The 57,671-nt window shown below is 36.1% G+C and carries 57 protein-coding genes and 1 riboswitch (1 of these 58 only partly in view); of the genes, 41 read left to right on the forward strand and 16 right to left on the reverse strand.

The features are described 5' to 3' along the window. From uvrA to GN157_RS02195, 4 genes are all read left to right on the forward strand, one after another. On the forward strand, positions 1-148 hold the final stretch of the coding sequence (gene uvrA / locus GN157_RS02180; protein ID WP_157481494.1) for an excinuclease ABC subunit UvrA. 2,684 nt of this gene lie to the left of the window's left edge; 148 of the gene's 2,832 nt are visible here — the last part of the coding sequence; its start codon lies beyond the left edge, outside the window; it ends in the stop codon at positions 146-148. A gap of 28 nt (positions 149-176) precedes the next feature. Continuing rightward, complete coding sequence (locus tag GN157_RS02185; protein WP_157481495.1) at positions 177-899, forward strand: LOG family protein; 723 nt, start codon at positions 177-179, stop codon at positions 897-899. 151 nt (positions 900-1,050) lie between these two features. Then, on the forward strand, positions 1,051-3,876 hold the full coding sequence (locus GN157_RS02190; protein ID WP_317163496.1) for a gluzincin family metallopeptidase: 2,826 nt from the start codon (positions 1,051-1,053) through the stop codon (positions 3,874-3,876). A gap of 195 nt (positions 3,877-4,071) precedes the next feature. After that, positions 4,072-6,477 (forward strand): alpha-ketoacid dehydrogenase subunit alpha/beta, encoded by a 2,406-nt coding sequence (locus tag GN157_RS02195; protein ID WP_157481496.1) that lies wholly within the window; start codon positions 4,072-4,074, stop codon positions 6,475-6,477. Positions 6,478-6,531: 54 nt separating this feature from the next. Here the strand turns inward: GN157_RS02195 and GN157_RS02200 are convergent, their stop codons facing one another. After that, entirely contained in the window at positions 6,532-7,887 is a 1,356-nt protein-coding gene (locus GN157_RS02200) for an NAD-dependent succinate-semialdehyde dehydrogenase (RefSeq protein ID WP_157481497.1), read from the reverse strand. A 100-nt stretch (positions 7,888-7,987) separates the two neighbouring features. Between GN157_RS02200 and GN157_RS02205 the strand changes: the two genes are divergently transcribed. Beyond that, a complete protein-coding gene (locus GN157_RS02205) occupies positions 7,988-9,250 on the forward strand; it encodes an OmpA family protein (RefSeq protein WP_157481498.1) in 1,263 nt (420 codons plus the stop codon). Between the two features lie 75 nt (positions 9,251-9,325). Beyond that, positions 9,326-9,727, forward strand: a complete 402-nt coding sequence (locus GN157_RS02210; RefSeq protein WP_157481499.1) for a glyoxalase — start codon at positions 9,326-9,328, stop codon at positions 9,725-9,727. Positions 9,728-9,771: 44 nt separating this feature from the next. Here the strand turns inward: GN157_RS02210 and GN157_RS02215 are convergent, their stop codons facing one another. From GN157_RS02215 to fabG, 3 genes are all read right to left on the reverse strand, one after another. After that, positions 9,772-10,200 (reverse strand): META domain-containing protein, encoded by a 429-nt coding sequence (locus tag GN157_RS02215; RefSeq protein ID WP_157481500.1) that lies wholly within the window; start codon positions 10,198-10,200, stop codon positions 9,772-9,774. A gap of 68 nt (positions 10,201-10,268) precedes the next feature. Further along, positions 10,269-12,296, reverse strand: coding sequence for a vWA domain-containing protein (locus GN157_RS02220; RefSeq protein ID WP_157481501.1), 2,028 nt, complete (start codon positions 12,294-12,296; stop codon positions 10,269-10,271). Positions 12,297-12,352: 56 nt separating this feature from the next. After that, on the reverse strand, positions 12,353-13,099 hold the full coding sequence (gene fabG / locus GN157_RS02225; protein WP_035131108.1) for a 3-oxoacyl-[acyl-carrier-protein] reductase: 747 nt from the start codon (positions 13,097-13,099) through the stop codon (positions 12,353-12,355). A gap of 143 nt (positions 13,100-13,242) precedes the next feature. On the opposite strand from fabG, the gene GN157_RS02230 reads away from it, so the two are divergent. The 4 genes from GN157_RS02230 to GN157_RS02245 all read left to right on the forward strand — a co-directional run bounded on the left by GN157_RS02230 (position 13,243) and on the right by GN157_RS02245 (position 14,848). After that, positions 13,243-13,782, forward strand: coding sequence for a GNAT family N-acetyltransferase (locus tag GN157_RS02230; RefSeq protein WP_157481502.1), 540 nt, complete (start codon positions 13,243-13,245; stop codon positions 13,780-13,782). A gap of 58 nt (positions 13,783-13,840) precedes the next feature. Beyond that, entirely contained in the window at positions 13,841-14,092 is a 252-nt protein-coding gene (locus GN157_RS02235) for a hypothetical protein (RefSeq protein ID WP_157481503.1), read from the forward strand. Between the two features lie 258 nt (positions 14,093-14,350). Next, a complete protein-coding gene (locus tag GN157_RS02240) occupies positions 14,351-14,548 on the forward strand; it encodes a hypothetical protein (protein ID WP_157481504.1) in 198 nt (65 codons plus the stop codon). 30 nt (positions 14,549-14,578) lie between these two features. After that, positions 14,579-14,848, forward strand: a complete 270-nt coding sequence (locus GN157_RS02245; RefSeq protein ID WP_035131114.1) for a hypothetical protein — start codon at positions 14,579-14,581, stop codon at positions 14,846-14,848. Positions 14,849-14,924: 76 nt separating this feature from the next. On the opposite strand, the gene GN157_RS02250 is transcribed toward GN157_RS02245, so the two are convergent. After that, a complete protein-coding gene (locus GN157_RS02250; RefSeq protein ID WP_157481505.1) occupies positions 14,925-15,545 on the reverse strand; it encodes an L-threonylcarbamoyladenylate synthase in 621 nt (206 codons plus the stop codon). Positions 15,546-15,624: 79 nt separating this feature from the next. After that, positions 15,625-17,964: an ATP-dependent helicase gene (locus GN157_RS02255; RefSeq protein ID WP_449404247.1), complete on the reverse strand. Its 2,340-nt coding sequence runs from the start codon at positions 17,962-17,964 to the stop codon at positions 15,625-15,627. 198 nt (positions 17,965-18,162) lie between these two features. Here GN157_RS02255 and GN157_RS02260 point away from each other — a divergent pair, with 198 nt between their 5' ends. From GN157_RS02260 to GN157_RS02290, 7 genes are all read left to right on the forward strand, one after another. Further along, positions 18,163-18,687, forward strand: coding sequence for a DUF7935 family protein (locus tag GN157_RS02260; protein ID WP_157481507.1), 525 nt, complete (start codon positions 18,163-18,165; stop codon positions 18,685-18,687). Positions 18,688-18,734: 47 nt separating this feature from the next. Then, positions 18,735-18,915, forward strand: a riboswitch (cobalamin riboswitch). 100 nt (positions 18,916-19,015) lie between these two features. Next, on the forward strand, positions 19,016-19,714 hold the full coding sequence (locus GN157_RS02265) for a Dph6-related ATP pyrophosphatase (protein ID WP_317163498.1): 699 nt from the start codon (positions 19,016-19,018) through the stop codon (positions 19,712-19,714). Between the two features lie 15 nt (positions 19,715-19,729). After that, positions 19,730-20,113, forward strand: a complete 384-nt coding sequence (locus tag GN157_RS02270) for an acyl-CoA thioesterase (protein ID WP_157481508.1) — start codon at positions 19,730-19,732, stop codon at positions 20,111-20,113. 61 nt (positions 20,114-20,174) lie between these two features. Beyond that, positions 20,175-20,765: a hypothetical protein gene (locus tag GN157_RS02275; RefSeq protein WP_157481509.1), complete on the forward strand. Its 591-nt coding sequence runs from the start codon at positions 20,175-20,177 to the stop codon at positions 20,763-20,765. Next, positions 20,766-21,158: a hypothetical protein gene (locus tag GN157_RS02280; protein WP_157481510.1), complete on the forward strand. Its 393-nt coding sequence runs from the start codon at positions 20,766-20,768 to the stop codon at positions 21,156-21,158. A gap of 57 nt (positions 21,159-21,215) precedes the next feature. Further along, the gene (locus tag GN157_RS02285; protein ID WP_157481511.1) at positions 21,216-21,788 is read left to right on the forward strand and encodes a hypothetical protein; all 573 of its coding nucleotides are present in this window, start codon (positions 21,216-21,218) and stop codon (positions 21,786-21,788) included. A 116-nt stretch (positions 21,789-21,904) separates the two neighbouring features. Beyond that, the gene (locus GN157_RS02290) at positions 21,905-22,735 is read left to right on the forward strand and encodes a DUF5694 domain-containing protein (protein WP_157481512.1); all 831 of its coding nucleotides are present in this window, start codon (positions 21,905-21,907) and stop codon (positions 22,733-22,735) included. Here the strand turns inward: GN157_RS02290 and GN157_RS02295 are convergent, their stop codons facing one another. Beyond that, positions 22,736-24,808, reverse strand: coding sequence for a M1 family metallopeptidase (locus tag GN157_RS02295; RefSeq protein WP_157481513.1), 2,073 nt, complete (start codon positions 24,806-24,808; stop codon positions 22,736-22,738). It abuts the gene before it with no gap. Positions 24,809-24,831: 23 nt separating this feature from the next. After that, entirely contained in the window at positions 24,832-25,215 is a 384-nt protein-coding gene (locus GN157_RS02300; protein ID WP_157481514.1) for a hypothetical protein, read from the reverse strand. A gap of 193 nt (positions 25,216-25,408) precedes the next feature. On the opposite strand from GN157_RS02300, the gene recG reads away from it, so the two are divergent. Continuing rightward, complete coding sequence (recG, locus tag GN157_RS02305; protein ID WP_157481515.1) at positions 25,409-27,511, forward strand: ATP-dependent DNA helicase RecG; 2,103 nt, start codon at positions 25,409-25,411, stop codon at positions 27,509-27,511. A 38-nt stretch (positions 27,512-27,549) separates the two neighbouring features. Here the strand turns inward: recG and GN157_RS02310 are convergent, their stop codons facing one another. Continuing rightward, complete coding sequence (locus tag GN157_RS02310; protein WP_157481516.1) at positions 27,550-28,206, reverse strand: HAD family hydrolase; 657 nt, start codon at positions 28,204-28,206, stop codon at positions 27,550-27,552. Next, the gene (locus tag GN157_RS02315) at positions 28,206-28,862 is read right to left on the reverse strand and encodes an HAD family hydrolase (RefSeq protein WP_157481517.1); all 657 of its coding nucleotides are present in this window, start codon (positions 28,860-28,862) and stop codon (positions 28,206-28,208) included. The genes GN157_RS02310 and GN157_RS02315 overlap by 1 nt, the downstream gene beginning before the upstream one ends. A 193-nt stretch (positions 28,863-29,055) precedes the next feature. Between GN157_RS02315 and GN157_RS02320 the strand changes: the two genes are divergently transcribed. From GN157_RS02320 to GN157_RS02330, 3 genes are read left to right on the forward strand one after another with little or no spacing between them, the layout of a single operon-like run. Then, complete coding sequence (locus GN157_RS02320) at positions 29,056-29,598, forward strand: RNA polymerase sigma factor (protein WP_157481518.1); 543 nt, start codon at positions 29,056-29,058, stop codon at positions 29,596-29,598. Positions 29,599-29,628: 30 nt separating this feature from the next. After that, the gene (locus tag GN157_RS02325; RefSeq protein ID WP_157481519.1) at positions 29,629-30,036 is read left to right on the forward strand and encodes a hypothetical protein; all 408 of its coding nucleotides are present in this window, start codon (positions 29,629-29,631) and stop codon (positions 30,034-30,036) included. A 4-nt stretch (positions 30,037-30,040) separates the two neighbouring features. Next, positions 30,041-30,484, forward strand: a complete 444-nt coding sequence (locus GN157_RS02330) for a hypothetical protein (protein ID WP_035131136.1) — start codon at positions 30,041-30,043, stop codon at positions 30,482-30,484. Positions 30,485-30,548: 64 nt separating this feature from the next. On the opposite strand, the gene GN157_RS02335 is transcribed toward GN157_RS02330, so the two are convergent. After that, positions 30,549-31,595 (reverse strand): WD40/YVTN/BNR-like repeat-containing protein, encoded by a 1,047-nt coding sequence (locus GN157_RS02335; protein ID WP_157481520.1) that lies wholly within the window; start codon positions 31,593-31,595, stop codon positions 30,549-30,551. Positions 31,596-31,793: 198 nt separating this feature from the next. On the opposite strand from GN157_RS02335, the gene GN157_RS02340 reads away from it, so the two are divergent. Further along, positions 31,794-32,321, forward strand: a complete 528-nt coding sequence (locus GN157_RS02340) for a hypothetical protein (protein WP_157481521.1) — start codon at positions 31,794-31,796, stop codon at positions 32,319-32,321. A gap of 14 nt (positions 32,322-32,335) precedes the next feature. Here the strand turns inward: GN157_RS02340 and GN157_RS02345 are convergent, their stop codons facing one another. After that, the gene (locus GN157_RS02345) at positions 32,336-32,704 is read right to left on the reverse strand and encodes a DUF983 domain-containing protein (RefSeq protein ID WP_035131150.1); all 369 of its coding nucleotides are present in this window, start codon (positions 32,702-32,704) and stop codon (positions 32,336-32,338) included. 93 nt (positions 32,705-32,797) lie between these two features. On the opposite strand from GN157_RS02345, the gene GN157_RS02350 reads away from it, so the two are divergent. The 7 genes from GN157_RS02350 (at position 32,798) to GN157_RS02380 (ending at position 39,867) form a co-directional block, all read left to right on the forward strand. Next, positions 32,798-33,679 carry a helix-turn-helix domain-containing protein gene (locus GN157_RS02350; protein WP_157481522.1) on the forward strand — a complete coding sequence of 294 codons (882 nt, stop codon included), beginning with the start codon at positions 32,798-32,800 and terminating at the stop codon, positions 33,677-33,679. Between the two features lie 31 nt (positions 33,680-33,710). Beyond that, positions 33,711-34,319, forward strand: a complete 609-nt coding sequence (locus tag GN157_RS02355; RefSeq protein ID WP_157481523.1) for a hypothetical protein — start codon at positions 33,711-33,713, stop codon at positions 34,317-34,319. A gap of 43 nt (positions 34,320-34,362) precedes the next feature. Then, positions 34,363-35,577 carry an RsmB/NOP family class I SAM-dependent RNA methyltransferase gene (locus GN157_RS02360; protein WP_157481524.1) on the forward strand — a complete coding sequence of 405 codons (1,215 nt, stop codon included), beginning with the start codon at positions 34,363-34,365 and terminating at the stop codon, positions 35,575-35,577. Between the two features lie 67 nt (positions 35,578-35,644). Next, on the forward strand, positions 35,645-36,226 hold the full coding sequence (locus tag GN157_RS02365) for a Crp/Fnr family transcriptional regulator (protein WP_157481525.1): 582 nt from the start codon (positions 35,645-35,647) through the stop codon (positions 36,224-36,226). 73 nt (positions 36,227-36,299) lie between these two features. Next, a complete protein-coding gene (locus tag GN157_RS02370; protein ID WP_157481526.1) occupies positions 36,300-36,770 on the forward strand; it encodes an acyl-CoA thioesterase in 471 nt (156 codons plus the stop codon). Between the two features lie 260 nt (positions 36,771-37,030). Beyond that, positions 37,031-38,287: a GldM family protein gene (locus tag GN157_RS02375; RefSeq protein ID WP_197429381.1), complete on the forward strand. Its 1,257-nt coding sequence runs from the start codon at positions 37,031-37,033 to the stop codon at positions 38,285-38,287. Between the two features lie 155 nt (positions 38,288-38,442). Further along, positions 38,443-39,867, forward strand: a complete 1,425-nt coding sequence (locus GN157_RS02380) for an L-serine ammonia-lyase (protein ID WP_157481528.1) — start codon at positions 38,443-38,445, stop codon at positions 39,865-39,867. 50 nt (positions 39,868-39,917) lie between these two features. Here GN157_RS02380 and GN157_RS02385 read toward each other — a convergent pair whose 3' ends face one another. Beyond that, positions 39,918-40,355, reverse strand: coding sequence for a nuclear transport factor 2 family protein (locus GN157_RS02385; protein ID WP_157481529.1), 438 nt, complete (start codon positions 40,353-40,355; stop codon positions 39,918-39,920). A 126-nt stretch (positions 40,356-40,481) separates the two neighbouring features. On the opposite strand from GN157_RS02385, the gene panB reads away from it, so the two are divergent. From panB to ypfJ, 4 genes are all read left to right on the forward strand, one after another. Then, on the forward strand, positions 40,482-41,300 hold the full coding sequence (gene panB, locus GN157_RS02390; protein WP_157481530.1) for a 3-methyl-2-oxobutanoate hydroxymethyltransferase: 819 nt from the start codon (positions 40,482-40,484) through the stop codon (positions 41,298-41,300). A 25-nt stretch (positions 41,301-41,325) separates the two neighbouring features. Further along, positions 41,326-42,015, forward strand: a complete 690-nt coding sequence (locus GN157_RS02395; protein WP_157481531.1) for an RluA family pseudouridine synthase — start codon at positions 41,326-41,328, stop codon at positions 42,013-42,015. A gap of 133 nt (positions 42,016-42,148) precedes the next feature. Further along, a complete protein-coding gene (locus GN157_RS02400; protein WP_157481532.1) occupies positions 42,149-43,486 on the forward strand; it encodes a DUF5723 family protein in 1,338 nt (445 codons plus the stop codon). A gap of 130 nt (positions 43,487-43,616) precedes the next feature. Then, the gene (ypfJ, locus tag GN157_RS02405) at positions 43,617-44,477 is read left to right on the forward strand and encodes a KPN_02809 family neutral zinc metallopeptidase (protein ID WP_157481533.1); all 861 of its coding nucleotides are present in this window, start codon (positions 43,617-43,619) and stop codon (positions 44,475-44,477) included. Here ypfJ and GN157_RS02410 read toward each other — a convergent pair. Then, positions 44,474-44,710, reverse strand: coding sequence for a hypothetical protein (locus GN157_RS02410; RefSeq protein ID WP_157481534.1), 237 nt, complete (start codon positions 44,708-44,710; stop codon positions 44,474-44,476). The genes ypfJ and GN157_RS02410 overlap by 4 nt on opposite strands. Positions 44,711-44,849: 139 nt before the next feature. Here GN157_RS02410 and GN157_RS02415 point away from each other — a divergent pair, with 139 nt between their 5' ends. The 4 genes from GN157_RS02415 to GN157_RS02430 are packed head-to-tail and all read left to right on the forward strand — an operon-like array spanning position 44,850 to position 49,973. Beyond that, positions 44,850-45,347 carry a metallophosphoesterase family protein gene (locus tag GN157_RS02415; RefSeq protein WP_157481535.1) on the forward strand — a complete coding sequence of 166 codons (498 nt, stop codon included), beginning with the start codon at positions 44,850-44,852 and terminating at the stop codon, positions 45,345-45,347. Next, positions 45,347-46,633: an anthranilate synthase component I family protein gene (locus GN157_RS02420; RefSeq protein WP_157481536.1), complete on the forward strand. Its 1,287-nt coding sequence runs from the start codon at positions 45,347-45,349 to the stop codon at positions 46,631-46,633. The genes GN157_RS02415 and GN157_RS02420 overlap by 1 nt, the downstream gene beginning before the upstream one ends. 30 nt (positions 46,634-46,663) lie before the next feature. Next, positions 46,664-47,974: a tRNA lysidine(34) synthetase TilS gene (gene tilS, locus GN157_RS02425; RefSeq protein WP_157481537.1), complete on the forward strand. Its 1,311-nt coding sequence runs from the start codon at positions 46,664-46,666 to the stop codon at positions 47,972-47,974. Positions 47,975-47,978: 4 nt separating this feature from the next. Continuing rightward, on the forward strand, positions 47,979-49,973 hold the full coding sequence (locus tag GN157_RS02430) for a protein-disulfide reductase DsbD family protein (RefSeq protein ID WP_157481538.1): 1,995 nt from the start codon (positions 47,979-47,981) through the stop codon (positions 49,971-49,973). Between the two features lie 33 nt (positions 49,974-50,006). Here the strand turns inward: GN157_RS02430 and GN157_RS02435 are convergent, their stop codons facing one another. Beyond that, entirely contained in the window at positions 50,007-51,362 is a 1,356-nt protein-coding gene (locus tag GN157_RS02435) for an FAD-dependent oxidoreductase (RefSeq protein ID WP_157481539.1), read from the reverse strand. Between the two features lie 246 nt (positions 51,363-51,608). Between GN157_RS02435 and GN157_RS02440 the strand changes: the two genes are divergently transcribed. Continuing rightward, a complete protein-coding gene (locus GN157_RS02440) occupies positions 51,609-53,144 on the forward strand; it encodes a YifB family Mg chelatase-like AAA ATPase (protein WP_157481540.1) in 1,536 nt (511 codons plus the stop codon). Positions 53,145-53,159: 15 nt separating this feature from the next. Continuing rightward, positions 53,160-53,747 carry a hypothetical protein gene (locus GN157_RS02445; RefSeq protein WP_157481541.1) on the forward strand — a complete coding sequence of 196 codons (588 nt, stop codon included), beginning with the start codon at positions 53,160-53,162 and terminating at the stop codon, positions 53,745-53,747. A 120-nt stretch (positions 53,748-53,867) separates the two neighbouring features. Here the strand turns inward: GN157_RS02445 and GN157_RS02450 are convergent, their stop codons facing one another. Beyond that, a complete protein-coding gene (locus GN157_RS02450) occupies positions 53,868-54,389 on the reverse strand; it encodes a hypothetical protein (RefSeq protein WP_157481542.1) in 522 nt (173 codons plus the stop codon). A 450-nt stretch (positions 54,390-54,839) separates the two neighbouring features. Between GN157_RS02450 and truA the strand changes: the two genes are divergently transcribed. Together truA and GN157_RS02460 are read left to right on the forward strand one after the other, a co-directional pair. Further along, positions 54,840-55,589, forward strand: coding sequence for a tRNA pseudouridine(38-40) synthase TruA (gene truA, locus GN157_RS02455; protein WP_157481543.1), 750 nt, complete (start codon positions 54,840-54,842; stop codon positions 55,587-55,589). Then, positions 55,586-57,334, forward strand: a complete 1,749-nt coding sequence (locus GN157_RS02460; protein ID WP_157481544.1) for an ABC transporter ATP-binding protein — start codon at positions 55,586-55,588, stop codon at positions 57,332-57,334. Before truA ends, GN157_RS02460 begins: the two co-directional genes overlap by 4 nt. Positions 57,335-57,671 lie beyond the last annotated feature (337 nt).

Here is a 57,671-nt window from a genome sequence, read left to right on the forward strand (position 1 = left end):
CGTTATTAAACTTGCCGACCATATTATAGATATTGGTTATGAAGGCGGTAAAGGCGGTGGTAAGCTAATTGCTGAAGGTACTCCCGAAGAAATTATAAAGAATAAGAAAAGTTATACGGCAAAATTCCTTAAAAAAGAGTTATCTTAGTAAGTGACCTTAAAAATTTAATATTGCTATGTCTAAAGAATATAAAGATGACGATGAGAAAATCCGTGAGGATTTAACCCCTAAAACATGGAATGAAATAAGGAGTAACGATTCGTGGGCTATTTTTAAAATAATGTCAGAATTCGTTAATGGTTTTGAAAGCATGGCCCGTATTGGTCCGTGTGTATCTATATTCGGTTCTGCACGAACCAAAGGAGATCATAAGTATTATTTACTTGCCGAAAGAATTGCCGAAAAAATATCTAAAGCCGGATATGGTGTAATTACAGGTGGTGGTCCGGGTATTATGGAAGCCGGTAATAAAGGTGCTGCTAAAGGCATGAGTCCTTCTGTAGGGCTTAATATCGAGTTGCCTTTTGAACAACACTTCAATCAGTATATTGACCATGATAAAAACCTTAACTTCGACTATTTCTTTGTAAGGAAAGTGATGTTTGTTAAATATTCACAGGGCTTTGTAGTAATGCCGGGTGGTTTTGGTACGCTAGACGAAATGTTTGAAGCTATTACGCTTATTCAGACAAAGAAGATAGCTAAATTCCCTATTATACTGGTAGGCTCTGAGTTTTGGACCGGTTTAATAGACTGGATAAAAAATGTACTTATAGAAAAGCATCTTAATGCGAGCCCGGAAGACATGAACCTTATCAAAATAGTAGATACCGAAGACGAGGTGCTTGAAGTTATAGATACGTTCTACAAAAAATACAACCTTAGCCCTAACTTCTAAATTACTATTTGTAAAACATTTAACTATTTTAAAGGCAACCTTCAGGTAATATTATACATCTCTTTTTAAGGAAATATTAATGCTTGCATAGTTGTTATAACCATGCAAAAGCATATTTTAGTAAAAAGATTATTAATTTATACACCATACCTTGAATCGTAATTTTAAACTGTTTTTTGCCCTTTTTTTTGTTCTCACATCGGGAGCCTATGCCCAGCATCTCAATAAAATGTTTGTGGTACTCGATTATGAGAATAACACTCTTAGAGTAAAACAGGAAATTACATTTCATAACCAATCGCAGGATACCTTATATGAATTTATCCTTAATGATTGGAACAACGCCTACTCCAGTAAAACTACTCCGTTGGGGAAGCGTTTTTCTGATGAATTTGTGCGCTCATTCCATCTTGAAAAAGATGAAAAAAGAGGTCATACAACCATCTACTCGGTTACTAATCAGTATGGTGTTTCCTTAAAGCATACCCGACCTGAAAAGCATCCTGATTTAATTGATATACAATTAATTAAACCTATTTACCCGAATGAAAAGTTTAACGTAAGCCTTATGTATTATGTTAAGCTACCGGATGATAAATTTACCCGTTACGGATATGATAATAACGGTAACTTAAAATTAAAAGACTGGTACCTTACCCCTGCCCGAGTGGAAAACGGAACGTTTGTAAAAAACAGCAATGAAAATCTAGATGATATAGCCAATTCGTTTTGTGATTATCAGGTAACTTTTATTGCTGATGAAAAACTCAATGTTACTACTGATTTGTATCAGGGAAGTAAACAAAAAACCGATCGTGGCATTGAATACTTTTTTATTGGAGAAAACCGCCCTGGTTTCAGCATGATTATTCAGCCTCACAATGATTTTGAAGTATTCACAAACTCAACCGTAGAGGTTAATACAAATTTAAAAGATTATAGGGTTACCGGTATACAAAAGGCTTCTCTTATCAATAACATTATCAACTTTACAAACGATAATTTAGGGAAATACCCTTATGGTAAAATAACGGTCAGCGAAGTAGATTATGAACGAAATCCGGTTTATGGGCTTAATCAGTTACCTTCATTCATAGCTCCTTTTCCTGATTCGTTTATCTATGAAATAAAATTCCTTAAAACCTACTTAAACAATTACCTTAAAAATACCCTCAGGTTAAATCCACGGGAAGATAACTGGATATACGACGGTATACAAACCTACCTTATGTATAAGTACATTGAAGAATATCATCCTGATAAAACCATGATGGGGATCAGATGGGGTATTCTTAAAGGACATAATATTTTTAAAACAAACTATAACTCTAAATTCAGTTACCTGTATTTGGTCATGGCGCGTAAAAACCTTGACCAGCCTATTGGCGATCCTAAAAACACTTTCATTAAGTTTAATGAACAGATGGCTGGCAAATATAAAGCAGGTTTAGCCCTTAATTACCTTGATAGTTACCTTGAAAATGATGTGATACCATCATCAATTAAAGAGTATTTTGAACTGAACAAAAGCCAGCAAACCACCCGCAATGATTTCAGGGAGATAATAGATTCTAAAACAGAGAAAGAAACAAACTGGTTTTACAGCTCTATTGTAGATAGCAGAGATATAATTGATTATAGATTCGGGAAAGTAAAAAAGAAAAAAGACTCACTAAAGGTTACTATAAAAAACGAAACAAGGGTTAATGTTCCTGTTCCTCTTTACGGATTAAAAGATGGTGAGGTTGTGTTTAAATATTGGTTAAACAATGTAAAAAAGGACACTACATTTACCGTTGCGCGACAGGGGGCTGACAGGCTGGCTATTAATTACGAAAATGAAGTAATTGAATACAACAGGCGTAACAACTGGAAAAAACTAAATAAGATTGTTTTAAACAATAAACCTATAAAGTTTACCTTTTTTCAGGATTTAGAAGATCCGGGGTATAACCAGATTTTTTATGTTCCAAACTTTACATTTAACCTGTATGACGGACTCTCATTAGGCTTACGTTTCCATAATAAGTCGATACTAGAAAAGCCGTTCACGTTTAATGTGACACCTAGCTATTCAAGCAAAACCGGAGAGCTTATAGGTTCAGCTTTCATGCAGTTTAATCACTATATAAGAGATGACGGTCCATTATATAATATAAGGTATGGCTTAGCAGCCTCTACATATCACTATGCCCCTAACGCAGCATATCTAAGGGTTTCTCCAAGTGTTCAGTTTAGGTTTAGAGATGAAAATTTACGCAGTAATAAAAAACAATTTCTTTTATTGCGACATGTATTAGTTAACAGGGAAAATTCAATCTTTACATTAACCGATCAACAAAACGAAGATTACTCGGTATTTAATGCCCGATATACTTCTTCAGAATCTGAAGTTATAAGACATCTTGACTACTCTACCGATTTACAGATTGCCAATAACTTTGGTAAACTGGCCGGAGAAGTACAGTTTAGACGTTTATTTAATGATAACAGGCAGATAAACCTACGCTTTTACGGCGGTATGTTTATGTATAAGGATACCGATTCTGATTACTACAGCTTTGGTTTGGACCGTCCTACTGATTATCTTTTTGATTATAACTTCTACGGACGATCTGAAACTACCGGGATTTACAGTCAACAGTTTGTTATGGCTGAAGGCGGATTTAAGTCAAAACTTGATACACGATATGCAAATCAATGGATGACAACCGTAAATGCGAGTGTAAATATCTGGAATTGGGTAGAAGTTTATGGTGATACAGGATTTTTGAAGAATAAGTATCAAAATCCCGAATTTGTTTACGATAGCGGAATCCGCTTAAACCTTCTTACAGATTATTTTGAACTGTACTTCCCTGTATATTCTTCAAATGGTTTTGCCCTGAATGACAGCAATTATAGCCAAAATATACGCTTTGTGGTCACTTTAAGCCCGGGTACACTAATTAAATTATTCACAAGGAAATGGCTTTAGCATGTGTTTTATAACACTTTTAGATATTGTTAAAAAATACATAATATTTATTTTTAAAGAGTTTTTGTTGAAAATAATTTATTGAAAAATAGCTAAAAAACGATTTTACTGCCAAAAGTGAAATCATTTTTTTGTTTGAAATTTATGAAATTCAATACTTTTAATTAAATTTGTAGTCATTCAATATGTGCGTTTATGACTGAGACAGAAACTAAAAAGACTATTTCTTTTGACGATTTTAAAGCAGAAGTGCTTAATGATTATAAAGTTGCCATAGTAAGCAGGGAGTGTAGCCTTTTAGGCCGCAAGGAGGTTCTTACAGGTAAAGCTAAGTTTGGTATCTTCGGTGACGGAAAAGAAGTTCCGCAGCTAGCCATGGCTAAAGCTTTCCGCAACGGTGATTTCCGTTCAGGTTACTATCGTGACCAAACCTTTATGATGGCTATTGGAAAATTAAATATCCAACAGTTTTTTGCAGGACTATACGGGCATAGTGATTTAGAACACGACCCAATGTCGGCAGGTAGACAAATGGGTGGTCACTTTTCTACACACAGTCTTGATGAGAACGGAAACTGGAAAAGCTTAACTCAGCAAAAAAATTCCAGTGCTGATATCTCTCCTACCGCAGGGCAAATGCCAAGATTACTTGGATTGGCTCAGGCTTCAAAAGTTTTCAGAAATGTTTCGGGCATTGAAAATAAAACCGATTTCTCGATTAACGGTAACGAAGTTGCCTGGGGAACTATTGGTAACGCCAGTACATCTGAAGGATTATTTTTTGAAACCATAAATGCAGCAGGTGTTTTACAGGTACCTATGATTATTAGTGTTTGGGATGATGAGTATGGTATTTCGGTACACGCACGTCACCAAACTACTAAAGAAAATATATCTGAAATCCTTAAAGGATTCCAACGTGATGAAGACAATAAAGGATATGAAATCATTGTAGTAAAAGGATGGGATTATCCTGAACTGATTTCAGCTTACGAAAGAGCCTCACAAATAGCAAGAGAGCAACATGTTCCTGTTCTTATCCATGTTCACGAACTTACTCAGCCACAGGGCCACTCTACATCCGGTTCTCACGAGCGTTACAAAAATGCCGATCGTTTAGCATGGGAAGCAGAATACGATTGTATTGCTCAAATGAGAAAATGGATGATTGAGAACGAAATGGCTACAGCCGAAGATCTTGATGCTATCGATTCTCAGGCTAAGAAAGATGTTCTTGAAGCTAAAAAAGCAGCATGGAGCGCTTATACTACTCCTATAAAAGAAGAGCGTGATGAACTTGTTAGCGTTTTAAAAACAATTGCAGAGCAAAGCCCTAACAAAGTATTTATTGATAAATATATCAATGATCTTTCAGGCATAAAAGAGCCTATAAGAAAGGAACTTTTAATCGCAGCTAGAAAAGTACTTCGTATAATTATTAAGGAAGCTGGTAAAAGCACGCTTTCTACATGGATTACTACTTATACAGAGAAGATTCAGCCTAAATACAGCTCTCACCTATTCTCTCAGTCAGATAAAAACATACACAGTGTAAGTGAAGTGCTTCCTGAATATGCAGAGGGTAATGAAGAAGTTGACGGACGTGTAGTTATACGTGACAACTTTGACGCCCTGTTTACTAAATATCCGGGGACACTTGTTTTTGGTGAAGATTGCGGACACATTGGTGACGTTAACCAGGGACTTGAAGGAATGCAGGAAAAATACGGAGATTTCCGTGTTTGTGATGCCGGTATTCGTGAAGCAACTATATTAGGTCAGGGTATTGGTATGGCGATGAGAGGGCTTAGACCAATTGCCGAGATACAGTATCTGGATTACCTTTTATACGCTATCCAGATTATGAGTGACGACCTTGCAACGTTACAATACCGTACAGCAGGTAGACAAAAAGCACCGCTTATTATAAGGACCCGTGGTCACAGGCTTGAAGGGATATGGCACTCTGGTTCTCCAATGGGGATGATAATTAATGCTATTAGAGGTATACATGTACTTGTTCCAAGAAACATGACAAAAGCAGCAGGTTTCTATAATACACTTTTAGAGACAGATGAGCCTGCATTAGTAGTAGAATGTCTTAACGGTTACAGATTAAAAGAGAAAAAACCAACAAACCTTGGTGAATTTAAAACCCCTATAGGTGTTGTTGAAACAATAAAAGAAGGTACTGATATTACGCTTGTATCTTACGGCTCTACACTTAGACTTGTAGAACAGGCTGCTAAAGAGCTTCTTGAAGTGGGTATTAATGCAGAAATTATAGATGTACAATCACTGTTACCTTTTGATATTAATCACGATATCGTAAAGAGTGTTGCTAAAACCAACAGATTGTTAGTGATTGATGAAGATGTTCCTGGTGGAGCTTCTGCTTATATACTGCAACAAATACTTGACGAACAAAACGCTTACAGGTATTTAGACAGTAAACCGGAAACACTTACCTCTAAAGCACACAGACCTGCTTATGGTACAGATGGAGATTATTTCTCAAAACCATCTGCAGAAGATATCTACGAGAAAGTTTATGCTATAATGCATGAAGTTAACCCAACAGAATATCCACAATTATATTAATACAAAAATCCCCGCTATATAGCGGGGATTTTTATTTATAATAACTCCTATATATTATTTAGCAATGTAAACCGTTTTCACGTTTACAAACTCCTTAATTCCGTTTTCAGCTAGTTCACGTCCGAAACCTGATTTCTTAACTCCCCCGAAAGGCAAGGCGGGATCTGATTTTACCATTGCATTGATAAATACAGCTCCTTCTTCAAAAAGGCTTATTTTCTCTTTTATTCCTTCAATGTCTTCTGTAAAAATATTTACACCCAGTCCAAAATCAGAATCATTACTCAAAGTGACAGCTTCTTCAAAGCTATCAAAAGCAATTACAGGAGCTACAGGGCCAAAAACTTCCTCATTAAACAAAGGCATATCTGTGGTAACATTAACCACAATAGTAGGTTCATAAAAAGCATTATTGCGCTTACCTCCTATTACCACCTTGGCTCCCATCTCTACAGATTTATTTACCTGTTTTTCGATATCTTCTGCAAGATCTACCCTTGCAAGCGGACCAATATCGGTATCATCCTCCATAGGATTACCTGGTTTAAGTTTTTTGACTTCGGTTGTAAAACGCTCCAAAAACTCATCATAAAGCGAACTGTGAACCAAAAAGCGCTTAGCTGCTATACAACTTTGACCAGTGTTTTGCATTCTGGCAGTAACAGCTATGGGTACAGCCTTATCTAAATCAGCATCTTTCAGTACTATAAAAGCATTACTACCCCCAAGCTCCAGTACTGATTTCTTTATAAGATTAGCTGCGGTAGACGCCACTGTAGCACCTGCTTTCTCACTACCCGTAAGAGACACTCCTTTAATAACAGGATTTTCGATTACATTTTTAACCTGACTGCCTGATATCAGAAGATTTTGATACACCGTTTCCGGGAATTCTGCTTCTTTAAATAGCTCTTCCAGTAACTGAGCACATTCAGCTACGTTTGAAGCATGCTTAACGACAACAGTATTTCCTGCTATTATAGCCGGAATTGCAAAACGAAAAACCTGCCAGTAAGGAAAATTCCAAGGCATAACTCCTAGTATTACTCCAAGAGGCTCGTGAGTAGTAAAACTTTCACCTGCATCTGAAGATATTTTCTCATCCTGTAAGAACTTTTCTGCGTGTTCAAGATAAAATTCACATAAAAGCGAACACTTTTTTACCTCGGCAATAGCCTGCTTAAGCGGTTTTCCCATCTCCTGAGAGCACTTTTCGGCCAGTAAATGTTGTTTTTTTGTTAAAACAAATATTAAATTTTTGATAAATTTCACCCTTTTTTTAAGGGGTGTTTCCCCCCATTTTCGAAAGCTTTTCTGACTAATTTGAAGCATTTGATTAACCTGAATGTCAGTGTAATACTGATATTCCGACAGGGTACTTAAGTCGTATGGATTAGTTGTTAACGGCATTGTAAAGTATATATTTGAAAAAATAACACATATTTTCTTAGACTTAAAATTACTACATTTACAAAAAATTTCAAAGTACTGATAACAATAAACAATTATTATGAAGAAAGTTGTACTACCTTTATTAATGATTTGCCTAACTTCGGCAAGTTTACAAGCACAGGACGTGCAGGAAAGCGGTAACTCAAATGACTACAACAAATGGTCTATTGATGTTAACGGCGGTTTCAGCAAGCCCGCTAATCCAATGAGCCCGGGCTATCATTCATCTGCATTTAATTTTTTCCATGCAGATTTAGGTTTCAGGTACATGTTTAACACTAAATTCGGTCTTAAACTTGACGCAGGTTATGATGTGATGAGTGAAGACGATGGTCCTGAATTCGAATCTAAACTTCTACGCACTAGCTTACAGGGTTATGCTAACCTTGGCCGTATTATGGAGTTCGAATCATGGACTAACAGATTTAACCTTTTAGGTCACATGGGTGTTGGTGTAGGCCAACTTAAAAATGACGACCGTTTTGAAGGTGAAGACTGGATTGGTAACTTCCTTATTGGTTTAACAGGACAGGTAAGATTATCTGACAGAGTTTCGTTAAACGCTGACTTCACAATGATAAACAGCTTCTCTCAGCAAAAAGCTTGGGATGGTGGTAATTATGAAAGAACAAAACAAGGTTTTGACAGTACCCTTTACAATGCTACTGTAGGTCTTTCTATCTATTTAGGTAAAAACGAAAAACATGCTGACTGGTTTGTTGACGATAAAAGCGATGAGCTAGATGCATTAGAGCAAAGAATCGGAGAAATCGAGACTATGATGAATGACTCTGATAAAGATGGTGTGCCGGATTATCTTGATGCTGAACCAAACAGTGTAACTGGTGTTGCTGTTGATACAAAAGGTAGAGCTATTGATAAAAACAACAATGGTGTGCCGGATGAGCTAGAGTCTTACCTAGATCAAAGAACTAACGAAATTAAGAAAGAAGTTAGCGAAAGTAACAGCAACGATCTTGCTGGTCTAATCAATAACGGTTATGTGAATGTTTATTTCGACTTTAACTCAGATAAGCCAAATGCACAGTCTGTAAGTGGTGTTAACTTCCTAATCAAATACCTAAAACAAAACCCTTCAGTTTCTGCTGACGTAGTAGGATATGCTGACGAAATCGGTAACAGCGATTACAACAAGCAATTATCTCAAAGAAGAGCTGAAAACGTTAAGAAGATTTTAGTTGACGCTGGTATCGATGCTGGTAGACTAAACATTGTAGGTAACGGTGAAGATACTTCAGTAAACAAAGATTCTAAATATGCACGTCAGGTAGTAAGAAGAGTAACTTTCATCCTGAAATAATATTAGATTCTAATAAATAAACTAAAAACCTCTGCTAAATGCAGAGGTTTTTTTTTATCTTTAAAGTAAAAGAAAATGAACCAACGCGATAAGGCTCTTCTGGAAATAAGAGGCGGTACTATAGGTGAAATAATGGAACAGTCTTCACAGGAAGAAAAATTTCAGAACAAAACCCTTAGACCTGTTCTCAAATTACAAAATGATTTGTTTATAGAATCTTTCCTTAATTATGTAAACAAGCATAAAACTGATTTTTATAGCCTCTCTACAGAGAAAAAACTTCTTTTTATAGAGAATGCCATACAAAAGGATATAAAGTTTAGAAACGCTTTAAAAGGCATGGTTATCTCTATGTTTACAATAGATGAGTTTAGGGAGTACATAACAAACTCTTCAAACCTAAATAAAAGGATGATGAACATACTTATTGAACGGCTTAAAGATCAGGTACAGATTTTGGTAAAATCCGAAATATAAAAAAGGGAGCCGTTAAAGCTCCCTTTTTTATATTTTAAATTCCGCTATTTAGTTGAAGGAATTAAAACCATTACTTCCTTATCACCATTTAAAAGTGTTACTTTTCCTTTTTGGGTTTTAATCCTGTTAGCATCACTCAATGCTCTTAAGAACGAACTCTCTCCCTGAGCATCAACACAGTACATTTTAGTAGCAATAACTCTTTCTACCTTAAAACTGCTGTCTTTTCCTATTTGATACTCTCCTCCATATCCGTTGCATCCTGCTTTACCGTTTATCTTATTTTCTGATGTAAAAGTAGCAGTAGGCATTCCGCGTCCAAAATCTGCTGTATCAGCAGTTTTTCCATTTAACATTGATAATTCCCATGTATTTGCCGTTAAAACGTCTACAGAAGCCTTCTCTGTGCATTTACAAGATATAAGAGTAAATATAAATGCAATAATTGTAGTTGATGTTGCCAGTCTTTTCATAATGCATATTTTTTGTTTCTATAAAATTAACCAAATAGCATTAATTAAAAACGGTAATTAAAATAACTTTATAACAGTCCGTTATATTTTCTTGTAAACCATTCTGTAGCAAGTGAAACACAAAGTATGATAAGAAGTGTAATCCAATCTATTAACGGAGACTTTGTGGTTTTTACTTTTTGAGTTTCTTTGTAATTTTCATTTTTGGCAAGAAAATCAATCAGTTCATCTGTCTGAGACGGAAAGTACACCTTACCATTTGTATTATCTGCAGTTTGTAGTAGTCTGTTTAAATCAGGATTTACAAACTGTTTCTCAATTTCAAAATCCAGTACTTCAAAACTACCTACATAAGTTGTATTAGAGTTGTTTTCCTTAACAGTAAAAGTATATTGACCTGTTGGAAGCCCATCCATATTAACTTTGTACTCATTATTCCCTTTAAGGAAATCATAAGTTTTACTAAAGCCCGACTCCTTACCTTTCACGACGATGGTTAAGCGGGCATTTTCATCAAACTCGTAGTTTTTATTGAAAAATTGAGCTGTAATATTAATTGGTTCACCCGAATTGTAAAAACGTTCGTGATTAACCACTAATGATTTTCGTTTTGAGTTGGTTGCTAAATACTGAATTATTTTATCTGTAAACACATCAAACTCTTCAAACGACTTATTATTTACATGTGTTTCAAGTCTCCATTTCCAGATGTTTTCCCCTAACAGAAAAGCTTTACGCGATGAACCACTCTCGGAGAAAACAAGTAAAGGATTATCAGTCTCAACATTTCTTATCCTTGCCTGTAGCAATGTATTAGTCCCCGAATTAAGCTTTACATTACCAAAAGGCTGCTCTAATGGCGGAAACTGTTCAAAGCCTATATCATCGGTAGCAAAAAGATTAAAGGATGAAATATAGCTTGCCAGATAATCTTCCTTTTGATTTGTCATCTTAAAGGATAACTGCTGCTGATACTGGTTAAGTAGATTAAAATCAGTATGCATACCGGTAATAATCCAAGTGTTTAATCCGGCATTGGCATTCATATCTAAAAGCCCTTTAAAAGTAGCGTTAGGCTGATATAAAACCAACACGTTATAATCATTTAATGATTTTACATCGTTTGGTTTAATGATTGTTACCCTTCTTTGTTGGTTGGTTTCAATAGCTCTTTTTAAAGCACCAAGATCAGGGTGATTGATGGAAGAAACAATTGCTACCTCACTTCGCTGATCAATTACCTCTACAGCAAAGTTTTTAATATTGTTGTATTTGTTTTTTTCCTGTTCCGGTGAAGATAGCACCGCTCTGTAAGTTTGCACACCTACCTTATCAGCATCCAGTAAAACAGTAACAGCTTGTGCTTTTTTATCTTTAGTAAAAGTGATATTCTGTTTACTTAAAACATTATTACCCTGCTGAACCGAAAATACAGCATTAACAGTTTTAGTACCGTTATACTGCAAAAACACCTCTACAGGAAATTTGTTTTTAAGGAAAGCGTACTTATTAGCATTAAGCTGATTGATTTTTAAATCAGGAAAAACAGTAGTGTCGCCTAATACTATTGGATAAACACTTGTATTTTGCTGAAAGCTATATACGTAGTCATTCCCTATAGTTTGATTACCATCGGTAAGCAATATAACCGGATAAGATGTATTTCTGTAAAACTGTTTCAGGTTTTGTACTGCCTGGTCAATATGGGTTTGTTTCCCTGTAAAGTTGGGTTCCTTCCCTACTTCAAAACCTTCATCAAAAGTATAAAGCTGTACATCATACTTTTCATTTAATGCTTTGTTTGAAGTAATTTTTTGAGAAAGGAGTTTAGTAATACTGTCCTGTCCCAGTTCCTTAACTGACTGTGAATTATCTAACAGTACCGGAAGTGGTGTTTTAACCGTTTCATAATCCTGTTTTGTTACAACCGGATTAATAAGCAGTAAAAAAACAGCCATCAGGGTTATAAAACGTAAAAAAGCCAAAAGGAAGAACACAGGGCTTTTCTTTTTGGCTTTGAAAAGATATTGATAAAACGATAACGCAAAGGCTACAAGTGCAGATACTATTATTAATAAAACTGTAGATGTAGTCATATTGGCTGGTTATCGATATTCAATTGGTTTTAATTTAAAATTAATGCTTTTTTGAATTAGGTAAGCATACCTCCATCTACGTTCAGGGTTTGACCTGTAACGTAAGCTGATAAATCTGAAGCAAGATAAACACATGCATTAGCTACATCTTCAGGAGTACCGCCACGTTTTAACGGAATGTTCTCTGTCCATCCTTTAATTACATCTGCACCCAGTTTCTCAGTCATTTCAGTTTCTATGAATCCAGGAGCAATAGCGTTGCAACGGATGTTTCTTGAGCCAAGCTCTAATGCTACTGATTTTGTGAAACCAATAACACCTGCTTTAGATGCTGCATAGTTAGTTTGTCCGGCATTACCCTTAACACCTACTACAGAACTCATGTTTATAATAGAACCATGACGTTGTTTAAGCATTGTTCTCTGTACTGCTTTTGTCATGTTGAAAACCGACTTAAGGTTTACTTCTATTACCTTATCAAAATCTTCTTCAGATATTCTCATTAAAAGATTATCCTTAGTAATACCTGCATTATTAATTAATATATCTACAGTACCAAAAGTTTCCACTACTTCGTCAACCAGCTTTTGTGCTTCATTAAAATCGGCAGCGTTAGACTGGTATCCCTTAGCTTTAATACCCAATGCTGTAAGTTCATCCTCTAATGTTTTAGCTGCTTCGGCAGAAGAGCTGTATGTAAAAGCAACATTAGCACCATGTTTAGCAAAAACTTGGGCAATACCACGGCCAATACCTCTACTCGCTCCGGTAATAATAGCCGTTTTTCCTTCTAGTAATTTCATAGGTTCGTATTGTTTGTTTTTTTATTTATAGAGCAACAAATATAATAAAATGTTTGAGGTTTATTTACCCCAATTTATCTTTTAGTTCAAGTATTACTACGAATTTTGTAGGGAAACTCATTATTAAGCTGTTAAGGTTGTATATGGACAATTTATATAGTAAACATAAAATACCTTCGGGAGAGGTTATTATCATACGCAAAGGCAACAGGCAGGATGCCCAAAAACTTATAGACTTAAAAAAGAGCTATATTAAAGGTACGACCTCTATCCCTTTGTATGAAGATGAATATCGGAATACCATTGAGGAAGAAGCCGAGTGGATAGACCGGTATAATAATCAGGATAACAGCCTGCTGTTATTAGCCGAATACAATGGTGAACTGATAGGTAATATTGACCTAACCGGAAACCAACGCCGTAAATTATACCATACCGGTATGATAGGTATGGGTATACACAATGATTGGCAAAATAAAAAGATAGGTTCGATTCTTATGGAAGCAACTATTAAATGGGCAAAAACGTCTCCATTACAAATTTTATGGCTTGAAGTATATGCATCAAACACTGCCGGAATTAAGCTCTATGAAAAATTTGGTTTTGAGCATTGCGGACTGATAAAAGACTTTTTTAGGGAAGGTAAACCAATTGATAAAATCACTATGGTTAAGTATATCTAACTTTACGAAAAAACTAATTTAATGCTAAATAAGCCCCTAAGTATTAAAGTTTTATTAAATGGAGAGAGCGTTCGGTTTATTATTTGTAATTTCAAGGCACGAAGAAGAAAAATCAAATTTTAAACAAAAAAGCGTAATGATTAAAGTTAACCGAGTAAAACAAAACGAGATGAATGTGATGAAATTTTTCCTGGCCATGCTAGCTGGATTCGGACTTATAAGAGTCTATAATTTTGTAGCGCAAATGGAACTAGAAGAAGAAGAGAACGACATCTATGATGATGAACACGAGTATCCTCTTTTTGTATAGTTTCACTATACATATCACTTTATTATAAAGCACCTCCCAGCAGGTGCTAATCCTTTGTGGGGCAGCACCATTCAATAAGCCTCATATTTTTACCTGCATTATATTTTCATATACTACTATTTAGGTTTTTAAACAGTTTTCCAGAATCTATAACGAAACGTTAAACTGTTGACTATTAGCTCTCTTTTAAGAGATTATTAATACACTTTGTGATTGATAATAAGTAACTTGTAAGTGCTTTTAAAAACCTAATTGATTATGAATAATCAAAACAGAAAACCGGATCAGGATCCGCTTCCTAAAAACATGGTACCTAATCATGAACCTAAGCCTATACCCCAAAAAGAAAGAAGGGTTAACCAAGGGCAATGGAATGAAAAGGATTATATAAAAGGGAACAAACGTACTCCTGACAGGGAAAAGATAAAGGAAAACAAAGGCAACAGTAAAGAATAAATTATTTATTAATCATAAAAATAAACAGCTATGAGTAACAAAAAATTAGTTTTAGGAATTGCTGCCGGAGTAGCAGCCCTTGCGGTAGTAGGAGTTATATGCAAAAGAAAAGGATATCTTGACGGTGCATGTGAAAAAGCTGAGTCGTTAGGGAAAGACCTTAAAGACAAATACAACAATGTAAAAGATAGTGCCCGCAAAAAATTTGATGAAGTGGTGCACAAAGGTGGCGAAATTGCTGACAGACTTAAACACAAAAGTGAGACTGCTGCTAAAAATATTGATCCGGCAACAAACTAGCCAGACAAATTATTATTCCATTAAAAACAGAAAGCTGTCCAAAAGGGCAGCTTTCATTATTTATATTGATGTTTGATTAAAATATATCAGTATCTCCTTTTCCTTCCCTAACAAGTACAGGTTCATCACCCGAAAGGTCTACAATGGTAGAGGCTACATTATCACCATATCCGCCATCGATAACAGCATCTACCTGATTTTGCCATTTTTCAAAAATAAGCTCTGGGTCGGTTGAGTATTCTAAAATCTCATCTTCATCATGTATGGACGTCGAAACTATAGGGTTACCCAAAGCTCTTACAATATCGAGCGCTATATTATTATCGGGCACACGTATACCTACCGTATTTTTCTTTTTAAACTCTTTTGGTAAGTTATTATTACCCGGAAGAATAAATGTATAAGGTCCTGGTAATGATCGTTTAAGTATTTTAAAGGTACTTGTGTCAATTTGCTTTACATAATCAGAGAGGTTACTCAAATCACTACACACGAATGAGAAGTTTGCCTTATCCAGTTTAATACCTTTTATACGGGCAATTCGCTCAAGTGCTTTACTGTTGGTTATATCACAGCCTAAACCATAAACGGTATCAGTAGGATAAATTATAATCCCTCCGTTACGCAGTATTTTAACCACTTTCTCTATTTCCCTTTCATTAGGATTTTCGGGGTATATTTTTATAAACTGTGCCATGTTCTAGTCTGTTTTCGGTTTTTGTAAGCTTAAAGTTACGAAAGCTATTTGTTATTAGCGTTAATTTAAACGTAAAGCTTTACCCAATAACATCGAGCTTAGCAAAGCGAAGTAAAAGCTTTTTAATTCCTCCTACTTCAAACTTTATTTCAGCCTTTTTATCTGCTCCTACCCCTTCAAGGTTAAGTACCTGCCCTTTACCAAAACGTTCGTGCATTACTACGTTACCTATGTTAAGCTTACTATCAGGCATTGCTGGTCCTGATGATGCCGGTGCCGATCCGCCAGCCATAGGTTTAAGTCGGCGTATTGCCATATCCGGTTTAGGATCGTTATCGGTAACCCATTTCGGCGGAATACCACTTTTTGGTTTTGATTGTCTTAGTTTTGATTTATCTACATCGCCAAAAATATCGTTATTAATCATTGGCTTGTAACGATAGTTTGTTTCTACCGGAGTAAGGTATTCAAGGAAAACATCTGTAATCTCTTCTATAAAGCGTGAAGGCTCACTATCAACCAGTTTACCCCAACGGTACCTTGATTGTGCATAAGTAAGGTAAGCCTGATGCTCGGCACGGGTTAGTGCCACATAAAACAGCCTTCGCTCCTCTTCCAGTTCACTACGGGTATTCATACTCATAGCACTTGGGAAAAGATCTTCCTCCATTCCCACAATAAATACATGAGGGAATTCAAGTCCTTTTGCAAGGTGAATAGTCATAAGTGCTACCCTGTCATCATCTCCGGTATCCTTATCCATATCGGTAGCAAGGGCAACATCTTCAAGAAATTCCGATAATGCTCCTCTTGCACCGTCTACTTCTTTCTGTCCTTCAATAAAATCTTTAATACCGTTAAGTAATTCTTCTATATTTTCTATACGGGCAATACCTTCGGGCGTTGCATCCTTTTTCAGTTCCTGTATAAGTCCGGTTTTCTTGGTAACATGCTCGGTAAGGTAAAAGGCATCATAACTGTCGTTAATAACCTGAAAGCTTTTTACCATGGTAACAAAATCCTGAATTTTGTTTCTTGTACCCGAATTAAGCCTTAGGTCAATCCTGTCAATGTTCTCCATTACCTCAAAAATGGAACGCTTGTAATGGTTTGCTGCTACAGTAAGTTTTTCGATTGTAGTACCTCCAATACCTCTTGCCGGATAGTTAATTACTCGTACAAGAGCTTCTTCATCCTTCGGGTTAATAACAAGCCTTAGGTAAGCTAAAACGTCTTTAATCTCTTTCCTTTGATAGAAAGAAAGTCCACCATAAATCCTGTATGGAATATCACGTTTCCTTAAGGCATCCTCAATAGAACGTGACTGTGCGTTGGTACGGTACAGTACAGCAAAGTTTCCGTTAGGAAGCTGGTTTTGCATTTTCTGCTCAAAAATAGTACTCGCCACAAAACGCCCTTCCTCACTATCGGTAAGGCTGCGGTGTACCTTAATTTTTGGTCCGTCTTCATTGGCTGTCCATACAACCTTATCCAGCTTAGTTTTGTTTTTATCTATAATGGAGTTAGCCGCTTCCACAATGTTTCGTGACGAACGGTAATTTTGCTCCAGTCGGTACGTTTGTACGTTATCGTAATCCTTTTGGAAGTTCAGTATGTTATTAATATTTGCTCCCCTAAAGGCGTAAATACTCTGGGCATCATCCCCTACTACACAAATATTCTGGAACCTGTCAGACAGTGCCCTTACAATAAGATATTGCGAGTGGTTAGTATCCTGATACTCATCTACCAGTATGTAACGGAAACGGTCCTGATATTTCATAAGCACATCAGGAAAACGGTTAAGCAGCTCATTTGTACGAAGTAAAAGGTCATCAAAGTCCATTGCTCCCGCCTTAAAGCAACGCTCTACATACTGCTCGTACACCTCGCCCATCCTTGGTTTTTTAGACATGGCATCGGCTTCCTGCAGTTCAGGATTATTGTAATAAGCTTTAACTGTAATAAGGTTATTCTTGTAATTGGAAATACGGCTTAATACCTGCTTTGGCTTATATACGTCCTTATCCAACTGCATTTCCTTAATGATAGAGGAAATAAGGCGCACACTATCCTGACTGTCGTAAATACTAAAGTTTGACGGATAGCCCAGCTTATCGGCCTCAAAGCGGAGTATTTTAGCAAAAATAGAGTGGAATGTTCCCATCCAAAGGTTTTTAGCCTCAGAGTTACCCACAATACCCGCAATACGGTTTTTCATTTCACGCGCAGCCTTATTAGTAAAGGTAAGTGCCAAAATATTAAAGGCATCTACCCCCTGACTCATAAGGTAAGCAATACGCAGTGTAAGTACCCTTGTCTTACCCGATCCTGCACCTGCAATTACAATCATAGGTCCGTCTTTTTGCAAAACCGGAGCCCTTTGCGCTTCATTTAACTGGCTTATATACTTTTCAATTTCCGTCATAACTTCCAAAAAAGCAAAAATAGTTATTTTTAGTCGGGAAATAAACCCTAATTATAGTTTCAGCAGGTGTGTTTTGTTAAAAATTATTCACAATAATTTTATCTTACAAAAAGTATTTCATTATTTTCGCCTTTCACAATTTTATATCAACAAACTGCGTTAGTCTATTACACCAAACTATTACTAAACATGGATATTACAAAATTTATTGAAATACTGGCATATACGCTACCTTCCATAATAGTAGGACTTGTTGCCTACTATTTTTTTGAGGCACAACGTAAAAACGAAGAAAGCCGTCGTCGCTACCTTATTCACAAAGAAGCACAAAAAAATGCTATGCCATTACGGCTGCAGGCATATGAAAGATTAGTACTTTTCCTTGAAAGGATAAATCCTTCAAAACTACTTGTGAGAATTGCTCCGCAATCATCAAACAAACATGATTATGAAGAGTATGTAATTGCACAAATTGAGCAGGAATACGAGCATAATCTTACACAACAAATTTATGTTTCTGCCGAAAGTTGGGATATTATCACTACTGCTAAAAATGCAACTATCCAAATGATTCGTAAAACCAACATGAGCGAAAAGGTAGATACTGCAAACAAACTAAGGGAAGTTATACTTACCGACTTGTTTGACACGCAAAGCCCTAGCAGCATAGCTGTAGCTTATCTAAAAAATGAAGTAGCCGAAATGTGGCAATAATGCCAATTTACAATATTTTACAAGGCATCCTTTTCGGGATGCCTTTTTATTTTATATTTGCCAAAGGTTTTGCTTAACGCAAATTAATAGGGAACCGTGTGCAAATCACGGGCTGTCGCGCAACTGTAAAGTACAAAACAGTTTTATCGCAATAAACCACTGCTGCATTTAGCGGGAAGGGCGATAAAATGTACAAGCCAGGAGACCTGCCTTACTAAATAATGACTATGCTTTCGCGGTTAAAGTGACGTCCGGTAATTGTACTCCTGTTTGGAGTGTAACTACTGTGTCTTCATTTTATCTCCGTAAAAGCCTTAAAAATATACACGTGACGGAGAACAGACAAAAAACGTATTTTAACTGGAGTAGCGGTAAAGACAGCGCCCTTGCACTTTATTACCTGTTACAATACAAAAACTATAGTGTAGACAGCCTGCTTACATCTGTAAATTCACATTATGATCGTGTTAGTATGCACGGCTTGCGTAAAGAGCTTTTATTACAGCAAATTGAAGCCATAGGGATACCGGGCACTACTATAGAGCTTCCCCTCCAGCCTACAAACGAGGAATATGAAACCATTATGAAAAATAAGGTTCAGGAACTTATAGATGAAGGATACACTACCGCAGCTTTTGGTGATATTTTTTTAGAAGACCTTAAGGTATACAGGGAAAAACAACTGGAACCTTATGGTATAAAAGCAGTTTTCCCTTTATGGAAAAAAGACACTAAAGAACTATTAAAAGAGTTTATAGACCTGGGCTTTAAAACCATAACGGTTTGCGTAAACGGTACGAAACTGGATAAATCATTTGTAGGTCGTGTTATAGATCACGATTTTATAAATGAACTGCCCAATGATGTTGATCCATGCGGTGAGAACGGAGAGTTCCACACTTTTTGCTTTGATGCTCCTTACTTTAAAAAACCTGTAGAGTTTACCATTGGTGAAACGATTTACAGAGAATATGACAACCACGGTACAAAAACCGGATATTGGTTTTGCGATTTGATTCCACAATAAATAACCATCATAAATATGACTTCTGAAGTAAGAATAAAACTATCGGAAACCCGAATCTTTAAAGCGGTTTTTCCAAACACAACAAATCACTATGACACTCTTTTTGGAGGTACCGCCATGCATTTAATGGACGAGGTTGCTTTTATAACAGCCACCCGCTACAGTCGTCAGCGTATGGTAACAGTAAGCAGTGATCGTATTGATTTTAAGAAACCTATCCCTGCGGGTACTATAGTGGAACTTATTGGTAAAGTTACCTATGTAGGGACTACCAGTCTTAAAGTACGAGTAGAGATTTATGTAGAACAGATGTATGAAAATACCAGGGAGAAAGCTGTAAACGGAGAGTTTACTTTTGTAGCTATAGATGAAAACAAAGTCCCTGTAAAAATACTTTAATTAAAAGGCATCCTTCCATCGGATGCCTTTTTTGTTTATGTTTGTTTTATAAAACATTATCATGAAAAAGATATTTACTGCCTCTCTTATTTTTTTATGCCTTAGTTCGGCTTTTGCCCAAAAAATATATCATAACAAAGGTTTTGGTATTACTATCGAAATACCGCAAACCTGGTGGGAAGATAACCGTAACGGATTCCCTGCCGAAATTGAATTAAGCAAAAGCGAACGTAAAAAAATACTGGATGACAGTAACTCGGTTTTCCTGACCCTGTTTTATGACAGAGAAACCATAAAAGAAGGTGGTAACTACATTCCTAAAATGCAGTTTAACGTTGCCAGTAATTATGAAAAAGATTTTAAAGTGTTACTGAAAGCTACCCAAAACAACGTTAAAATACAGAAGAAATTCCAACCTGATTATAAACTGGTTAAAAAACCTAAAGAGGTAAAAATTGCGGGAATTAGATGTATAGCTTATGTAGCTACCTACTCTATGATGGTAAACGGTAAAACTACAACCATACGTAGTTTTACCTATGTTATACCCTATAAAAACTATGTTTTCCATCTTAATTTTACCGATGAGATAAAAGGCAAAGACCGCTCTAAAGAATTTGAAGAAGCGGTAAAAACTATTAAAATCGGGTAAATGAGAAAACTGTTTTTTATACTCCTTTTAGCTATTTCTTGCGGAAAAAAGACAGAAGGCATACAAGCACAGTCAGAAAACTTTGAAGAATTCAATCAACATTTCCATTCAGATTCTCTTTTTCAGTTATCAAGAATAAGTTTTCCTATTGAAGGTATCCATAGAGACGGCTGGGAAGAGTATAAATGGACAAAAGAAAACTGGGAAATTCTGAAAAATCCGGTAACCAAATCAAATTCTTTTCCAAATGAGTATAAACATCAACTCATTAGTTCTGATACTCTTGTTATAGAAAAATACCGGATAGAAGATAGTGGTTTTCAGTGTGAAAGAAAATTTCAGCTAAGAAAAGATAAATGGTTTCTGGTAAGTTATTATAACATGAATTTATAGGAATAATTATATTAAACCGTAAATAAAAATAAAGACTATAAAACTAGGTAATCAAACATGAAAAAATCAACCATACTTTATTTATTACTGATGCTTACTATCTGCTCCTATGGACAGGAGAGAGTGAAAAGCTATCAGTTATATTCAAAAAAAGGATTGACCTATAAAAAAACCGACAATACTCTTTTTAATGGTATTTCTGAATTTAAGAGAGAAAGGAAAAACCATATTGTATTTGAGGAATACTACCATAATGGAATAAAAACTAAATACATTGAATATTATAATACAGATGAAGTTATAGTTTGCAAAGAAATTATTTATCATGAAAATAGTCCCGAAAAGAAAAAGTTTACAAAATTTAGTCTTGACGGTAAGCGCAGATCGCTAACTTATTATGACCTGAATGGTAAAAAAGAACTTGAAGAAACCTATAGGCACGATATATTAACTTACAGATGTGAATACTTAAACGGTAAGAGAAAATTTGAAGAAGCGTACAAGAACGATGTATTGGTTTACAGTTGTGAATACTTAAATGGCAAGAAGCATGGAAAAAAATTTTGTATAACAAAAAAGCACGAAAGCCATACTGAGTTTTATGAAAATGGTAAAAAAGTAAGTAGATAAAAAACATTTATTTCTTTAAATACTAAGCAAAAAAAACTAAGATTAACAGTACTTACAGATACATTAAAATCCCGCATTAAATTGTTTTTGTTATATTTATAAAAAACAAAACAATTATGACGAAAGCCTTACCGCTATTATTACTTTTTATTTCAACTACAGTATTTTCACAAAAAACCGATATCGTTATACTGGGAACAGACCATTTTAGCCAGATTTATAAGGAAGATAACCCTAATACTGATATCAAATCTGATAAAAGAAAAAATGAAATAAATGCAGTTATTGATTTAATTGGCAAGTACAAACCTGACTGTATTATGGTTGAGGAGCTTCCGGAAAATCAACCCGAAATAGACAGTATGTATAATCTTTATGTAAAAGGGATTTTAAATACTTCCAGCAGAAGAGAGATTTTTAATATCGCTTTTCCTATTGCTAAAAAACATAACCTAAAAAAAGTATATTGCGTTAATGCTCCCGGAGGAACTTCACAAAGTCTCTTGGATAACGGAGATAATATTGAGTTGTATAAAAACGAAACTTTGGAGCTTCGGGAAATAGTAATGGCAAAATACAAAGCTATTAATAATGGTACGCTCTCTTTTAAAGACTATCTTACTTTTCTAAACCAGCCTGATACCTACAACAAAGTTTACCATTTAAAATATATTACCCCTTCGCGTGTTACTAATGGTACTTTTAAAAGTCCGGATGAAATGATTGATTCGGCATTTGTTAATACAAAGTATATAGGTGCAGAGCTTACTTCTGTATGGAAAAACAGGGATTATAAAATATACTCCAATATTGTAACTACTCAACTAAAGGAAAAACCTAAACGCATTTTGCTTCTTATAGGTGTAGGCCATGTAGGCTCACTTAAAAGCATTTTCAGGGATGATCCCGAATATAACTTTATAGAAGCAAATACACTTTTAAAATAACTATTCGGCCAATAGTAATTCCAGTCTTTGTCTTTCGTTTTCCTTAAGCTCAGGCATTATATTGGTAAATGCTTCCCTGTAGCCTTCTTCTTTAAGTAGCTTTCGTATATTATCACGTCCAAACTTAGCAAACTGCCATTTGTGATGTTTAGTGGCTCTGGCAAGATTTATAAGTACAGTATCATCCTGCTTACCTATATAAATTAAATTAGACAATGCATTTTGACGTATACTACTTTCATACTTAGGAGAGGCGTAATCCTGCAGTTCGGCATAATATTGCTCTTTTTTATCGGCTCTGTAGTCTTTTGTGGTGTAAGCTAGGGTTAGCCACAGTATCCTTAAATTCTTATCGTTAAACCCAACCCAGGTATCAGACATATCAAGGAACTCCCCTGTCCTATCCGGGAAACGCATACTTAATACATTAAGAGCAATCTCCTTTGTTACGTATGACTCATCCTGCATAAGTGATTTGTAATCCTCAAAAAACGCATCTGGAATAGTAACAACGGTACGGGCAACCGCCTGCCTTATTTTTATATTATCTGTTTTCATGGCAGTACGCACAATGTCGGCTTTTTCTTCAAATGGTACTTCAGCCAGCTGGAACAGTATTTCTTCTTTTAGAGGCCAAAATGCATCCGAATTCATTACTTGTGTGTACATTTCCTTACTTTCCTTAAACGGTTGGCTTTGCAGACTGCCTATAGCAAAATACTGCTGTATGAATTTGTTTTTGTTAAGTAACTCAATTGCTTCACCAACTTCAAATTTCGGGTTTTCAAGCCAACGTTTTTTAAACGATTCGGTATCATAGTCAGACACCTTGTTAATCTCTGCCAGAAAATCATCGGTGCTTACATTTTGAAAAGCATACTTTTCTAAATAAGTTTTCACTGCTTTCCTAAAAGCATCATGCCCTACTCCTTCTCTTAATACATGTAGTGCCCACGCCCCTTTTTGGTAGTAACTCAGGGCACTCGCTTTTTCGTTTAGTATAGGTACAGTATCGGTTTGTGATGCCTGTTGTAACCTTTCAGCCATTTGGTATAACTCATAGTAAAAATGGTCTTCTCCATACAGTTCCTGTTCTGCAAGCAGAGCATAGTAAGTCGCAAAACCTTCCTGTAGCCAGTGGTGTTCTCCCGACTTTGCCGTAATCAAATCACCAAACCACTGGTGAGCCAGTTCGTGGGCATTAACGTTTACATAAGTTCTGTCGTTAAAACCAATGTTATCTACCACATAATCCTGTGAGAATATAGTAGAAGTTGTGTTTTCCATACCGGCATATAAAAAGTCGAGCACCGGTATTTGCCTGTAAATTCCCCAGACGTACTTAACTCCTATTTCCTTTTCAAAAAAATCGAATATCTGTTTACTGTAACGGTAGGTCGGCTCAAACTTATCCCTGTCTTCCGGACGGTAATAAAACTCTAACGGAGTACCTGAAGCCGACATCTGCTGTTGTTTTTCAAACCTACCTATAGCCATCATTAGCAGGTAACTACTCATAGGGTTTTGCATTTCATAATTCCACTTTTGCAGATTCCCCTCGGGCGATTTTCCTTTTAATTCTCCATTTGCAAGTACTTCAAACCCATCCTGAAATCCTACCGAAAGGTTAAACACCACCTTTTCATTCATGTCATCAAAGCTAGGTAACCAGTGACTGGTATATTTACCCTGTCCCTGTGTCCATATTTGCAGTCCGTCGCCCTCTCCCACAAAGTAAAGCGTTTGTTTAGGTTGTGCAGTGTAATCAAACTCCAGGGTGTTTTTTCCTTTTTTATAACCTTTGTATAACTTTAAGGCATGTGGAGCATCTACAAAACCTGCTTTCTTACCGTTTATGGTAACATTGGTATAATCCATATCATGAGCATCAATTGTAATAGTGTCGGTTTTTTCAAGCAAATCAAAGGTATACTTAACCTTACCCATAATCTTTTTATGAGGTACATCAAAAGTAAGGTAAGCATTAAGGGTTTTAAAATCGGCCTTTTTGTACTGCTGGGCAAAGCTCGAAAGGCTTAGTAAAAATATAGTGACAGAAATGTAGTTTTTCATAGAATTATATTGATTTGTGTAGGTTACCAGTCTACAGGATTCAAATTTCCTTTTTCAATTAATTTATATAGTTCATCAGGTTTTTCAATGCTTTTGATATAAAAAACCTGATAGTTTATTTCCTTTCCGGAAAGAATTTCAGAAAAGGCAAAATAAGTACTTTTACCCCTTCCGCCATTTATAAAAACAATACCGTAAAAATTATCTTTTTTTATGGTAAAAACAAGCTGTTTTGAAGGTGATAAAGGGTTATGTTTAACATCGGTTGATCTGAAATTTTTATTAGGATTTGCAATCCTAAAGTCTCCAAACTTCTTTTTTAATGCTTTTTTGAAAGCTTTTGGAATAGATGATTTTTTATAAGAAACCTGTATTTCTGCCTGTTGATGAGAAAAGTTTTCTGTCATTAATTCATTTAAACTTTTCTGATTTATTGTTTCTTGTGCGTATGACTGACAGAAGGCAAATAGGAAAAATAAGAAGTAGTTTTTCATGGAAATTCTTAACATTTACACAAATCTAATAAATACAGCGCTAAATATTACGTTTTACTTTTATTGAATAATCTTTATCTTCGTAACACAATACTTACAAGCCAAAATGAATAACCTTTTAGAAACTCCTATAGAATACCTTAAAGGCGTAGGCCCTGCCCGTGGCGAGCTGTTGCGCAAGGAGTTGGGCATTCATAAATATGGCGATCTGCTTAACCTGTACCCCAACCGTTATATAGACCGTACCCGATATTACCGTATTAATGAACTGCAAAACAGTAACTCTGAAGTACAGATTGTAGGGAAAGTAATCAATATAAAAACGGTTGAACAAAAACGCGGAAAACGCCTTGTAGCTACCTTTGTAGATAATACCGGGCAAATGGAACTCGTTTGGTTTCAGGGGCAAAAATGGATAAGGGAAAACGTTAAGATAAATGTACCTTATGTAATTTTTGGCAAGGTTAGTTCGTTTAACGGGGTTTTCAATATGGCACATCCTGAAATGGAACTGCTTAGCGAACACGAAAAGAGCCTTCGCAGTGCCATGCAGCCTATTTACCCAAGTACCGAAAAGCTTACGCAACGCGGTATTACCAACAAGGTGGTAAACAAAATAATGCAACAGTTGTTTATAGAAACACAGGCATTGTTTAAAGAAACATTACCGGCATGGCTTTTACAGGAAATTAAACTTATTCCTAAAAATGCAGCACTGTTTAATGTACACTTCCCTAAAAGTCAGGAAATACTGGCGCAGGCACAATTCAGGCTTAAGTTTGAAGAGCTGTTTTTTATTCAGCTACAGCTTATTACTAAAAATTTACTGCGTAAACACAAAATAAAAGGACATCCCTTTGACAAGGTAGGCGAAATATTTAACAATTTTTATCAAAACCATTTGCCTTTTGAGCTTACCAATGCCCAAAAACGTGTACTAAAAGAAATTAGACATGATATGGGGCATCCGGCACAAATGAACCGCCTGCTACAGGGTGATGTAGGATCGGGTAAAACCATAGTGGCATTAATGAGTATGCTACTGGCTCTTGATAACGGATTTCAGGCATGCCTTATGGCACCTACAGAGATTTTAGCCAACCAGCATTTTTTAGGTCTGTCAGAGTTGGCTGCACCTTTAAACATAAATATCAAAATCCTTACAGGATCTACCAAAACGGCTGAAAGAAGGATTATTCACGAAGAGCTAGAAAACGGTACGCTACACATTATAATAGGTACTCATGCCTTACTGGAAGATAAAGTACAGTTTAAAAACCTTGGGCTTGCCATTATTGACGAACAGCACCGTTTTGGGGTAGAACAACGCTCCAAACTCTGGAAAAAGAATGAAATTCCGCCACACATACTGGTAATGACCGCCACCCCTATTCCGCGTACGCTTGCCATGAGCCTGTATGGTGATTTGGATATATCGGTAATAGATGAACTACCTCCGGGTCGTAAGCCTATTAAAACGGTACATCGTTATGACAGTAACCGATTAAAAGTTTGGGCTTTCCTTAAAGAGGAAATTGCTAAGGGCAGGCAGGTATATATTGTATATCCGTTAATTCAGGAAAGTGAAAAAATGGATTATAAAGACCTGATGGACGGTTACGAAAGTATTTCGCGCGATTTCCCCCTACCGCAGTACAGTGTGAGTATAGTACACGGACAGATGAAACCGGCTGAAAAGGATAGCGAAATGGATCGCTTCGCCAAAGGTAAAACGAATATTATGGTTGCTACTACTGTTATTGAAGTTGGTGTAAACGTGCCTAATGCTAGTGTTATGGTTATAGAAAGTGCCGAACGTTTTGGTCTTTCCCAGCTGCATCAGTTACGTGGACGCGTAGGCCGTGGTGCCGAACAAAGTTACTGTATAATGATGACAGGCGGGAAACTGAGTAACGACAGTAAAGTACGTATGGATACTATGGTACGTACCAATGACGGATTTGAAATTGCGGAAGTTGACCTTAAACTGCGTGGTCCCGGTGACATTATGGGTACACAACAAAGCGGTGTGCTTAACCTACAGATAGCCGACTTGGTTAAAGACCGAGAGATACTGCAAATGGCAAGGCATTATGCTATAAAACTGCTTAAGGACGATGCAAACCTTAATAAACCAGAACATGCAGCATTACGTACTGCTTTTATAGAAATGACTAAAAAGAAGAATATCTGGAATTATATATCTTAGTCAAATTTTATAAAGAATAAAAACCTTACTAATTAGTATTAGATAAGATTTTTAATCGTTTTATAATCAAGCTGTTTAAAATCGGTAATAACCTTATTAGCTAAAGATGTATCCTGCCCCATAGAATGTTCACCTTTGTAGCCAATACAAAATACTCCGGCTCCGGTTGCAGCCTTTATACCATTTGTACTGTCTTCAATAATAATACATTCCTCTTTTGGGAATCCGGTTTGCTTAACCGCTTCAACAAATATGGCTGGGTTAGGCTTTGAATATTCAAAATCCTCTCCGCTTATTTTAGTTTTAAAATACTGATGCAGGTCAAACCTTGTAAACACAGCTTCTATTTTCCTTTTCGCTGCTGATGAAGCCAACACCAAAGTCATACCGTTATTATATAAATCAATAATAAGGTCTTTTACTCCCGGTATAAGTTCCAGTTCATCACTAGTATCAAAAGCATCAAAATAGTATTTGTAACTTTCCTCCAGCAATACTTCCTCACTTTGTTCCAGGTTAAACCTGCTACGTAGCTTCTGTATAATATTCTTATCAGAATTACCTATAAAATCAGAGTATATCTCATCGGTAACCTCAATACCAAGTTCTTTATAAAACTTTTGGTTAGCCTCCAGTCCTACGGGTTCGGTATTAACCACTACCCCATCCATATCAAATATTACAGCATTTACCATTACTTAATATCCCTTACTTTTAGGAAATCAAGCTCATTGAAGTGGGCAATAATCTTATCGGCCTCTTCAAGCTCCTGTAATTTTGAATTTTCGCTTTGGTAGCCCACACAAAATATACCGGCACCTTTTGCTGCTTTAATTCCGTTTGTACTGTCTTCAATAACAATACATGCTTCTTTTGGCGCAACAGATAACGATGCGGCATGCTCAAATATAGCAGGGTGCGGTTTAGATTTTGGGAAATCCTCTCCGCTCACAATATGAGTAAAATACTGATGAAGCCCGAAACGGTTAAACACCCTCTCTATAGTTACCTTAGAAGCAGATGAAGCCAGTATAAGCTGAATGCCGTTACCGTGAAGGTCTACTATAAGCTCTCTAACACCCGGTAATAAATCAAGGTCTTCCTTTACATCAAAAGCATCATTAAATAGTGATCTTTTGGTTTGTACCAAATGCTCTACCTCATGCTCAAGATCAAAAGTATCTTTAAGTTTCTGGTAAACATTTTTAGTAGAATTACCTGTAAATGAAGCATACATTTCGTGTGTCACTTCAATGTTAAGGTGTTTAAAATGCTGGTAGTAAGCAAAATGATGTACGGGTTCAGTATCAACAATTACCCCGTCCATATCAAATATAACGGTCTTTATCATAGTCAGAATTAAAGCTGCAAAATTACAACATACTATTGTAAGCTAAAAGTTTTAAGACATTAAGATGTAGTTAAATTGCCCCTTTAACACTGCAAAAAACTATAATAAACGTTTTCGTGAAATTTTTTATAAGTCGGTTTTAAACCTTTTGCAGTAACTTTAGTCTTAAATATAAATTAGTATTTAAAAAGAATTGCAGGACGAAAAGGCATTCATAGCACAATTGCTTGACCCAAAAACGCAAAACGATGCGTTTAGGCAGCTTGTATCTCAATACAGCAGGCCATTGTACAGCCATATCCGTAATATAGTACTGAATCATGATGATGCCGATGATGTTTTGCAAAACACATTTATTAAAGTATTTAGGAACCTTAGTAATTTTAAGGGCGAAAGCAAGTTATTTTCCTGGATATACCGCATAGCTACAAACGAATCGCTTACCTTTATTAGTCAAAAAGCCAAGAAAGCCGGGGTAAGCAACGAGGAGATATTAGAAAAACAGGCTCAGGAGCTGCATGCCGACAATTATTTTAGCGGAGACGAAATACAACAAAAGCTCCAACAGGCCATTACAACATTACCCGAAAAGCAACAACTGGTTTTTAAAATGCGTTACTTTGAAGATATAGGGTACGAAGAGATGTCGGAAATACTGGATACATCTGTGGGTGCTTTAAAGGCTTCTTACCATCATGCCAGTAAAAAAATTGAAAATTATTTTAACACTCATTAAACCTTTTGTAAATTATTCAGTCTTAAATATATGAAACCATTTAATTTAGATAAAGAACCAAAAATAAAATCGGGATTTACCACACCCGATAGCTATTTTGATGACTTTACCGTAAAGATGATGCAGCAGCTCCCTGAACAGGAAGTTAAAGTTGTACCGCTTTACAGGAGGATGTCGGTTTGGATATCATCTGTAGCTGCTGTGTTGGTTATCGCCCTTGGTGTTTCTGTACTTTTAAAAATGAATACCACAAGTGAACCCGATGCTACCACTATTGAGAACTATTTGGTTTATCAGGCAGATATAATGCCTAATGATTTTATACAGGGACTGGATGAAGATGCCATAGAAGATTTGGAAGCATCTATAGCGATTAGCGATGAGGCTATTGAAAATTACTTAACCAACGAAGAATACGATATTTATCTAAACGAATAACACTATGAAAACAAAGTTATTACTAACATTATTATTAAGTTTCTCACTAAGTGTTTTTTCACAAACGCATAAGGAGAAAAGAGACCAGATTAAAGCTTTAAAGGTGTCGTTTCTAACTACAGAACTAAAGCTTACAAGTCAGGAATCGGCTAAATTCTGGCCTATATATAATGCTTATGAAGAAAAAGAATTTGAGATAAAGCATGATAAAATGCGTTCTATTATCAAAAAGATAGAAAATGCCGGAGAATCATTAACTGAGAAAGACGCCAGCAATTACCTAAATCAGTTTCAGGAGGCCGAAAAGGAACTTGTAGAACTGAAAGGTAAAATGATTGCCGACTTAAAACCTGTTATAGGATCTGTCAAATTACTGAAACTCCAAAAAGCAGAATTTGATTTCAACAGAAAATTACTTTCCAAATGGAAAGACAAACATAAAGAGTAGTTTAATTAGGTTATTTTGTTACTAAAATCAGCAGGCATCTTTTCCATTACCCTGCTGATTTTTTTTATTTTAAAGTCAGTCTTACAATCCTGTTTTGCCCTGCGGCTATAATGGTTTTATCATCTTTAAAACGTAATGTATGCAGGTCGGTATCATCAAGTATCTTTTTCCAGGTTGCTCCCCTGTCAAACGAATAATACATACCGGTTGCTCCGCAGGCTACCAGTTCATACCCTTCACTGTTTGGAATAAACTGTACACATGAGGCATACCCGAACCCTGAACCATCGGCTATTGTTTTCCATTTTCGGCCGCCTTTAGTTGTAATTATTTTATTACCGCTATTCATCTTCGCTTTAGTATAATCACCTCCTACCGCAAAACCTGTTTCATCATCATAAAAATCGGCAGAATATATACCTTCCGTTGGTGTACCCTGTACAATAGGTGTTTTATAAACCTTCCATGATTCCCCCATATCGTCAGAATAGAACACTCTTGATTTCTTTCCTCCCGAAACAATCCATGCCTTCTCCCCTTTTACAATAATATTGGTATTACTGGCAGCAAAAGCGGCTTCACCTTCTTCAACTTCGGGTAAATCATCACAGGAAAGTTTTTTCCATGAGTTACCGCCATCTCGTGTTACAATAACCGAAAGGCAGTCACCTGTAGGATCACCCATGGCAATTCCGTTATTATTATCAAAAAACTGCATACTGTCATAAAATACCTTTTCACCTTCTTCGATATAAACCACAGTATTCGTTTTACTATCCTTATTAATTTTATACAGTTTAGCCGGTGTAGCAACGTTGAGTATAAATACATTCTTATCAGTTTGTGCTATAGCCCTAAATTCAGGTAACGAGTTATCAAAAGCAATAACTCCGTTAAAGGCCTTCTCACCTGTTAGTGAAGCATAACCATACTTCCCTCTGCTACCCGAATACCAAACCTTATCATTATCAATCGTTATGGCACGTATGCTAATACTATCGGTCAGTAATGTATCAACATTTACAGTGGTGAAAGAAGCTTTAAAATCCTTTTTTTCTTCTTTACAGGATAGTATAGCAATAGTAAATATAAGTAGTAGGCTTTTTCTCATCTTTAAAATTTTAAAGCCCTAAATTAATAAATTTACAATAGTCAGCTTATCAAAGTCCAATATTTATATTTAAGGTAAATTTATTTATAATATGCATTTCATCAGGCAATATTTGCATTATAACTATTGCGCGAAACGAATTGTTAAAATTTTAAAATTTGTGATTATATTGGGTTACCAACCATAAACCAAACTCAAATGAAAAAACTTATCTTGACCATGGGATTCCTGTGTCTCATCAGTTCGGGATATTGCCAAAGCCTTCAGCTTCCTGTTATTGAGCCTGTAACTCTTGAATCACTTCCGGCTGCGGTATCCAAAAGCATTGAACTGAAAGATTTTGAAAAAGCAGCACTACAGGCTTCTGACTTTATTATCTCCTCTCCTATTGATGATCTTAATAACGAAGAAGTTAAGGCCAGTAAAGGTTATTTACTGGGATGGATGCAGGACAGTCCCGATTTTAATTTTGCTCCAGATCATACCATCGCCATATTTGAAGATAACAACCTCCTAATGTGGACTTATATGGCCTGTATGGCAAAATTTACAATAGAAAACAAAGACCAGTCGGGCAATCCGGATTTTATTAAACTGGGAACATGGGAGCTGGTAGCAGGATATATAGATAATCCGGGGAATAATGTCCCAAGGACAGACAAGCTCAATCAGCTTTGTGATGCTTATAAAAGCAAACAGCTTAGTGCTTTCCTTGAAAACCAATAAACAAAAAGAGCAGGTTATACCTGCTCTTTTTTCTCTTCCTTACTGTCAAACATATGCATCCATATCATTCGTGACAGCCTGAAATTAAACATACTCAACGCTACAGCCATAAAAGCTATTAATGCGAGCATGCCGCCAAAGCCTTCTATAAAAAAATGAGCTATTACATATACCGCAATCATTTCGGCTACAGTAAGTCCATAACTCACATACATTGCACCATAAAAAAAGCCTGGCTCTCTTTCAAACTTATGATCACAAACCGGACAGTGATCGTTCATTTTTGGCAAGCGAAATAAAAACAGGTTTCCTTTGCTTTTAAACACTTTACCCTCTCCGCATTTCGGACATTTTTCCTCTATTATATCGTTGAATTTAGACATCTTGTTTTTTATTTCAAATTTACAACAGGTAGTAAAAACGGGCAATAGCTTATTTACGCAATAATTTGTACTTTTAGGACATTATTTTAAACTATGAAGAAAACAGCCATACTTGATATTAGTCAGTTTAAACAAACCGGATTAGAAGATTTTTATGTAAACACACTGGAAGATCACCTTATTACCAGCCATAAGGATATTGCCCTCCCGCACAAACATAACTTCTATCTGGCTATACTTTTTACGCATGGCTGTGGTATTCATGAAATAGATTTTACGGTTTATGATGTTAAACCGGGGAGTCTGTTTTTCCTTAACCCGGGGCAAACACATCACTGGGAACTTTCGCCCGATACTAAAGGCTACATTTTTTTCCACACACAGGCATTTTACAATTTATATTATACACAAAACCAAATAAACAACTTCCCGTTTTTTTACAGCATGCACAGTTCTCCCTGTATTTATCTTAAGGATGAAGAATTAGAAGATGTTACGTTATTGTTTAAACGAATACTAAAAGAAAACGGTAGGGATGAGATTTTAAAAAAACACCGTATAATCAATTTAGTTCAGTATGTATATATAGAATGTACCCGTATATATGCCCGTCAAAACCCCGTGGCTGCGCTGGATACCCATAACAGTTACTACAGCAAATTCCTTAAACTGGAAGAATTGGTAAACCAATACTTTATTTCAGAAAAATCGCCGGCAGCCTATGCCGAAATGATGCATATAACCCCAAAACACTTAAACCGCATAACACAGGCAGTAGCCGGGAAAACAACATCAGACATTATTATAGATAGGGTTTTACTGGAAGCTAAAAAAGAACTTATACTACAACAGGATAATTTTTCCGGAATATCAGAAATGCTGGGCTATGAGGACTATGCTTATTTTTCACGCCTGTTTAAAAAGAAAACAGGAGAAACCCCAAGTGAGTTTTTAAACAGATATATGAAAGGATAGATTATTACGTTTTTATTTTTAAATTCATTTTATGAAATACATACTAATAACCTTACTACCTATCCTAATCTTATTCTCCTCGTGTAAGGACCAAACAAAAAACAATCATTTTGATATTACTCCTGAAAAAATTGATTTCGAAAAGGAAATTATGAATGATATATTCTTAAAAATAGTTGATACTGTAAGTTTTAAACAAATGTACCTCCCTTCTCCTAAACATACAGAAAAAAGTACAGAAGCTCAAGACACTATAAAACGGGTTATTATGGTTGACAGCGTTTATGCTGTCGATAATGAATTAATAAATCAATTAGAAGAGTTTTACGATACCAAAATTACTCTCCCTAATAATAAACCGGGATATAAATTTGATTATAAAATTTATTCAGAAAATAAAACATATAATTTCATTGAGGCTTCCGAAGCCAAACTGGATAGCATCTGGAATGTAAATCCTAACAATGTAAATGGAATAATATATTTTTCAAGAATACAGTTTGACGATAATATAAAATTTGGAGCCTTATCTGTAGGATTCGGTGCAGGACCAAAAGCCGGGCGTGGATTTATTATATTTATAAAACTTAAAAATAATAAATGGGTAATTGATAAAGTTACCAGTATATGGGTTAGCTAAGTTTACTCAAAAAATAATACCTTTGCAGCTTCAATTCACAAAAATGAGATTACACAGAAATTTAGTGTTTACGGTTATTGATTCCCTTAACTTTATTTTTAATGAGGGAGAATATGCCGATAAGGTTGTGGCAAAGGCTTTAAAGAAAGACAAGCGTTGGGGAAGCCACGACAGGAAGTTTGTTGCCGAAACGATATATGAAATTGTGCGCTGGAAACGCCTGTATGCCGAAATTGCCGAAGTTAAGGAGCCTTACACCAGGGATAACCTATGGAGAATATTTGCCGTATGGGCAGTACTTCGCGGTTATAACCTGCCAGACTGGAAATACTTTGAGGAAACTCCGGTGCGCCGTATTAAAGGGCGTTTTGATGAGCTTTCCAAAATAAGAAAGTTCCGTGAGTCTATTCCTGACTGGATGGATGAGCTTGGAGTTAAGGAGCTTGGTGAAAAGAAATGGGAAAAAGAACTTGCCGCTCAAAACGAGCAGGCAAAAGTTATACTTCGTGTTAACACCCTTAAAACAACAAAAGAACAGCTTCGTGCCATTTTAATGGACAGCAATATAGAAACCGAATTCCTTAAACAATATCCTGATGCACTTGTATTAACGGAACGTGCAAACGTATTCCTTACTCAGGCATTTAAGGACGGACTTTTTGAGGTTCAGGATGCATCTTCACAGCTTGTAGCCCGTTTTCTTGATGTGGCTCCGGGTATGCGTGTAGTTGATACCTGTGCCGGTGCCGGTGGTAAAACCCTGCACATGGCTTCTATAATGGAAAACAAGGGTCAGCTTATAGCTATGGATATTTACGAGAGTAAACTAAAACAGCTTAAGCTACGTGCTAAGCGTAACAGCGTTTTCAATATTGATTACCGCGTTATTGAAAGTACTAAGGTTATTAAAAAACTACACGAAAAAGCCGACAGGGTACTTATTGATGCTCCTTGTAGCGGACTTGGAGTTTTAAAACGTAACCCTGACAGTAAATGGAAACTGCAACCTGAGTTTATTGATAACATCAAAAACACTCAAAGAGAGGTACTGGAAAACTACTCTAAAATGGTTAAACCAGGTGGTAAGCTTGTTTATGCTACCTGTTCTGTACTGCCATCTGAAAATGAGGAACAGGTTAAACACTTCCTTACTACAGAGATAGGTAAACAGTTTACTTTTGTAAAAGACAATAAAGTTCTGGCATCAGACTCCGGTTTTGACGGATTCTATATGGCGCTTATGGAACGTAAAAAATAAATTGAAGCCTCCCAATCGGGAGGTTTTTTATTTCTGTAAATTTGGAGTAACACTAAAAAGGCAAGTTATGTTCAAAACAGAGAAAAAGGTTAGCTTTTTTGACACCATCTCCCCTTTTGTAAAAATCAGTCCGAAAAGCAGGTCGGCACTCCTATCGGTAATGCAAAAAGACCATTACCCTAAAGGGCATGTACTTGTCCCGCTGGGAGGAATTTGCAGACATGTATATTATATTGAAAAAGGACTATCACGAACTTTTTACATTAAGGACGGTAAGGATATTACAGAGAAATTTTGCACCGAAAACAGCTTTACCTGCTCTATGCCGGCATCTATAGTTAATGTACCTGATAACCGACAGATTGAGCTTTTAGAGCCTTCCATAATATGGTCTATGCCTTATACCGAATTGGAAAAACTTTATGACGATTACCACGACATAGAACGTATGGGACGCTTTGTAGTTACTAATGAATTGGTCCACATGCATCAGCGCCTTAGTGATTTACAGTTTCGGTCGGCAGAGGAACGTTATAACAACCTCCTGCAAAAAAATCCTGATTTACTGCAAAGAGTTTCTCTAGGGCTAATTTCATCTTACTTAGGGATAACACAGGAGACATTAAGCCGAATACGCTCCAGGGTGTAGTGTTTTTGATAAATGTCAAAGGAAAAGCCCTGCTACAGTTTCAACTTTGTTTTATCAAAAAATAAAAACAATTATGGAACTAAAAACATTTTACAACATCAGGTTTAGCGACTGCGATTCTTTTAAACATCTTAACAACTCCCGTTATGTGGATTATATGCTTAATGCACGCGAAGATCATTTAAAAGAATTTCACGATATAAGTATGACCTACCTCTACGGTAAAGGCTCGGGCTGGATGGTAAACAAGCACGAGATCATTTATCTCAACCCGGCAAATTATGGCGAACAGGTATGTATAAAGTCAGAACTGCTTAAATACAGTGATGATTCTTTATTTGTTGAAATGACGATGTGGAACGAACAGGAAACCCACATAAAAGCCATTTTATGGACAAAATTCATACATATTAACCTGCTTACAGGAAAAAGGGATAATCACCCGGAATGGTTTGCACAACTGGCTATTCCGTTAGAAAACAGCAAAATATTAAAATCTTCAATATCAGAAAGATTAAATGTTTTGATGCCACAAAAAGTATAATTTGTAACTTTGAGTAAATATACCAGGATGAAATAGCAACTTTTCCCCTTCACCTCTCCTAGATGAATATATAAAGGCTATTCAATTATTGAGTGTAAATAAGGTCTGCTAAGCACAACAGTGTCAAATACCTCAATAGTAAATGGCATTCCGGTTAAGGGGAAAGGTTAGCTTTTGTGAATGAGTATAGACTTATAAGGAACTACTTACAGCTAAAAGAAAAATTAATTTTCATTATGTTTGTTTCAAACCATGCCGTTATGAAACAAACATTTTTCTTTTTAGCGCTTTTTATCACCCAGCTACTAGTAGCTCAGGATAACAATATCTCTGTCATATCAGTTGAAAAAGCTAACATTGTTTACAGGGGTATTCAAAACCCAATTAAAATAGCTGTATCGGGAGCCAAATCATATAAGGTTACTACCCTTGCAGGATTAACTAAAAAAGACTCTTTGGGCAATTATTATTTAAACGTTAATGGTGTACAGGGAAAAACCGTCAAAATAAACATTGAAGCTACCCTTGAAAACAGCAGTGTAATTAATGAATTCAAAGAGTTTAAGGTAAGGGATATTTCAAATCCTAGAGCAAACATAATTAGTCAATATTCGACGACCACTCAATTAACTTTATCACAGCTAAAAAAACTCAAACTTAATATCATTATTGATAATTACATTTTTCCTTTGGATACAACTTTTTTTCGTATTCATTCATTCGATATTTATATTGAAGGTCAGGAAAAAATATCGGTAAAAGGAAATGAAATGACCGAAAAAGCGTTCAGTGCACTTAAGAATACCCGTATAGGAACTGAAATGGTAATTCATGTAATTCAACATGTTCCCGAAGGTTATAGATTAAGACCAGTAACTCCTTTAACACTAAAAATTATTGAAGAGAAAAAAGAATATATGAATCCTAATATTCCAACTCCTAAAGTTTCAACTAAATATGGTAACACTATAGTTTACAGAGGTATCAAAGATACTTTAGAAATATCAGTACCCAATGCAAAATCATTCAAGGTAAAAGGAAAAGGACTAAAAATGTTGCCCGACAGCATTTATGTAATGGATGCCAGTAAAATAAAAAAAGATAAAACCTACCTGGAGTTTGAAATAGTAAATCAAAATGACTCAATAATCCATACAAAACAACTGCTATATGTAAAAGACAGAGATACAGCACCTAAAAAAATTACTGTAAACGGAAAAGGTTGTGGCAACTGTATTCTAAAAATGACATTACAGGAACTAAAAGATGCCGTTATAGATATAGTCGAAGATGATGAACAAAACTCTTTAACTAAATACCAGGTTTTGGCGTGTAATATAAAGCTACCCGATGGTAATAATATAGATCTAAATAACAATACAATTACAGATACTGCTTTTGAACAACTCTCAACCCTTCCGGAAAACTCAATTATTGAGATTGAAGTATATCATTCTCTTTTTAGGTATCCTCTCAACCTTTCACCATTAAAAATAATGATTGTTAGTGCTAATTAAACCCAATAAAATTCCAAAACTAACAATTTTACTATTGTTTGTTATAAGCATTTTATCATATCAACAAATTTTCATCTACATCGTTATAGTATCATCAATTTAATTACCTTTGGGCGCTTTTGTATAAGTCGCAATAATTATATTTTTGTATTACTATGAATGAATGTATTTCAGTTTTCGATATGCTTAAAATCGGCGTGGGTCCTTCAAGTTCACACACTTTGGGTCCATGGCGCGGTGCAGAACGCTTTCTTGAGGAATTGCGTGAAGAAGGCATTTTTGAAAAAACAAACCGTGTTAAGGTAGACCTGTACGGTTCACTTTCCCTTACCGGAAAAGGACACGCAACAGATCTTGCCGTGATGCTGGGCCTTAGTGGTGCCGATCCTGAATATGTTCCTGTAGAGAGTATACAAACTACTATTGACGATATTAACTTCCAAAAGCAGTTAATACTAGGCGGACTGAATGTTATACCATTCAATCCGGAAAATGATATTGTTTTCAACAGAGATTTCCTTCCTTTCCATGCTAACGGTTTTGTTTTTACTGCTTATTATGAAGGTGGTGAATATGAGTCTACCTTCTACTCTATTGGTGGCGGGTTTGTCGTTAAGGAAGAAAGAATCAATGCCAAAGAGAATGCCATTATTAAATGTGCTTTCCCTTTCCCTACTGATAATGCTGCTGATTTATTGAAATATACTCAAACAGAAAACAAAACCATTTCTGAAATTGTATATGAGAACGAAAAATCAATTCGTAGTGAAGAAGAAATTCACAGTGAACTGATGCGTGTTTGGAATACTATGCTGGAGTGCATGTACACAGGCTGCCATACCGAAGGTATATTACCGGGAGGCTTAAACGTAAGGCGCAGGGCGTTCGATATGCACAAAAACCTTATTGGCGAACTGCCATATAACAGTCCGCAGGAATGGTTACAGGTTATCCGAAAAACAGAAGTAAAATTCCGTCAGATATTAAAATGGGTCAGCTGTTTTGCCTTAGCGGTAAATGAGGTTAATGCTTCGCTTGGGCGTGTGGTTACAGCCCCTACAAACGGTAGCGCGGGAGTTATACCTGCAGTACTTATGTACTATATGGTTATTGAAAACCACGATGCAAACGAAGAACATATAAAACAATTCCTTACAGTAGCCGGTGAGGTAGGCAGCATCTTTAAAAAAGGTGCTACCATATCTGCTGCTATGGGCGGTTGCCAGGCAGAAATCGGTGTATCATCGGCAATGGCTGCTGCTGCTTTATGTGAGGTTATGGGTGGTTCTCCGGAACAGTGCCTTATTGCTGCCGAAATCGCAATGGAACACCACCTTGGTATGACATGCGATCCTATTGGAGGACTGGTACAAATACCTTGTATAGAGCGCAATACCATGGGAGCTATTAAGGCTATTAATGCTGCCGAACTGGCATTAGAGACCGATCCTAAAAATGCTAAAGTACCATTAGATAAAGTGGTAAACACTATGTGGCAAACGGCTCAGGATATGAACAATAAATACAAAGAAACATCGGAAGGCGGACTTGCAGTTACCGTTAACAATGCCGACTGTTAATTCACTATCATAATATAAAAAAAGCCCTGTAGTAATTATACAGGGCTTTTTTATGCTTTTTCGCGGGTATCAATTATATATACAATTTTCCATATCCCTTTATCATTGTATAACTGAAAAGAATTTACTCCTTTATGGCTTAACTTTCCGTCAACATAAAATTCATAAGGAGTCCAAACATGAGCCATAGCTCCATCAAACTGAATTTTATATTCCAACAGTTTTTCCTGTATCTCTAATTCTTTTGGTACGGCTGCAATAGCTGCAAAAAATTTAGGAGCTTGATCTGTGGTAAGCATCACCTCCCCTTTTTCATTTCGGCTAACCGACTGAAGCATAAGCCCTGAATCACAAACCGACTGTATTTTTTCAACATCTTTATTATGTAACCCCTCAAAAAAGGTATCTATAGACTGTTGTATCTCTTTATTTTGCGCAAATACCCCCTGCATACTTAGAAGTAAAGCCAATAAAACCAATTTTCTCATAATTAATACGATTTGTATAGCAGTAAATATATTCTTTTATTATTAAACAACTGTTCAATAAAAGCAGTATATCTTACTCAGTGTTACTACAATTTAGTAAATTTACCGTCCTAAAAAATTCAGATTATGTCTACAGCAAAAAAAGATTATAAAAGAATAACCACAAGGTCACTTATAGAAATGAAAGCAAACGGAGAGAAAATCTCCATGCTAACAGCTTACGATTTTACTATGGCAACCATTACTGATGAAGCCGGTATTGATGCTATACTTGTAGGTGACTCTGCCTCTAACGTTATGGCAGGTCATGAAACTACGCTTCCTATCACCCTGGACCAGATGATTTATCATGCATCATCGGTAGTAAGAGGTGTAAAAAGAGCGCTTGTAGTGGTAGACCTTCCTTTTGGTAGCTACCAGTCAGACTCAAAAGAGGCTTTACGTTCTGCTATCAGGATAATGAAAGAAAGTGGTGCTCATGCTGTTAAGCTTGAAGGTGGTAGCGAGATCAAAGATTCTATCAAAAAAATACTTAATGCCGGTATTCCGATTATGGGACACCTTGGGTTAACACCTCAATCCATATACAAATTTGGTACTTATACCGTTCGTGCTAAAGAAGAAGCCGAGGCTCAAAAATTAATTGACGACGCTAAGATGTTAGAAAAACTGGGATGTTTTGCAGTAGTACTGGAAAAAATCCCTGCACAGCTTGCTAAACAGGTAGCCGAAAGCATCTCTATCCCTGTAATTGGTATTGGTGCGGGTGGTCATGTAGACGGACAGGTACTTGTAATACACGATATGCTGGGAATGAACAATGAGTTCAGTCCGCGTTTTTTAAGAAGATACATGGATCTTCACGAAGGTATGACCAATGCCATTTCACAATATGTTAGCGATGTAAAATCACAGGACTTCCCTAACGAAAACGAGCAATACTAATTTAGATTATTCGATATTTAGATAAATGAAGATTGTCTCAACAAAAGATAATTTAGATGTCCTTTATGAAGACAACCATATAATAGTTGTCAATAAGCGTGTTGGTGATATTGTTCAGGGTGATAAAACCGGAGACAAACCTTTAAGTGATGTAGTTAAGGAGTATTTAAAAGAAAAGTACAACAAACCGGGTAACGTATATCTTGGTGTGGTACACAGGCTGGACAGGCCTACTACCGGAATTGTACTTTTTGCGCGTACCTCTAAGGCTTTACCAAGGCTCAACGATTTATTTAAAAATCGTGAAACCCAAAAAACATATTGGGCAGTAGTTAAAAATAAGCCCAAAAAGGAAACCGATACTTTGGTTCATTACCTTAAACGTAACGAAAAAAGTAACACGTCGCGTGCTCATGTAAAGGAAGTACCTAATAGTAAAAAGGCCAGTTTGGATTATACTATAATCAAAACCCTTAACAACTATTATGTACTTGAAGTTAACCTTCACACAGGGCGACATCATCAAATCAGGTCACAGCTCTCTGCAATAGGTTCGCCAATAAAAGGAGATTTGAAATATGGCTTTGACAGAAGTAACCCTGACGGAGGTATACACCTACATGCCAGGAAACTGGAATTTATACACCCCGTTACAAAAGAACATTTAGTAATTACAGCACCTGTACCAAACGATACAATTTGGCAGTCAGTATAAAAATTAAAAATACCCAGTTTTGGGTATTTTTTTTTGATTGTTATGGTTCGAATTTTACGGTAAAATTCTATTAAAATTTACCGTAATACATAGTCTTTTATTAACTTAGAAGAACCAAAAAACAATCAATCTTATGAAAAAAACCCTACTATTTATCGTAACACTCTTATGTGTAAACACTTATGCACAAGAGCATTTTTCGGGTATCAACACATCACGACGAACAGGAATACTCAACGCTTCGGTTAACCCTGCCGAACTTGTAAATCTTAAAAATGAAATGGAAGTGAATGTATTCACTTTCAGTGCAAATGTTTCCAATAACAAAATAACCTTTGGTGATTTGGTTGGAGGCGACGATCTGGGCGACCTGATTTTTGAAGGCGATGAGCCTGTAAACCTAAGAGCCGATGTAGAGATATTGGGACCGTCATTTGCTATGAAGTATAACAAATGGGCGTTTGGCATACAAACTGCTGCAAAAATAAAAACCAATCTGGTTGATATCGATACAAATTTAGGTAACGCCATAGTTAATGCCAGTGACGATTTACTTATTGGACAGGCAAATATAGTAACTGATTATAACCAAAGAGCCTCAGCAACTGCCTGGGGTGAAATAGGATTTTCGGCAGCGAGAGAAGTATTTGAAAACGAAACACACAAAGTAGCAGCAGGCGCTACCCTAAAACTAATATTCCCTGGTACATACGCTAATATGTCGGCAGATAGATTTACTGGTACAATTGAAAATGTAGGTCCGCTTGTTGGTCTTACAGATACTCACACCAATGTAAATCTTGCCTACTCAGGAGCACTGGGAGACAGTTTTACAGACAGTAGTAATTTTAGTGAGTTTTTTGCCGGAGGACTTAATGGTTTTGCTGCCGATTTAGGTGTTAACTATCAATGGAAAGATGAAAACGAAGGCTATAAAATTAATGCAGGGGCATCTGTAAAAAATATAGGTTCTATGACCTTTAAGGATGATAATAATGTAAATAAAAGCTATGTTGTCGACATTCCTGACGGGCAATATCTTGATTTAAGGCAGTTTGAAGATGTAGATAATATTGATGATGTTGAAGCTATATTAGTTAATAGTGGTTATGCTACATTAACCGAATCTGAAAAGGATTTCAAAATTAAACAGCCTACCATGCTTTCTTTATATGCTGATGTTAAAGTATATGATAAATGGTATGTTACAGGCTTTTTACAGCAAAACCTAAGTGATGCCAGTAACAACAATCGTGTAGGTTCGCAAAATGTATTTACGGTTACACCGCGTTATTCAACAAGTTTTTTTGAGGCCTATGCCCCATTCTCACATAATGAGATTTCAGGTTTTACGGCCGGTGTTGGTTTCAGGATTGGCGGATTCTTTATAGGTTCAGGTTCAATACTATCGGCAGCTATAGGGAACACTACTCAGGCAGATGCCTATATGGGCTTTAGATTCGGACTTTAAAACCACAAAATCATACAATTAACAAAAGCCACCTTAATGGTGGCTTTTTGTATTAAATAATCATAAAATAACACTCATATTCTGCTAATTTTATTAATTTCACTTTACCAAAAACCAAAAAAATAGCCTTATGAAATGGAAAGGAAGAAGAGAAAGCGACAACGTTGATGACAGGAGAAGTATGTCTGGCGGTAAGATCGCAGCAGGTGGTGGTGTAATAGCCATTGTTATAATACTTATCAACCTTTTCATGGGAGGCGATAATTCGGCTGTACTAAACGAGATAAACAATCAGTTACAACAGCAAACCACAACTGAAGAAGCTCTACCTCTTAGCCCTCAGGACGAAGAGATGGGGCGTATGGTTAGGGTTATTCTTGCTGATACTGAAGATGTATGGCATAAAATATTTGAGGAAAACGGATTGGTATATGAAGAACCAAAACTGGTACTGTTCCGCAATTCGGTACAAACTGCCTGTGGCGGAGCTTCATCGGCATCAGGGCCGTTTTACTGTCCATTAGATAAAAAGGTATATATGGACCTTTCTTTCTTTGACGAACTACAATCTCGTTTTGGAGCGCAGGGAGGTGATTTTGCGATTGCTTATGTTATTGCTCATGAGGTTGGTCATCATGTACAAACCCTTATGGGAACATCGGCTAAAGTAAGGCAAATGCAGCAACAACTTAATCAGGCAGATGCCAATAAACTATCGGTAGCGTTAGAACTACAGGCCGATTTTTATGCCGGATTATGGGCACATTATAATGAAGAAATGAACCAAATGCTGGAAGAAGGTGATATTGAGGAAGCTCTAAGTGCTGCTCATGCTGTGGGCGACGATGCCATACAAAAACGCGCACAGGGATATGTAGTTCCTGATTCTTTTACACACGGCACATCGGCACAACGTGTATATTGGTTTAAAAAAGGATTAAACACGGGTCAATTTAACGCCGGCACTACCTTTAATGATTTAGAAATCTAATTGTTTTTCAGTTTAGCACTCATTATTTGCCACTGGTCTTCAATATATTTTATTTTCCTAACCTCTTTCATGATAGACTCCAGTTCATCTTCATAATAGTCTACATTATCTTCCCTGTTCATAGAATCAAGGTCCTCTGCCCTTTCCAGTAATATATCTATTACCGGCATTACCCTGTTTTTTACATAGGGAGACAGTTTCCCGAATGCTTCCTGTAGTTGTGTTTTTACCATAATACAAAGTTGCTAATTTTTAGTTTAGCTTTCGGTATAAACAAAATATTTTTTAACGGTTGTGTTATCGTTCATCAAAGTTTGAACACACAAACAATCTTTGTAAATTTGACGGTTTAAAATTATAAAAAACATCTCCTTGAAAAAAATACTACTCCTTTCGGATACTCATAGCCATATAGATGATACCATTATGAAATATGTAAGACAGGCAGATGAAGTATGGCATGCCGGAGATATAGGAGATCTTTCGGTAACCGACACCATCAAAAAGGAAAAGCCTCTAAAAGCGGTATACGGAAATATTGACAGTGCCGAGGCCCGACTTGAATTCCCTCTCAATAACCGTTTTTTTTGTGAAGGCGTAGATGTTTGGATTACACATATTGGTGGTTATCCGGGCAAGTACAATCAGGCGATAAGAGAAGAGATAAATGCAAATCCGCCTAAATTGTTTATCTGTGGGCATTCACACATACTAAAGGTAATGCCCGATAACAAACTTAACCTTATACACATGAATCCCGGTGCCGCCGGAATACATGGTTTTCACCAAATACGTACCATGCTACGCTTTGAGATAAACGGAGATAATATTCAGAATCTGGAAGTGATAGAAATAGGAAAAAGAGCTTAATGAGAACTTCAGTTATATACACCCTACAGGAGCCTAAACTTTTTAAGAAACAGCTTTTAAAATGGGCACAACAATACAGGGAAATTACGTTTTTAGACAGTAACGACTATCATCAGCAATACTCATCGTTTGATGCGGTATTAGCTGCCGATTCACTTACATTAATAAAAACCGACAGCTTTAAAGCTTTTGAAGATCTTAGCGCCTATCAAAAAACAACCCGTGACTGGATTTTCGGCTATCTGTCTTACGACTTAAAAAATGATACCGAGAAGCTGGATTCCAATAATTATGACGGTTTAGATTTTCCCGACTTGTTTTTCTTTCAGCCCAAAAAACTGTTTTTTATTAAAGGTGATCAGGTAGAGATTGCTTACCTCAATATGTGCGACGATGAACTGGAAAACGATTTTAATGAGATACTTGCAACTACAGTTGAAAACCAAGACAAACATACTCCCCTAGCCATTAAGCAACGTATTTCAAAAGAAGACTATATAGAAAAAGTTACCCAAATGCTGGAACACATTCATTTGGGAGATATATATGAAGCAAACTTTTGTATGGAGTTTTATGCAGAAGATACTATAATCAATCCGTATGAAAAATATCAGGCACTAAACGCTATATCCGAGCCTCCTTTTGCTACATACTTTAAAAATCATAAACAGTACCTGCTTTCGGCATCTCCGGAAAGGTATATCAGGAAAGATGAAAGCAAAATAATATCACAGCCCATAAAAGGAACTGCCAGAAGAAGTAACAGTATAGAAGAAGATGAGGCTATTAAACTGGAACTTACCAAAAACGAAAAAGAACGTTCTGAAAATATAATGATTGTCGACCTGGTACGTAACGATTTATCCCGTACTGCAAAAAAAGGATCGGTTAATGTGGAAGAATTATGCGGAGCTTACACCTTTAAACAGGTGCACCACCTTATTTCTACGGTAGTTTCAGAATTAGATGATGAATATTCTCCGGTAAATGTTATTAGAACTTCATTTCCTATGGGAAGTATGACAGGTGCTCCTAAAATATCGGCTATGCAGATTATTGAAAAACTGGAAGAAACAAAACGCGGACTTTACAGTGGTGCTGTAGGTTATTTTACCCCTACGGGAGATTTTGACTTTAATGTGGTGATAAGGAGCATACTGTATAACGAAGCCAACAAATATGTGTCTTTCTCTGTTGGTAGTGCCATAACATCAAAAGCATTACCTGAAAAAGAATATGACGAATGCCTGTTAAAAGCCAAAGCCATGCGTAGCGTATTGGAGTAACATAGATATAAAAAATCATTACTTTTGAAAATGCTTTCAAAACTTCAAAAACATATCGAAAAAAACCTACCCTTCTTAGCCGGTAAAAAATTGCTTTTGGCTACCAGTGGTGGTATAGACAGTATGGTGCTGGTTGAGCTTTTTAATCAGCTTGACTATACTATAGCTATGGCGCATTGCAACTTTGGGTTAAGAGGTAACGAAAGTGATGGTGATGAGAAATTTATTAAAGATTACGCACAAAAAAACAATATAGAATTATTTGTAACTCATTTTGATACAAATAAATATGCAGAAGAATTTAAACTATCAATTCAAATAGCGGCACGCAGGCTTAGGTACAATTGGTTTTACGAACTAATGGAACAAAACAGTTTTGATTTCCTGCTTACAGCACATCATTTGGACGATAGTATTGAAACTTTTCTAATCAACCTTACTCGTGGCACAGGTCTTGATGGGCTAACAGGTATTCCGCAGCAAAACGACAAAATTGTGCGTCCGCTACTTCCTTTCAGTAGAAATGAAATTGGACAATATGCAAATAACAATAACATCACTTGGAGAGAAGACAGCAGCAATGCAAGCGATAAATATTTAAGAAACAAACTAAGGCATGATGTGGTTCCGGTTTTAAAATCACTCAACCCATCGTTCCTTGAATCGTTTCAGGATACTTTAAATCACTTAAAGCAATCACAGTCGTTAGCCGATGATGCAGCTATATTGGTTTATAAACAGGTAGTAAACGAACAGTACAATCAAAAACTGATTGATATTAGCAAACTGAAAAGGCTACCAAACTATAAAGCCTATTTGTATCAGTGGCTTGCCCCGCTTGGTTTTACGGCTTGGGAAGACATTTATAATCTTACCGAAGCACAATCAGGCAAACAGGTACTGGCTAACGGATATCGCCTTTTAAAAGACAGGGAACAACTAATACTGGAACCTGTTGAAGAAAGTGTTACAAATGTTTATGAAATACCCGAAGGAACTACCGAAATATCACAACCCTTCGCTATGAGATTGACAAATGTTAATAAAACATTAAAAAAATATGCGAATAACGCAATTTATGTTGATGCCGATACATTAAAATTCCCGTTATTTGCAAGGAAATGGATTGAAGGTGATTATTTTTGCCCTGCCGGCATGAAAGGACAAAAGAAAAAGGTTTCTAAATATTTTAAAGATGAAAAGATGTCTTTAAGTGAAAAAGAGAAAACCTGGCTACTTTGTTCCGGTAATCAAATTGTGTGGATTATTAATAGACGTGCCGACGAGCGATTTAAAGTAACCGATAAAACAACTCAAATTATAAAAATAGAAGTTTTATAAACTAATGAAAAAAACTGCTTTATTATTCTTTTTGTTACTCTCTTTTATAGCGGGTAAAGCACAAATTATTGAGCCTGTAAAATGGACCTCAAAAATTGAGAAAAAATCAGACTCCGAGTATGTTCTTATTTTCAATGCTACTATTGAAGAGAACTGGCACATGTATTCACAGTTTTCTGCCGATGGTGGCGGACTTCCGTTAGAAGTTGAATTCAATAACGCTGAAAATAACTTTGAAGCCGTTGGTAAAGCGGAAGAAAGTGAAACCCATAAAGAGTACAATGATATTTTTGAAGTAGAAGAAACTTTCTTCTCTAACAAAGCCGAACTGAAACAAACTATAAAAGTAAGTAACCCCGATAATGCTATTGTACAGGTTGGACTTTACTATCAGGTATGTAAAGAGTCATGTATTCAGGGAGAGAACCTTTTTGTTTTCAACTTAAAAGACCTTACTTCTCAGGAAGTAATGAACTTTGAAGAAGTTGTAGGTACTGTAGACAATACTACAGATACCAAAGCAGAACCTGCTAAAACTACAGAAAAAAAAACAGAAGACAGCGATAAAAAAGACCCCTGGACCGTATTTATAGGTACATTACTGGCTGGTATATTTGTTACTTTTACTCCATGTGTATTCCCTATGATACCTATGACTGTTAGTTTCTTTATCAAACAAAATAGTAGTAAGGTTAAGGGTAAATTCAATGCACTTTTCTACGGACTGTGTATTATTGTTATTTACGTTTTAATATCGGTACCGTTCCATTTATTTGAAGGTTTAGATCCAAATATTTTTGCCAATATCTCAACAAACGTATACCTAAACCTGTTCTTCTTTGCAATATTTACCGTATTTGCAATTTCATTTTTTGGTGCTTTTGAGATAACAATGCCTAACAGCCTGGCAAATAAAGCTGATAATGCTTCAAACCTTGGCGGACTAATGGGCGTGTTTTTCATGGCACTTACCCTTATCATTGTTTCTTTCTCGTGTACAGGTCCTGCACTTGGATTAATTTTAGGTAGTGTACTTTCTACCGAAGGAGGAGCAATGTTACTAACAATAGCCATGTTTGGATTTGGTTTAGGTTTAGCACTTCCGTTTATGTTGTTTGCCCTGTTCCCTAACTTGATGAGCAGCATGCCAAAATCTGGCGGATGGTTAAACTCGGTAAAAGTTGTTTTCGGTTTTATCGAACTTGCTCTAGCGTTTAAATTCCTTTCTAACGCCGATCTGGTATTACAATTACATTTCCTTGAAAGAGAAGTATTCATCGCAATATGGATTGCCATATTCATAGCATTATCACTATACCTTTTAGGTAAGTTCTCATTACCGCATGACAGCCCTGTTAGTCACCTATCTGTAGGGCGTATGCTTTTAGCTGTAATATCATTATCATTCACTATATATCTTATACCAGGATTATGGGGAGCACCTCTAAAACTAATTAGCGGATTCCCTCCTCCGTCAACTTACAGTGAATCTCCGTTTGGAGTTGGAGGTTCAGGTGGTGGTGGTTCCGTTACACAGGAGCTACCTAAAGGAGCTAAACTTGCGGCGCACGGTATTGTAGCGTTTGAAGACTATGAGGAAGGATTAGCTTATGCTAAAGAAGTTAATAAACCTATTATGCTTGACTTTACCGGTCATGCCTGTGTAAACTGCCGTAAAATGGAAGAACATGTTTGGTCTGACCCTGCTGTACTTTCAATCCTTAAAAATGATGTTGTTTTGATTTCGCTTTATTGTGATGAGGAGAAAGATCTTCCTGCAAGCGAGCAGTTCATATCTAAAAACACAGGACGAAAAATTGAAACTGTAGGTCAAAAATGGAGTGATTTCCAAATTTCAAGATACCAAAGTAACGCAAGGCCATATTATGTATTAATAAACCTTGACGAGACAAACTTAAACGAACCGGTTGCTTATACTCCGGATATTGAAGAATACCTTACTTGGTTACAATCAGGAATAGAAAACTTTAAAAAATAATAAAAAAGCCCTCTTAATGAGGGCTTTTTTATTTTATATACTACTTATAAGTTTTCTTGCTGCTGTTTGCACAGGATCCCAAACCGGAGAAAAAGGAGGTGCATAAGATAAATCCAAATCAATAATATTTTGCAAGGTAAGATTATGAGTTAAAGCAGTAGCCAAAACATCTATACGCTTGGCAGCTCCCTCCTCTCCTATTATCTGTCCGCCTAATAGTCGGCCACTATTCTTTTCTGCAAGAAGCTTAACCACAATCTTTTTAGAGTTGGGGTAATAATGCGCTCTGGTACGGCTTTCTATAGTCGCCTTAACATAATCGATATTAAGCTTTTGTAATTGCTTTTCAAGCAGCCCGGTTCGGGCAACCTCATAACTACATATTTTACATACGGCAGTACCTACTACGCCAGGGAAAACCGTTTTTTCGCCCGCTATACTACTACCTGCTACCAGTCCGGTTTTATTAGCTATGGTACCCAATGCTATATAAACATGTTCTTTACTTACTAAGTGTAACGATTCGGTACAGTCACCCGCCGCCCATACATCAGGAATATTAGTACGTAACTGGCTATCTACTTTTATTGCTCCACGTGCTCCCAGTTCTATTTTACTACCTTCAAGAAAATCAGTATTAGGATGAGATCCCATACCAAGTATTATAATATCAGTAGGGATACTTTGCTTATCGGTTAGTACAGCAGTTACCTTACCTTCTTTAACATCAAATCCGGTTAGCCCTTCACCTAAAAATAATTCAACACCCAGTCCCTTCAAAGCTTCAGACACCAAGGCTCCCATATCGGGATCAAGCGTATTCATTACCTGTTCTGATCGGTTAATTAATGATACCTTAAGCCCTCTTTCCAAAAGCGATTCGGCCATTTCAAGACCTATGTACCCGCCGCCAACTATAACAGCATTTTGAGGCTTTTTTTCCTCAATATAACGTTCTATGTTAATTCCGCTTTTAAGCGTGGTAACGCCAAATACATTTTCAGAATCATATCCTGCCACATCAGGACAAAACGCCTTACCTCCGGTAGCAATCATTAACTGATCATAACTTTCCCAAAACTCATCTCCGGTTTTCTTATTCAGTACTTTAATCTTTTTATTATCAGTATCTACAGATAGTACCAAATTTTGCGTACGTACATCTATATTATATTTATTCCTGAAAGTATCGGGGTCACGTACTATAAGCTCCTGATAGGTTTTTACCTTTTCTGAAATAAAATAAGGTATCCCGCAGGCAGAATAAGAAGTAAAGTCTGATTTTTCAAAAACTATTATTTCCCTGTCGGGTTGTTCTCTCCTTACTTTTGATGCTGCCGACATTCCGGCGGCATCTCCCCCTATTACTACCAGTTTATTATTTGCCATTTTACTCGTTGCTCTTGGTTATATACTAAAGGTAGGAAGAAAATTAGTTTTTACGTGACATAATTAACTTACTCATATAATTTTTTCCTATTTTTAAACACATTAAAACCAACCTTACCTAATACATGAAAAACTTTTGTTTTTTACCTCTATATCTAGGCTCATTCTCTATGCGTCTAATTACCTGTAACACCATTGTTACCTCACTTCATAAAAAAATAAGTACAAGCCATTTAATTTAAGTTTATGCTCATAAAAGTTTTTGGAAGCGCCGTATTTGGTGTTGAAGCCACAACTATAACCGTAGAAGTTAATATTGACAAAGGGATAGGATACCATCTTGTAGGGTTGCCTGATAATGCCGTTAAAGAAAGTAGCTACCGTATTGCTGCAGCTTTAAAAAATAATGGCTACCAGTTACCGGGAAAAAAGATTACCATTAATATGGCTCCGGCCGATTTAAGAAAAGAAGGTTCTGCTTACGATCTTACTCTGGCAATAGGTATACTTGCAGCTTCAGGACAAATCCCAGCTGAAGACGTTGATAAATACATCATAATGGGTGAACTTTCGCTTGACGGAAGCCTACAGCCTATTAAGGGCGTACTTCCTATAGCCATTAAAGCAAAGGAAGAAGGTTTTAAAGGCTTTTTTCTGCCGAAACAAAACGTAAAGGAAGCTGCTATTGTTAGCGGACTTGATGTATACGGAATAGATAACGTTACTGAAATAATCGACTTTTTTAGCGGAAAAGGCACTTTACAACCTACTGTAATCAATACCCGCGAAGAATTTTATAAAACACTTGATTTCCCTGAATTTGATTTTGCCGATGTAAAGGGGCAGGAAAGTATTAAACGCTGTATGGAAATTGCAGCGGCAGGCGGGCACAATATAATACTTATAGGACCGCCGGGAGCAGGTAAAACCATGCTTGCCAAACGACTGCCAAGCATACTACCTCCCATGACGCTCAAAGAAGCACTGGAAACCACAAAAATTCATAGTGTTGCAGGAAAGATAAAAGATGTAGGACTGATGAACCAACGCCCGTTTAGAAATCCGCATCACACAATCTCAGATGTTGCGCTCGTGGGAGGCGGAACCTTCCCACAACCCGGTGAAATCTCGCTGGCACATAACGGCGTATTGTTTTTAGACGAGTTACCCGAGTTTAAACGAACCGTACTCGAGGTTATGCGTCAGCCATTAGAAGACAGGGAAGTTACCATTTCCCGTGCCCGATTCACTATTACCTATCCGTCATCATTTATGCTGGTAGCGAGTATGAACCCCAGTCCGGGTGGTTATTTTAATGATCCCGATGCTCCGGTAAGTTCATCACCGCATGAAATGCAGCGTTATATGAGTAAAATATCGGGTCCGCTATTGGATAGAATTGATATACACATCGAAGTTACACCTGTACCTTTTGAAAAACTATCAGACAAGCAAAAAGCTGAAAGCAGTACAGATATAAGGAAAAGAGTTATGGAAGCCAGGGAAATACAAACAAATCGTTTTGCACATCTGGAAAACATACACTACAACGCCCAGATGAATACCAAACAGATACGTGAGTACTGCGACCTTGATGAAACTTCGTTACAGCTTTTAAAAACAGCTATGGAAAGACTTAACCTTTCGGCTCGTGCTTACGACAGAATTTTAAAAGTGTCCCGTACTATTGCCGATTTAGAAGGCTCAACGAATGTTGAACCACAACACATATCCGAAGCCATACAGTACCGAAGTCTAGACCGTGAGGGATGGCTAGGGTAAAATCTATATTATTTAATGAGAATGAATAAAACACACACAAAGACACTAATAGTATTAAGTTTTGTTTTTTTAGCTTCATGCACTCCTATTGCTAAAATAATTTATGGTATTAAGGATTTTGAAACCTATGTACCTAATGACAAAAGAGTAGAATATTACAAACCATATTTTGAAACAACTGATAATAAAGTAAATATTTATGCTTTTAAAAACTGGCAAGGCATACAGGCTACTTCTGACTCAGTAGGTATACCCAGTGTATTTTTACATAACATACTAAATGATTCAGTTTATGTTCTCAATTGTCATGAAGACATGCTATATGATATTGAAGAAATCAATAAAAACAACTTTAAAGATATACTGTTAGCCAACAAAAAGGAATTTATCAATTTAAAAAACATAATAGATACCAGCGCCGTTTTAACTTACACCGAGAAAGAGATAAGAAAAATCAATAAATGGAAAGTTTATATTGTAAATGCCACATTTATGGGTAAAACATTAAGAAAGAAAGCATTACCTGTTACGAATACACTTAAAGGCGTAGAAGAGCTTATTATTGTAGATGTAAGTATAGACGGAGAAAAACCTAAAAATTAATATTAGCAGAATAAAATAACTAAGGTTATATATAAATAAATTAACTCATAGTTAATTTATTAGGGTAGTAATTATTTTAAAGGGTAACAACATTTAGTTACCCTTTCTTTTGTTCAAAATTTAATGTTTCTTTATCACAGGGTAATCCAAAGACAATACTATGTAATCAAAAGAAGGGTCTTTTTGAATTTGCTCTAAAATAGGAGTTATATGATTTTTAATATTTCGTTTTGTCAAGTCACTACCATAAATAAAAATAACTGTCTTTTTATCCTTATCAAAATTTATATTTCTTATATAAGATATATCAATTATTTTTCTATTATTTACATTACTATCTCCTACATTAATGCGTTGGCACAAATCTCGAAATTGTCCCCAACAACTTGGGTTTTCCATTTGAGCTGCACTAAAAATTTCGTCATTATACGCAATACCATAAAAGGTAAAAAGCTTGTTATTAACCACATCGTCTGCAAAACCATCAATATTTATAAAGTCCTCTATGACAATTTTACTTCTGTCAAATTGTGTTTTTTCAACAGTATTATCAAGATATTCTTCCGTTGTTTTAAAAAAATCTTGGGAGTGAATTGCATGTGTTACAAATGAGAATAGGAAAATCAAACAAATTTTTTTCATATTTTATATTACTACGTTTACGTAATTTGTACTGCTGTATCAGTAATAACTGTATATAATCTCTAACCTAAAGTATAGTCTCCTAAAATAAAGTCAGCAATAAAAATCAAATATATCAAAATCAGACGTAATAAAGTATGGGGTATTTAATGTTTCCTTTTTTCATACAAAATACCTTGTTAAGGCTAATCTCATATTAAAATACGGAATTACAATACTCTCAAAAAAACAGAAAACTTGAATACAATCATTTATTACTCTTTAAATATTTTATATGAATGATACTTATTTTCTTTGTCATAATTAATTAATGCAGTTATTTACGAGTGAATATAAATAACCTCTATTTAACACTGTTAAAAAATATAATTTGTTACTTTGCCTGTCTGTAACTTTGCGCCGTCAATACCCAAAAAATAGTATCTTTGCATAAAAAATTAGCTACAGGTTTTGAGGTATTTTATTGAATTTGCTTATAACGGAAAAAACTATCACGGGTGGCAGTATCAGCCACACAGTATATCGGTACAGGAAGTATTAAATAAAGCCCTCTCTACCCTGCTAAAACAACCTATAGATGTTACAGGGGCCGGCCGTACAGATACAGGCGTGCATGCAAAACAAATGTATGCCCATTTTGATTTTGATAAGGAACTGGACAGTAGCTTCTGGACAAAAAAACTCAACGCATTTTTACCAAAAGATATAGTGGTTTACAGGATAATACCACTACATGACGATGCACATGCCCGTTTTGATGCTACCAGCCGTACCTACGAATATCATATACATACCTTTAAGGATGCCTTTGATAACGAAGCCAGTTGGTATTATTTCCACAAACTGGATATAAATAAAATGAACGAGGCTGCCAAAATCCTTTTTGAGTATAAAGATTTTAAATGCTTCTCCAAAACGCATACTGATGTCAAAACATTTAACTGCGTAATGATGGAAGCCAACTGGCAACAAAATGGCAACAAACTGGTATTTACCGTTGCTGCCGACAGATTTTTAAGAAATATGGTAAGGGCAATTGTAGGCACATTGGTAAGTGTGGGACAAGGCAAACTAACCTTACAGGAATTTAGGGAAATCATAGAGAGTCGCGACAGGAATAAGGCAGGCTTCTCGGTTCCCGCACACGGATTGTACCTAACCAAAGTAGCATATCCGTACATCGATCAAGAAATAATATGAAAGCAATAAAATCCACATCACTAAAAAAAGTACTAAAGTTTACCAAACCTTACAGGGCACGCTATAATGCTGTTATCTTTTTTGCAATATCGCTATCGCTTTTTGCCGCCCTTAGGCCATACCTTTTAAAAAGAACGGTAGACGAATATATTAGCCCTAAAGACGAAACAGGTCTGTTGTATTACATTATTGCAATGGGAGCTGTTTTAATGCTTGAGGTAGCCTCACAGTTTTACTTTGTTTATTGGGCAAACTGGCTGGGACAGGATATCGTTAAGGATATTCGTGAGAAGCTTTTCAGTCAAATTTCACGTTTTAAAATGAAGTTTTTTGATAACGAACCTGTAGGTAAACTGGTTACCCGTACTGTTTTTGATATCGAATCTATCGCCAGGATTTTTAGTCAGGGGCTGTTCATGATTATTAGTGACCTGCTTAAAATGATTGTTATACTGGGGTTTATGTTCTACATGAACTGGAAGCTTACCTTTATCGTATTACTGGCAATGCCTGTTTTACTTTATGCCACCCGAATTTTCCAAATCAAAATGAAAGCGGCATTTGAAGAGGTTCGTGCCCAAATATCAAACCTTAACACCTTTGTACAGGAAAGGCTTACCGGTATGAAAATCGTTCAGCTTTTTAACCGTGAGAAAATTGAGTACGAAAAATTTAAGGACATTAACAGAAAGCATAATAAAGCTTGGTTAAAAAACATTTTATACAACTCCATCTTCTTCCCTATTGCCGATATTATTTCGTCTATCACATTAGGTGTTATTATCTGGTACGGAGGTTTAAATATTCTTAACGGAGACAACATAACCACATTTGGTGATTTGTTTGCTTATACTATGTTTATAAGTATGCTGTTTAACCCATTAAGGCAAATTGCCGATAAGTTTAACGAGCTTCAAATGGGTATCATTGCTTCCGACAGGGTATTAGAGCTACTTGACTCAGAAATGAAAATACAGGATGCCGGTACTCTTACAGCTACTCACTTTAAAGGAAACCTGAACTTTAAAGATGTTCGTTTCAGCTATATTGAGGAAGAAGAAGTAATTAAAGGAATTAATCTTGATGTAAAAGAAGGAGAAACCATTGCTATAGTTGGTGCTACCGGTGCCGGTAAATCTACTATTATAAATCTGTTAAACCGTTTTTACGAAATAGATAGTGGTACAATTTGTATAGATGGTACTAATATTAATGAGTTTACCCTGGAAAGCCTTAGAAAACAGATAGCTGTAGTGCTACAGGATGTTTTCCTTTTTGCCGATACTATTTATAACAATATCACACTGGATGATCCTAATATAACCAGAGAACAGGTTATAACAGCTGCAAAAAATATTGGTGTTCATAATTTTATTATGTCATTACCTAACGGTTATGATTACAATGTAAAAGAACGCGGAGTAATGCTTTCTTCGGGTCAACGACAGCTTATAGCCTTTCTAAGAGCTTATGTGAGTAACCCAAGCATATTAATATTAGATGAGGCAACATCTTCAATAGATACTTATTCTGAAGAACTTATTCAAAATGCTACTGATACCATTACACAGGGAAGAACATCTATTGTTATAGCGCACAGGCTTGCCACCATTATTAATGCCGATAAGATTATTGTAATGGACAAAGGTAAGATTGTAGAAGCAGGTTCACACTACGAGCTCATCAATAAAGATGAAGGGTATTATAAAAACCTATACTATTCCCAGTTTGCTGTTGAGAGTTAACAAAACATAAAAAAAGCTGCCTTAGGGTAGCTTTTTTTAACACATCTTTTTAAAAATAAAACCATTTAACGAATAATTACGTAAGTATTATTGTAATAAAACACAATATTATAAGAATATTACCGTTAATATTTTGAAAAACAAACACTTAATCAAGAAATACTTTTAATAAAAATTTAATATAAAATTAGAAATATTTAATTTATAAATACTGAACTTGCTACTATCAAAATCAACCCCACAGTATTATGAAATGGACTAACTTAAAAAACAGGCTAAAGCTCCTTATTGAGGTAAGCGTTAGAAGCTACCGCCAAAGACGGTTAAGGAGGTATTT

Source organism: Flavobacterium rakeshii (genome assembly GCF_009741375.1).
Taxonomy (GTDB): Bacteria; Bacteroidota; Bacteroidia; order Flavobacteriales; family Flavobacteriaceae; genus Flavobacterium; species Flavobacterium rakeshii.

Excerpts from the sequence above, each read along its gene's own strand:
- GN157_RS02215 (WP_157481500.1), bottom strand. The coding sequence starts at position 10,200 with ATGAAAAGACTGGCAACATCAACTACAATTATTGCATTTATATTTACT.
- GN157_RS02435 (WP_157481539.1), bottom strand. The coding sequence starts at position 51,362 with ATGGCAAATAATAAACTGGTAGTAATAGGGGGAGATGCCGCCGGAATG.
- panB (WP_157481530.1), top strand. The coding sequence starts at position 40,482 with ATGTCTACAGCAAAAAAAGATTATAAAAGAATAACCACAAGGTCACTT.
- GN157_RS02200 (WP_157481497.1), bottom strand. The coding sequence starts at position 7,887 with ATGCCGTTAACAACTAATCCATACGACTTAAGTACCCTGTCGGAATAT.
- GN157_RS02340 (WP_157481521.1), top strand. The coding sequence starts at position 31,794 with ATGAAAAAACTTATCTTGACCATGGGATTCCTGTGTCTCATCAGTTCG.
- GN157_RS02270 (WP_157481508.1), top strand. The coding sequence starts at position 19,730 with ATGACTTCTGAAGTAAGAATAAAACTATCGGAAACCCGAATCTTTAAA.
- GN157_RS02210 (WP_157481499.1), top strand. The coding sequence starts at position 9,326 with ATGAACCAACGCGATAAGGCTCTTCTGGAAATAAGAGGCGGTACTATA.
- GN157_RS02345 (WP_035131150.1), bottom strand. The coding sequence starts at position 32,704 with ATGTCTAAATTCAACGATATAATAGAGGAAAAATGTCCGAAATGCGGA.
- GN157_RS02290 (WP_157481512.1), top strand. The coding sequence starts at position 21,905 with ATGACGAAAGCCTTACCGCTATTATTACTTTTTATTTCAACTACAGTA.
- GN157_RS02260 (WP_157481507.1), top strand. The coding sequence starts at position 18,163 with ATGGATATTACAAAATTTATTGAAATACTGGCATATACGCTACCTTCC.
- fabG (WP_035131108.1), bottom strand. The coding sequence starts at position 13,099 with ATGAAATTACTAGAAGGAAAAACGGCTATTATTACCGGAGCGAGTAGA.
- GN157_RS02400 (WP_157481532.1), top strand. The coding sequence starts at position 42,149 with ATGAAAAAAACCCTACTATTTATCGTAACACTCTTATGTGTAAACACT.
- tilS (WP_157481537.1), top strand. The coding sequence starts at position 46,664 with ATGCTTTCAAAACTTCAAAAACATATCGAAAAAAACCTACCCTTCTTA.
- GN157_RS02360 (WP_157481524.1), top strand. The coding sequence starts at position 34,363 with ATGAGATTACACAGAAATTTAGTGTTTACGGTTATTGATTCCCTTAAC.
- GN157_RS02295 (WP_157481513.1), bottom strand. The coding sequence starts at position 24,808 with ATGAAAAACTACATTTCTGTCACTATATTTTTACTAAGCCTTTCGAGC.
- GN157_RS02195 (WP_157481496.1), top strand. The coding sequence starts at position 4,072 with ATGACTGAGACAGAAACTAAAAAGACTATTTCTTTTGACGATTTTAAA.
- GN157_RS02395 (WP_157481531.1), top strand. The coding sequence starts at position 41,326 with ATGAAGATTGTCTCAACAAAAGATAATTTAGATGTCCTTTATGAAGAC.
- GN157_RS02420 (WP_157481536.1), top strand. The coding sequence starts at position 45,347 with ATGAGAACTTCAGTTATATACACCCTACAGGAGCCTAAACTTTTTAAG.
- GN157_RS02460 (WP_157481544.1), top strand. The coding sequence starts at position 55,586 with ATGAAAGCAATAAAATCCACATCACTAAAAAAAGTACTAAAGTTTACC.
- GN157_RS02430 (WP_157481538.1), top strand. The coding sequence starts at position 47,979 with ATGAAAAAAACTGCTTTATTATTCTTTTTGTTACTCTCTTTTATAGCG.
- GN157_RS02235 (WP_157481503.1), top strand. The coding sequence starts at position 13,841 with ATGGAGAGAGCGTTCGGTTTATTATTTGTAATTTCAAGGCACGAAGAA.
- GN157_RS02220 (WP_157481501.1), bottom strand. The coding sequence starts at position 12,296 with ATGACTACATCTACAGTTTTATTAATAATAGTATCTGCACTTGTAGCC.
- GN157_RS02370 (WP_157481526.1), top strand. The coding sequence starts at position 36,300 with ATGGAACTAAAAACATTTTACAACATCAGGTTTAGCGACTGCGATTCT.
- GN157_RS02350 (WP_157481522.1), top strand. The coding sequence starts at position 32,798 with ATGAAGAAAACAGCCATACTTGATATTAGTCAGTTTAAACAAACCGGA.
- GN157_RS02380 (WP_157481528.1), top strand. The coding sequence starts at position 38,443 with ATGAATGAATGTATTTCAGTTTTCGATATGCTTAAAATCGGCGTGGGT.
- GN157_RS02375 (WP_197429381.1), top strand. The coding sequence starts at position 37,031 with ATGAAACAAACATTTTTCTTTTTAGCGCTTTTTATCACCCAGCTACTA.
- GN157_RS02245 (WP_035131114.1), top strand. The coding sequence starts at position 14,579 with ATGAGTAACAAAAAATTAGTTTTAGGAATTGCTGCCGGAGTAGCAGCC.
- GN157_RS02250 (WP_157481505.1), bottom strand. The coding sequence starts at position 15,545 with ATGGCACAGTTTATAAAAATATACCCCGAAAATCCTAATGAAAGGGAA.
- GN157_RS02450 (WP_157481542.1), bottom strand. The coding sequence starts at position 54,389 with ATGAAAAAAATTTGTTTGATTTTCCTATTCTCATTTGTAACACATGCA.
- recG (WP_157481515.1), top strand. The coding sequence starts at position 25,409 with ATGAATAACCTTTTAGAAACTCCTATAGAATACCTTAAAGGCGTAGGC.
- GN157_RS02275 (WP_157481509.1), top strand. The coding sequence starts at position 20,175 with ATGAAAAAGATATTTACTGCCTCTCTTATTTTTTTATGCCTTAGTTCG.
- GN157_RS02315 (WP_157481517.1), bottom strand. The coding sequence starts at position 28,862 with ATGATAAAGACCGTTATATTTGATATGGACGGGGTAATTGTTGATACT.
- GN157_RS02355 (WP_157481523.1), top strand. The coding sequence starts at position 33,711 with ATGAAATACATACTAATAACCTTACTACCTATCCTAATCTTATTCTCC.
- GN157_RS02240 (WP_157481504.1), top strand. The coding sequence starts at position 14,351 with ATGAATAATCAAAACAGAAAACCGGATCAGGATCCGCTTCCTAAAAAC.
- GN157_RS02440 (WP_157481540.1), top strand. The coding sequence starts at position 51,609 with ATGCTCATAAAAGTTTTTGGAAGCGCCGTATTTGGTGTTGAAGCCACA.
- GN157_RS02300 (WP_157481514.1), bottom strand. The coding sequence starts at position 25,215 with ATGACAGAAAACTTTTCTCATCAACAGGCAGAAATACAGGTTTCTTAT.
- GN157_RS02445 (WP_157481541.1), top strand. The coding sequence starts at position 53,160 with ATGAGAATGAATAAAACACACACAAAGACACTAATAGTATTAAGTTTT.
- GN157_RS02335 (WP_157481520.1), bottom strand. The coding sequence starts at position 31,595 with ATGAGAAAAAGCCTACTACTTATATTTACTATTGCTATACTATCCTGT.
- GN157_RS02185 (WP_157481495.1), top strand. The coding sequence starts at position 177 with ATGTCTAAAGAATATAAAGATGACGATGAGAAAATCCGTGAGGATTTA.
- GN157_RS02230 (WP_157481502.1), top strand. The coding sequence starts at position 13,243 with ATGGACAATTTATATAGTAAACATAAAATACCTTCGGGAGAGGTTATT.
- GN157_RS02310 (WP_157481516.1), bottom strand. The coding sequence starts at position 28,206 with ATGGTAAATGCTGTAATATTTGATATGGATGGGGTAGTGGTTAATACC.
- GN157_RS02410 (WP_157481534.1), bottom strand. The coding sequence starts at position 44,710 with ATGGTAAAAACACAACTACAGGAAGCATTCGGGAAACTGTCTCCCTAT.
- GN157_RS02365 (WP_157481525.1), top strand. The coding sequence starts at position 35,645 with ATGTTCAAAACAGAGAAAAAGGTTAGCTTTTTTGACACCATCTCCCCT.
- GN157_RS02325 (WP_157481519.1), top strand. The coding sequence starts at position 29,629 with ATGAAACCATTTAATTTAGATAAAGAACCAAAAATAAAATCGGGATTT.
- GN157_RS02285 (WP_157481511.1), top strand. The coding sequence starts at position 21,216 with ATGAAAAAATCAACCATACTTTATTTATTACTGATGCTTACTATCTGC.
- ypfJ (WP_157481533.1), top strand. The coding sequence starts at position 43,617 with ATGAAATGGAAAGGAAGAAGAGAAAGCGACAACGTTGATGACAGGAGA.
- GN157_RS02385 (WP_157481529.1), bottom strand. The coding sequence starts at position 40,355 with ATGAGAAAATTGGTTTTATTGGCTTTACTTCTAAGTATGCAGGGGGTA.
- GN157_RS02205 (WP_157481498.1), top strand. The coding sequence starts at position 7,988 with ATGAAGAAAGTTGTACTACCTTTATTAATGATTTGCCTAACTTCGGCA.
- GN157_RS02280 (WP_157481510.1), top strand. The coding sequence starts at position 20,766 with ATGAGAAAACTGTTTTTTATACTCCTTTTAGCTATTTCTTGCGGAAAA.
- GN157_RS02330 (WP_035131136.1), top strand. The coding sequence starts at position 30,041 with ATGAAAACAAAGTTATTACTAACATTATTATTAAGTTTCTCACTAAGT.